This window comes from Streptomyces sp. NPDC050732 (genome assembly GCF_040654255.1).
In the GTDB taxonomy this organism is placed as follows: domain Bacteria; phylum Actinomycetota; class Actinomycetes; order Streptomycetales; family Streptomycetaceae; genus Streptomyces.
Window position 1 is genome coordinate 112537 of sequence record NZ_JBFAHP010000015.1, and the last position, 55998, is coordinate 168534.

General features: G+C 72.1%; 52 protein-coding genes (2 of these 52 cut by a window edge). 21 read left to right on the top strand and 31 right to left on the bottom strand.

The window, feature by feature from the left end; genetic code table 11:
• The 4 genes from AB0H82_RS15990 to ligD form a co-directional block, all read right to left on the bottom strand.
• Positions 1-454: the 5' portion of a GvpL/GvpF family gas vesicle protein gene (locus AB0H82_RS15990; protein ID WP_362992986.1), read on the bottom strand. The gene continues 287 nt to the left of window position 1, outside the view; only the first 454 of its 741 coding nucleotides appear in the window; the start codon lies at positions 452-454; its stop codon lies off the left edge, out of view.
• Entirely contained in the window at positions 451-882 is a 432-nt protein-coding gene (locus AB0H82_RS15995) for a gas vesicle structural protein GvpA (RefSeq protein ID WP_362992988.1), read from the bottom strand. Before AB0H82_RS15995 ends, AB0H82_RS15990 begins: the two co-directional genes overlap by 4 nt.
• 101 nt (positions 883-983) lie before the next feature.
• Positions 984-1337, bottom strand: coding sequence for a gas vesicle protein (locus tag AB0H82_RS16000; protein WP_362992990.1), 354 nt, complete (start codon positions 1335-1337; stop codon positions 984-986).
• A 78-nt stretch (positions 1338-1415) separates the two neighbouring features.
• Positions 1416-2375 carry a non-homologous end-joining DNA ligase gene (gene ligD / locus AB0H82_RS16005; RefSeq protein ID WP_362992992.1) on the bottom strand — a complete coding sequence of 320 codons (960 nt, stop codon included), beginning with the start codon at positions 2373-2375 and terminating at the stop codon, positions 1416-1418.
• Between the two features lie 534 nt (positions 2376-2909).
• Between ligD and AB0H82_RS16010 the strand changes: the two genes are divergently transcribed.
• Together AB0H82_RS16010 and AB0H82_RS16015 are read left to right on the top strand one after the other, a co-directional pair.
• Positions 2910-3902: a TIGR03557 family F420-dependent LLM class oxidoreductase gene (locus AB0H82_RS16010; protein WP_362992994.1), complete on the top strand. Its 993-nt coding sequence runs from the start codon at positions 2910-2912 to the stop codon at positions 3900-3902.
• Positions 3903-3975: 73 nt separating this feature from the next.
• Positions 3976-5073: an enolase C-terminal domain-like protein gene (locus tag AB0H82_RS16015; RefSeq protein ID WP_362992996.1), complete on the top strand. Its 1098-nt coding sequence runs from the start codon at positions 3976-3978 to the stop codon at positions 5071-5073.
• Between the two features lie 76 nt (positions 5074-5149).
• Here the strand turns inward: AB0H82_RS16015 and AB0H82_RS16020 are convergent, their stop codons facing one another.
• Positions 5150-5578: a phage holin family protein gene (locus AB0H82_RS16020; RefSeq protein WP_362992998.1), complete on the bottom strand. Its 429-nt coding sequence runs from the start codon at positions 5576-5578 to the stop codon at positions 5150-5152.
• A gap of 370 nt (positions 5579-5948) precedes the next feature.
• Between AB0H82_RS16020 and AB0H82_RS16025 the strand changes: the two genes are divergently transcribed.
• Entirely contained in the window at positions 5949-6305 is a 357-nt protein-coding gene (locus tag AB0H82_RS16025) for a VOC family protein (RefSeq protein ID WP_362993000.1), read from the top strand.
• A 22-nt stretch (positions 6306-6327) separates the two neighbouring features.
• Here the strand turns inward: AB0H82_RS16025 and AB0H82_RS16030 are convergent, their stop codons facing one another.
• The 10 genes from AB0H82_RS16030 to AB0H82_RS16075 form a co-directional block, all read right to left on the bottom strand.
• Complete coding sequence (locus AB0H82_RS16030; RefSeq protein WP_362993002.1) at positions 6328-8307, bottom strand: DUF5107 domain-containing protein; 1980 nt, start codon at positions 8305-8307, stop codon at positions 6328-6330.
• A 61-nt stretch (positions 8308-8368) separates the two neighbouring features.
• The gene (locus AB0H82_RS16035) at positions 8369-9265 is read right to left on the bottom strand and encodes an arginase family protein (protein ID WP_362993004.1); all 897 of its coding nucleotides are present in this window, start codon (positions 9263-9265) and stop codon (positions 8369-8371) included.
• Between the two features lie 90 nt (positions 9266-9355).
• Positions 9356-9952 (bottom strand): GNAT family protein, encoded by a 597-nt coding sequence (locus AB0H82_RS16040; protein WP_362993006.1) that lies wholly within the window; start codon positions 9950-9952, stop codon positions 9356-9358.
• Between the two features lie 32 nt (positions 9953-9984).
• Positions 9985-10230: a DUF1049 domain-containing protein gene (locus tag AB0H82_RS16045; protein ID WP_362993007.1), complete on the bottom strand. Its 246-nt coding sequence runs from the start codon at positions 10228-10230 to the stop codon at positions 9985-9987.
• Between the two features lie 163 nt (positions 10231-10393).
• On the bottom strand, positions 10394-12160 hold the full coding sequence (locus AB0H82_RS16050) for a CocE/NonD family hydrolase (RefSeq protein WP_362993009.1): 1767 nt from the start codon (positions 12158-12160) through the stop codon (positions 10394-10396).
• Between the two features lie 163 nt (positions 12161-12323).
• Entirely contained in the window at positions 12324-13268 is a 945-nt protein-coding gene (locus AB0H82_RS16055; RefSeq protein WP_362993011.1) for an LD-carboxypeptidase, read from the bottom strand.
• Complete coding sequence (locus AB0H82_RS16060; RefSeq protein WP_362993013.1) at positions 13265-15256, bottom strand: prolyl oligopeptidase family serine peptidase; 1992 nt, start codon at positions 15254-15256, stop codon at positions 13265-13267. The genes AB0H82_RS16055 and AB0H82_RS16060 overlap by 4 nt, the downstream gene beginning before the upstream one ends.
• A gap of 24 nt (positions 15257-15280) precedes the next feature.
• On the bottom strand, positions 15281-16666 hold the full coding sequence (locus AB0H82_RS16065; RefSeq protein ID WP_362993015.1) for a M20/M25/M40 family metallo-hydrolase: 1386 nt from the start codon (positions 16664-16666) through the stop codon (positions 15281-15283).
• A complete protein-coding gene (locus AB0H82_RS16070) occupies positions 16659-17492 on the bottom strand; it encodes a M55 family metallopeptidase (RefSeq protein WP_362993017.1) in 834 nt (277 codons plus the stop codon). Before AB0H82_RS16070 ends, AB0H82_RS16065 begins: the two co-directional genes overlap by 8 nt.
• Before the next feature lie 111 nt (positions 17493-17603).
• Positions 17604-18578: a GNAT family protein gene (locus tag AB0H82_RS16075; RefSeq protein WP_362993019.1), complete on the bottom strand. Its 975-nt coding sequence runs from the start codon at positions 18576-18578 to the stop codon at positions 17604-17606.
• A gap of 54 nt (positions 18579-18632) precedes the next feature.
• Between AB0H82_RS16075 and AB0H82_RS16080 the strand changes: the two genes are divergently transcribed.
• Positions 18633-19241, top strand: coding sequence for a TetR/AcrR family transcriptional regulator (locus AB0H82_RS16080; RefSeq protein WP_362993021.1), 609 nt, complete (start codon positions 18633-18635; stop codon positions 19239-19241).
• Here the strand turns inward: AB0H82_RS16080 and AB0H82_RS16085 are convergent.
• The 3 genes from AB0H82_RS16085 to AB0H82_RS16095 are packed head-to-tail and all read right to left on the bottom strand — an operon-like array spanning position 19238 to position 22277.
• Positions 19238-19765: a copper chaperone PCu(A)C gene (locus AB0H82_RS16085; RefSeq protein ID WP_362993023.1), complete on the bottom strand. Its 528-nt coding sequence runs from the start codon at positions 19763-19765 to the stop codon at positions 19238-19240. The genes AB0H82_RS16080 and AB0H82_RS16085 overlap by 4 nt on opposite strands.
• Positions 19762-22068, bottom strand: a complete 2307-nt coding sequence (locus AB0H82_RS16090) for a heavy metal translocating P-type ATPase (RefSeq protein WP_362993025.1) — start codon at positions 22066-22068, stop codon at positions 19762-19764. The genes AB0H82_RS16085 and AB0H82_RS16090 overlap by 4 nt, the downstream gene beginning before the upstream one ends.
• Entirely contained in the window at positions 22068-22277 is a 210-nt protein-coding gene (locus AB0H82_RS16095) for a hypothetical protein (protein WP_362993027.1), read from the bottom strand. Before AB0H82_RS16095 ends, AB0H82_RS16090 begins: the two co-directional genes overlap by 1 nt.
• Before the next feature lie 167 nt (positions 22278-22444).
• Between AB0H82_RS16095 and AB0H82_RS16100 the strand changes: the two genes are divergently transcribed.
• Together AB0H82_RS16100 and AB0H82_RS16105 are read left to right on the top strand one after the other, a co-directional pair.
• Positions 22445-23215 (top strand): NAD(P)H-dependent oxidoreductase, encoded by a 771-nt coding sequence (locus AB0H82_RS16100; RefSeq protein WP_362993029.1) that lies wholly within the window; start codon positions 22445-22447, stop codon positions 23213-23215.
• A 269-nt stretch (positions 23216-23484) separates the two neighbouring features.
• Entirely contained in the window at positions 23485-24663 is a 1179-nt protein-coding gene (locus AB0H82_RS16105; protein WP_362993031.1) for a glutamate--cysteine ligase, read from the top strand.
• A gap of 133 nt (positions 24664-24796) precedes the next feature.
• On the opposite strand, the gene AB0H82_RS16110 is transcribed toward AB0H82_RS16105, so the two are convergent.
• Together AB0H82_RS16110 and AB0H82_RS16115 are read right to left on the bottom strand one after the other, a co-directional pair.
• Complete coding sequence (locus AB0H82_RS16110) at positions 24797-25261, bottom strand: Fur family transcriptional regulator (RefSeq protein ID WP_362993033.1); 465 nt, start codon at positions 25259-25261, stop codon at positions 24797-24799.
• A complete protein-coding gene (locus tag AB0H82_RS16115) occupies positions 25258-26337 on the bottom strand; it encodes a kinase (RefSeq protein WP_362993035.1) in 1080 nt (359 codons plus the stop codon). Before AB0H82_RS16115 ends, AB0H82_RS16110 begins: the two co-directional genes overlap by 4 nt.
• A 177-nt stretch (positions 26338-26514) precedes the next feature.
• Between AB0H82_RS16115 and AB0H82_RS16120 the strand changes: the two genes are divergently transcribed.
• From AB0H82_RS16120 to AB0H82_RS16145, 6 genes are all read left to right on the top strand, one after another.
• Positions 26515-27504 carry a pyridoxal-phosphate dependent enzyme gene (locus AB0H82_RS16120; protein ID WP_362993037.1) on the top strand — a complete coding sequence of 330 codons (990 nt, stop codon included), beginning with the start codon at positions 26515-26517 and terminating at the stop codon, positions 27502-27504.
• 43 nt (positions 27505-27547) lie between these two features.
• Entirely contained in the window at positions 27548-28387 is an 840-nt protein-coding gene (locus AB0H82_RS16125) for a DUF364 domain-containing protein (RefSeq protein WP_362993039.1), read from the top strand.
• Positions 28384-29649, top strand: a complete 1266-nt coding sequence (locus AB0H82_RS16130; protein WP_362993041.1) for an MFS transporter — start codon at positions 28384-28386, stop codon at positions 29647-29649. Before AB0H82_RS16125 ends, AB0H82_RS16130 begins: the two co-directional genes overlap by 4 nt.
• Positions 29650-29732: 83 nt before the next feature.
• The gene (locus AB0H82_RS16135) at positions 29733-30752 is read left to right on the top strand and encodes an iron ABC transporter permease (RefSeq protein ID WP_362993122.1); all 1020 of its coding nucleotides are present in this window, start codon (positions 29733-29735) and stop codon (positions 30750-30752) included.
• A 40-nt stretch (positions 30753-30792) separates the two neighbouring features.
• Positions 30793-31566: an ABC transporter ATP-binding protein gene (locus tag AB0H82_RS16140; RefSeq protein ID WP_362993124.1), complete on the top strand. Its 774-nt coding sequence runs from the start codon at positions 30793-30795 to the stop codon at positions 31564-31566.
• 56 nt (positions 31567-31622) lie between these two features.
• Positions 31623-32624: an ABC transporter substrate-binding protein gene (locus AB0H82_RS16145; RefSeq protein WP_362993043.1), complete on the top strand. Its 1002-nt coding sequence runs from the start codon at positions 31623-31625 to the stop codon at positions 32622-32624.
• Positions 32625-32626: 2 nt separating this feature from the next.
• Here the strand turns inward: AB0H82_RS16145 and AB0H82_RS16150 are convergent, their stop codons facing one another.
• Together AB0H82_RS16150 and AB0H82_RS16155 are read right to left on the bottom strand one after the other, a co-directional pair.
• Complete coding sequence (locus AB0H82_RS16150; protein WP_362993126.1) at positions 32627-33478, bottom strand: SMP-30/gluconolactonase/LRE family protein; 852 nt, start codon at positions 33476-33478, stop codon at positions 32627-32629.
• 14 nt (positions 33479-33492) lie between these two features.
• On the bottom strand, positions 33493-34263 hold the full coding sequence (locus tag AB0H82_RS16155) for an IclR family transcriptional regulator (protein WP_362993045.1): 771 nt from the start codon (positions 34261-34263) through the stop codon (positions 33493-33495).
• 226 nt (positions 34264-34489) lie between these two features.
• Between AB0H82_RS16155 and AB0H82_RS16160 the strand changes: the two genes are divergently transcribed.
• The 7 genes from AB0H82_RS16160 (at position 34490) to AB0H82_RS16190 (ending at position 42994) form a co-directional block, all read left to right on the top strand.
• Positions 34490-35656, top strand: coding sequence for a mandelate racemase/muconate lactonizing enzyme family protein (locus AB0H82_RS16160; protein WP_362993047.1), 1167 nt, complete (start codon positions 34490-34492; stop codon positions 35654-35656).
• A gap of 88 nt (positions 35657-35744) precedes the next feature.
• The gene (locus AB0H82_RS16165; RefSeq protein ID WP_362993049.1) at positions 35745-36764 is read left to right on the top strand and encodes an alcohol dehydrogenase catalytic domain-containing protein; all 1020 of its coding nucleotides are present in this window, start codon (positions 35745-35747) and stop codon (positions 36762-36764) included.
• A gap of 159 nt (positions 36765-36923) precedes the next feature.
• Positions 36924-37892 (top strand): hypothetical protein, encoded by a 969-nt coding sequence (locus AB0H82_RS16170; protein ID WP_362993051.1) that lies wholly within the window; start codon positions 36924-36926, stop codon positions 37890-37892.
• A 4-nt stretch (positions 37893-37896) separates the two neighbouring features.
• Positions 37897-39006: a multiple monosaccharide ABC transporter substrate-binding protein gene (gene chvE, locus AB0H82_RS16175; RefSeq protein WP_362993053.1), complete on the top strand. Its 1110-nt coding sequence runs from the start codon at positions 37897-37899 to the stop codon at positions 39004-39006.
• 17 nt (positions 39007-39023) lie between these two features.
• Positions 39024-40562, top strand: coding sequence for a multiple monosaccharide ABC transporter ATP-binding protein (mmsA, locus tag AB0H82_RS16180; protein WP_362993128.1), 1539 nt, complete (start codon positions 39024-39026; stop codon positions 40560-40562).
• A gap of 10 nt (positions 40563-40572) precedes the next feature.
• Positions 40573-41802, top strand: coding sequence for a multiple monosaccharide ABC transporter permease (mmsB, locus tag AB0H82_RS16185; protein WP_362993055.1), 1230 nt, complete (start codon positions 40573-40575; stop codon positions 41800-41802).
• Positions 41803-41845: 43 nt separating this feature from the next.
• Positions 41846-42994, top strand: coding sequence for an aldose epimerase family protein (locus AB0H82_RS16190; protein WP_362993057.1), 1149 nt, complete (start codon positions 41846-41848; stop codon positions 42992-42994).
• Between the two features lie 68 nt (positions 42995-43062).
• Here AB0H82_RS16190 and AB0H82_RS16195 read toward each other — a convergent pair whose 3' ends face one another.
• A complete protein-coding gene (locus AB0H82_RS16195) occupies positions 43063-44145 on the bottom strand; it encodes a glycoside hydrolase family 43 protein (RefSeq protein WP_362993059.1) in 1083 nt (360 codons plus the stop codon).
• Positions 44146-44366: 221 nt separating this feature from the next.
• On the opposite strand from AB0H82_RS16195, the gene AB0H82_RS16200 reads away from it, so the two are divergent.
• On the top strand, positions 44367-44933 hold the full coding sequence (locus AB0H82_RS16200; RefSeq protein ID WP_362993061.1) for a GNAT family N-acetyltransferase: 567 nt from the start codon (positions 44367-44369) through the stop codon (positions 44931-44933).
• 15 nt (positions 44934-44948) lie between these two features.
• Here the strand turns inward: AB0H82_RS16200 and AB0H82_RS16205 are convergent, their stop codons facing one another.
• The 3 genes from AB0H82_RS16205 to AB0H82_RS16215 all read right to left on the bottom strand — a co-directional run bounded on the left by AB0H82_RS16205 (position 44949) and on the right by AB0H82_RS16215 (position 48721).
• Positions 44949-45683: an ATP-binding cassette domain-containing protein gene (locus AB0H82_RS16205; RefSeq protein WP_362993063.1), complete on the bottom strand. Its 735-nt coding sequence runs from the start codon at positions 45681-45683 to the stop codon at positions 44949-44951.
• Positions 45680-46702, bottom strand: coding sequence for an ABC transporter ATP-binding protein (locus AB0H82_RS16210; protein ID WP_362993065.1), 1023 nt, complete (start codon positions 46700-46702; stop codon positions 45680-45682). Before AB0H82_RS16210 ends, AB0H82_RS16205 begins: the two co-directional genes overlap by 4 nt.
• Before the next feature lie 246 nt (positions 46703-46948).
• Entirely contained in the window at positions 46949-48721 is a 1773-nt protein-coding gene (locus AB0H82_RS16215) for an ABC transporter permease subunit (RefSeq protein WP_362993067.1), read from the bottom strand.
• Here AB0H82_RS16215 and AB0H82_RS16220 point away from each other — a divergent pair.
• Positions 48720-49037, top strand: coding sequence for a hypothetical protein (locus AB0H82_RS16220; protein WP_362993069.1), 318 nt, complete (start codon positions 48720-48722; stop codon positions 49035-49037). The two genes, AB0H82_RS16215 and AB0H82_RS16220, sit on opposite strands and share 2 nt — an antisense overlap.
• On the opposite strand, the gene AB0H82_RS16225 is transcribed toward AB0H82_RS16220, so the two are convergent.
• From AB0H82_RS16225 to AB0H82_RS16245, 5 genes are all read right to left on the bottom strand, one after another.
• Entirely contained in the window at positions 49030-50535 is a 1506-nt protein-coding gene (locus AB0H82_RS16225) for an ABC transporter substrate-binding protein (protein WP_362993071.1), read from the bottom strand. The genes AB0H82_RS16220 and AB0H82_RS16225 overlap by 8 nt on opposite strands.
• Before the next feature lie 137 nt (positions 50536-50672).
• Positions 50673-51671 carry an arabinan endo-1,5-alpha-L-arabinosidase gene (locus AB0H82_RS16230; protein WP_362993073.1) on the bottom strand — a complete coding sequence of 333 codons (999 nt, stop codon included), beginning with the start codon at positions 51669-51671 and terminating at the stop codon, positions 50673-50675.
• Positions 51672-51696: 25 nt separating this feature from the next.
• The gene (locus AB0H82_RS16235) at positions 51697-52713 is read right to left on the bottom strand and encodes a polysaccharide lyase family 1 protein (RefSeq protein ID WP_362993075.1); all 1017 of its coding nucleotides are present in this window, start codon (positions 52711-52713) and stop codon (positions 51697-51699) included.
• Between the two features lie 93 nt (positions 52714-52806).
• A complete protein-coding gene (locus AB0H82_RS16240) occupies positions 52807-54333 on the bottom strand; it encodes an alpha-N-arabinofuranosidase (RefSeq protein WP_362993077.1) in 1527 nt (508 codons plus the stop codon).
• Positions 54334-54365: 32 nt separating this feature from the next.
• Positions 54366-55998: the 3' portion of an alpha-L-arabinofuranosidase C-terminal domain-containing protein gene (locus AB0H82_RS16245; RefSeq protein ID WP_362993079.1), read on the bottom strand. 878 nt of this gene lie beyond the right edge of the window; 1633 of the gene's 2511 nt are visible here — the last part of the coding sequence; its start codon lies off the right edge, out of view — the gene reads right to left on this strand; the stop codon is at positions 54366-54368.

The following is a 55998-nucleotide window of genomic DNA, read 5'->3' on the forward strand; positions in this document are numbered from 1 at the left end:
GCTTCTGCTCGTGGGTGCCGCCGCCCTGGCGCTGGTTGGCCTCGACCATCGCGCGCAGCTCCGGGTTCTCCGCGAGGACCTGGTGCAGTACGGCCTGTTCGTGGTGGGAGGCCTTCACGTTGTACTCGACCTTGCCGTCGAGGGTGCGCAGCCGCTCCAGGTAGTGGTCGGCCCGCTCGCCGAGCACGGAGCTGACCGTCTCGTCGTCCGGGGCCAGGCTGCCGAAGCGCATCGGCAGCACGGAGCCGGCCGCGCCGGCCTCCGACAGGACGTTCTGGTGTGCGAGGAGGTCGCGCCGCTTGGGCTTGAGGTCCTCGGGGGCGTCGCTCACGATGGCGGCGAGCTCACCGCTCTTCAGGATGCGCACGGGGCAGGCCGGCCGGCCGATGCCCTCCATGCCCTCGGGCAGCGCCGGGTGGGAGCTGCTCGCGATGCCGTAGACGTAGGTGGTCACTCCTGCTCCTCCTTCCGGCGGGACGTGGTGGAACGGCGCGCCTTCGGCCGGTCCTCGGTCTGGCGCTGGCCTTCCTCACGGGACTGCTTGAAGGCGTCCGATATGGTCTCGGCGGCTCCGGAGAGCGCGCCCTTGGACTTGCCCTTGGCGCCGGACTCGGTGATCTCGCCCACGAGGTCGGGCAGGCCGGGGTCCTTCTTCTTTCCGGTCTCCAGGTCGAGGCGGTTGCACGCCTCGGCGAACCGGAGATAGGTGTCGACGCTCGCGACGACGACACGGACGTCGATCTTCAGGATCTCGATACCGACGAGCGAAACGCGTACGAAGGCGTCGATGACGAGTCCTCGGTCGAGGATGAGTTCCACGACGTCGTACAGGCCACTGGTGCCGCCTCCGCCGCCGGACTGTTGTGCCGGGACTACGGTCATGCCGACTCGGCCTCCTTGGGTCTTGGGTGCTCTTGTCCTGTTCTTGTTCTCGGCTGTCCTGTCTGGCTTGTTCTTCTCCGGTCCTGTCCGGTCTTCCCGGCCTAGTGGCCGCCGGTCCCGCGGGGTTCCGAGCGTCCGCGCTCGTAACGCCGGAGCCGTCGGTAGCCCGTCAGCTCGCCCTGCGGGTCCAGCTGCACCTCGTAGCTCGCGAGGAGGCTCATCGTGTCGGGGACACGGGAGAGTTCGAGGACCTCGATCTCCAACACCCAGCCGTCCTCGGTGCGTTCGAAGGACGACACGGATTCGGGCGTCATGCCGGTCAGCTCGGCGAGCTGTTCCCTGGCGTGGCGGAGCACCGCCAGGGGGCCGGGGAGCGACGGCTCTTCATGAGACGTCTTTTCAGCCGATGTCTTGCTGTCTACGTTCTCTGTCGTCTTACGTGACGTATTGGCCATGTTCACCTCCTTCACCGGGTTACCCGAAGAGCCTTGGCCAAACGTGATCGCTACGTGTCCGGTCAGGGCGCCGGGAGTTCAGCCGCGCAGTGCGCGGAGCTTGCGGCGGGCGGGGCCGAGCGCGCGTCCGGAGCGCAGGACACCGGCCCACGGGTCGGTGCGGGCCTGTTCCACGGCGTTGTCGATGGTCCAGCTCCTGGCGTGCACCGCGGGGTCGTCGAGCTGCTCCCAGGCGATGGGCACGGCCACCGGGGCCCCGGACTTGGCCCGCACCGAGAACGGCGCCACCGCCGTCTGGGCGTACCCGTTGCGCTGCACGTCGAGGTAGAGCCGGTCGCCGCGCTCCTTCTTGCGGGCGGCCGTGGTGAGCCGCTCCGGATGGGCTTCGGCGAGGGTGTCGGCGACGTCCTTGGCGAAGGACCGCGCGTCGTCGAAGTCGTGGTGGCCGTTGAGCGGCACGATGACGTGCAGTCCGCGCGAGCCTGTCGTCATCAGCACGGACGGCAGGCTCATGTGGTCGAGCAGCTCGCCGAGGAGACGGGCGGCGTCGCGCACCGCGCCGAAGTCGTCCCCGGCGGGGTCGAGGTCGAAGACGATCCGGTCGGGCCGGTCGATCCGGGAGGTGCGGGAGAGCCAGCGGTGCAGGGTGACGCAGGCCTGGTCGGCGAGGAAGAGCAGGGTCGCCGTGTCGTCGCACACGGTGTGGGTGACGGTGCCGCCCTCTTTGGCCACCTCGGCGCGGGTGATCCAGTCCGGGTAGTGGTCCGGGGTGTCCTTCTGCATGAACTGGGGGCCGTCGACACCGTCCGGGTGGCGCTCCAGCATCAGCGGCCGGTCGCGCAGGTGGGGCAGCATGAAGGGGGCGACGGCCCGGTAGTAGTCGAAGAGGTCCGCCTTCGTGTGGCCCGTGCCGCCGTGGTCCCCATCGGTGCCTCCGCCGCCCTTGCCCTTGCCGTCGAGGCCGGGGAAGAGGACTTTCTGCGGTCGGTGCAGCTCTACGGTGTGGCGGCCGGCCCGCACCGTCCGTACGTCGTTCATGGGGGTCCCTTCGGCTCGGTTCGCCAAGTGCGACGTGACCCGGCGAGTACCCAGCGTCAAGCCCGGTAGTCGCCCCCGACCGCACCGACACGGCGGTGTTCACCCTGGTCGGGAGGGGCTCACCGGACCATGCCCCGCTCCACCGGGAGCCGTGCCGCCGCCACGACCGACTCCGCGTCGATCTCCAGCGGCCGGCCGCGTCCGGCGACGAGCGGATCAGGACGTACGCCGACGACCGGACGAGGGTGCGTGTGCCGACGCAGTCCCCGTCGTCCAGAAGTACTCCGTCGGGGTGGCCTCTTGTGCCGGGTCGGCCGGGGGCGCCTCCGGTGGGTCGGGGCCGGCGCGGGCGGGCCCCCGCGTGCCCCTGCCCGGCGGACGCCAAACTCCCGCGCCGGGCCGCGTGATTCCCCCGCCGCGGACGCCGGGACAACCCCGGAGGGACGCCGCGTGGGCGCCGTTTGCCGCCCACGCACGGGGGTTACCCGCAGCCGTATTCATCCAGCTCCGCGCCCACCGGAGGTGCAACCCCCCATGCCCGAGTACGGATACTTCCTGGCGACCGAGGAGTTCGGTCCCGCCGAACTGGTCGAGCAGGCCCGGATGGCCGAACAGGCCGGGTTCCAGGCACTGTGGATCTCCGACCACTACCACCCGTGGAACGCGGCACAGGGGCAGAGCCCGTTCGTCTGGTCGGTGATCGGCGCACTCACGGAGGCGGTGTCGCTGCCCGTGGAGACCGCGGTGACCTGCCCGACCGTGCGCATGCACCCGGCGGTCGTCGCGCAGGCCGCGGCGACGAGCGCGGTGATGACGGGCGGCCGCTTCCGGCTCGGCGTCGGCACCGGCGAGGCACTCAACGAGCACATCCTGGGCGGGCCCTGGCCGCCAGCCCACATCCGCCTGGAGATGCTGGAGGAGGCCGTCCAGGTGATGCGGAACCTCTTCACCGGCGAGGAGGTCAACCATCACGGCACGCACTACACCGTCGAGAAGGCCCGCCTCTACACGGTGCCGGACGAGCCCGTGCCCATCGACGTGTCGGGCTTCGGCCCCAAGGCGACGGCGCTCGCCGCCCGTATCGGCGACGGCTTCATCACGATGACGCCCGACGAGACGCTGGTCTCCCGCTACCGCAAGGGCGGTGGCGGCGGCAAGCCGGTCAGCGGCGGCGTCAAGGTCTGCTACGGCCCCGACCGCGAGGCCGCGGTGCGCCAGGCGCGCGAACTGTGGGGCAATCAGCTGCTGCCCGGCGAGATGGGCCAACTCCTGCCGACGCCACGCCACTTCGAGCAGCTCGACCCGCTGCTCACCGACGAGATGGCCGCCTCCTCCTTCACGTGCGGAGACGACGTGGACGAACACGTCGGCGCGCTCGGCGCCTTCGCCGACGCGGGCTTCGACCGGGTGTACGTGAGCCAGATCGGCCCGGACCAGCGGGGCTTCTTCGACTTCTACCGCACGAAGGTGCTGCCGCAGCTCCAGAGCGCCCCGCCCGCCACACCCGGCGACGGCGCCATCCGATGACCCGCACGGCCCGGCACCTCGCGGGTGCCGGCGAAAGCCCCCCGCACCGACGTCACGACCCAGGACAGACCCGATGAACCACGAAGTCCCCCTCGAACGACCCGTCGTCTCCGCCTACACCGTGCCTGCCGACGCCCCGGAGGCCGACGGCACCTTCGCCTGGGACACCACGACCATCGTCGTCGCCGAGGTCAGGGCGGGCGACGCGACGGGGACCGGCTGGACCTACGCCCCCGCGACCGTGGCCGCCCTGGTCGACGAGCAACTCACCCCCGCCATCAAGGGACTCGACGCCCTCGACATTCCCGCCGCGCACGACGCGATGACCCAGGCCGTCCGCAACACCGGCCGCCCCGGCGCCGCCGGATGCGCGATCTCGGCGATCGACATCGCCCTGTGGGACCTGAAGGCCCGCCTCCTGGAGCTGCCTCTCGTACGCCTCCTCGGGGCGGCCCGCGACGAGGTCCCCGTCTACGGGAGCGGCGGCTTCACGACGTACCACGACACGCATCTGGCGGCCCAGCTGAACGGCTGGGTGCACGGCCAGCACATCCCGCGCGTCAAGATCAAGGTCGGCGAGGCCTGGGGACGGTCCGCCGCCCGCGACGTGTCCCGGGTCCGCACCGCCCGCGACGTCATCGGCCCGCAGGCCGAGCTGTACGTCGACGCGAACGGCGGCTACACGCGCAAACAGGCGGTGCGGGTGGGCCGGGTGCTCGCCGAGCACGGCGTCGGCTGGTTCGAGGAGCCGGTCTCCTCGGACGACCTGCGGGGGCTCTCCCTGGTCAGGGACGCCCTGGTGTGCGATGTGACGGCGGGCGGCTACGGCTACGACCTGCCGTACTTCGCCCGCATGATCCCCTCCGTGGACTGCCTCCAGGTGGACGCGACGCGCTGCGGCGGCATCACGGAGTGGCTGCGCGCGGCGGCCCTGGCCCAGGCGCACGGCCTGGAGGTCTCGGGCCACTGCGCGCCGCACGCGCACGCGGCGGCCGCGGCCTGCGTGCCGAACCTGCGGCACATCGAGTGGTTCCACGACCATGTGCGGATCGAGTCGATGTTCTTCGACGGGGCGCTCGACCCGACCGGGGGCGTGGTCCGCCAGGACGGCGGCGTCGGACACGGGCTTCAGCTGCGCACGGAGGACGTGGAGGAGTTCCGGGTCGCCTGAGAGCCCGCACGCCGGACCCCGTACCGGTGACTCCGCCGAGGGTCACGGAACCCGTTCGGGTTCAGGTGTCTCGGGTTCAGGTGTTTCGGCGCGGCGGGGTCTCCGGGACCGGCGGCGCGGTGGGGGGCATCGGCGGGGCGTCGGGGACGCCGGGTCCGCCGGGCGGGACGGCGCCGGGCGCTCCGGCGTCCCGGGCGGCGTCCTTGGGGGGCCGCGGCCGCGCCGCGTTCCGCAGCAGGACCGCCGCCGCGCCGAGGAGTCCCGCCACGATGAGGGCCGCCGCCCAGTCGGGCAGGCCGAGGTCGATGACGAGGCCGACGGCCAGGGCCGCCGCGGCGCCCGCGTAGAGGGCGGCGGCGCCGGACGCGGCGTACAGCGTGGCCTTGCGCCGCTGCTTCCTGGTCTGCTCGCGCAGCTCTTCCCGCAGCTCGGCGCGGATCGTCCGGACCAGTTCGTCGGTCAGGCCTTTGTCGAGGTCGGTCAGTGGTGTCTCGGGGCCAGTCATGGCGGCCGGGTACCCGCTCCCACGCCCCCGAGACACCGGAGCGCGGCCCGGCGCCGCACGTGACGCGTGACACACCATGGCCGGTTGTCCCCTAGGGTAGGCGGGGCGTGATCGTCCGGATTCGCACCCGGGAAGCACCATAGGAACCACGGAGGTATCCATGTCCTCGAAGCGACGCCGCAAGAAGAAGGCCCGCCGCAAGAACGGCGCGAACCACGGCAGCCGTCCCCAGTCCTGAGGACGGCGCACGGCGAACGGAGGGCGGCACCGCACGGTGCCGCCCTCCGACGTGCGTGGGCTGAGAGGAGTCGGGGGCCTTCTCGCCGGAGGCGGTGGCGGCCGAACGGGCAATCATGAAATCGTTCCGACCATGGAGATCCTGGGAACCACGCTGCGGATCTGCGTCGAGGATTTGGAGTCCTCGGTCGCGTTCTACGAACGGCTCGCGGGCGGCAAGGCCATGCGCTTCGAACGGGGCGGCGTCTCCGTCGCGGCGGTCGGCTGCTTCCTGTTGATGAGCGGCCCGGAGCACGAGCTGGAGGTGCTCCGCAAGGTCGCGGCGACCATCGCGGTCGAGGACGTCGACGAGGCGTACACGATCCTGACCGCCTCCGGGGCGCGGGTCGTCGCGGGCCCGGTCCCCACCCCGGCCGGCCGCAACCTCATCGCGATGCACCCGGACGGCTCCGTCTTCGAGTACGCGGACCGCCGCGTCACCGGAGGCTGACCCGTCCCCGGCACGGCGTGGCCTACGGAGTGTGGTCCGGGCGCATCCGGAAGTCGTACCGCGCCGGGACCTCCTCCCCCGTCGCCGCCGTCCACAGGTCGCCCAGCGTCTCCGCGCCCTCCCGGAGGTCCGCCGCTTCGAAGCCGGACTCGAAGACGGCACGCACGCCCGCCATGTCACCTTCGGCATGGCGGAGTTGAGCTTCCAGGAGGCGGAAGCGGCCCTCGGCGCGGGTCGCCTCGTGCAGGCGGTCCCAGACCTCGCGGGCCGCTTCCGTGCGGTGCGCGGCGAGCAGCGCGGTGATCGCCTCCCTGCCGAGCGCGGCGGTGGCCGCGGTCCAGACGGGGCCGTCGTCGCGCCGCTCCTGGCACAGGTCGTCGAAGGCGGCCGCGTACCGGTCGGCGGCCCGCTCGGTGTTGCCCTCCGCGTGGTCGGCGACGGCGAGGCAGCGCAGCAACGGCCAGCGGGAGGGGGCCAGTTCGAGGCCGCGTTCCCAGCTGCGGACGGCCTGGGCGCGGTCGCCCGCGTGCCACTGCGCGACGCCGAGGTGGTACTCGGCGACCGGCCGTGCGGGCGCGGTCTCCAGCATGTCCCGCCAGTGCCGCGCGACCAGTGTGGGCCCGGGCGGCGCGACCTTGCGCGGCTCGGGGACGGCGCCCGAGCGCAGCAGCTCCAGCCACGGCTCCTGGTCGGGTCCGAGCGTCGACTCGGGGAAGGGCGTGCCGGGCAACTTGTAACCCCCGCGCAGGACTTCGAGCGCTCCCCAGCCCGAGCCCACGGCGAGGACGTCGCCGGGCTCGGTGTCGGCGGCGGTCAGCCACGCTTCGTGGGCCGCGTCCACGGCCTCCCTCGGCAGGGCGTCGCCGAGCCGCGCGGCGACCTCGTCCCGCGCGCCCGCCCAGTCGCCGTGCACGCGGTCAGCGGACGCGGTCAGCGGCCCGTACGACTCCAGCCAGCTGAACTCGCTCTCGGCCTCCAGGCGGACGTGTTCCAGCTGGGTGCGGGCCAGGCCCGACTGGATCTCGGCGTAGCCGCCGGTGCCGGGTTCGGTGAGCCACTCCTGCCAGCGCCGTCCGCCGGTGCCCGTGCCCCAGAGGAAGAGTTTGCGGCCGCGCGGCAGGTCCGTGGAGGTCTGGACGAGCCCGTGCCCGGTGTCGTCGACCGCGGCGATCCACCGTCGCTCGCCGTCCGGCACGTCGTAGAAGTAGTCGGCGGCGTGCTCGCTGCGCAGCGGGTACGTCCGGTCGACGCCGTCGGACTCCGGCACGGGCACGCGCCGGAAGCCGCCGGTCTGGTACGCGAAGTGCCAGGCCTCGTCGGCGGGGGCGAGCACCCTGCGCTCCTCGGGCACCGCGATGTTCGACCACCAGAAGACGGGCGCGGGCCTCTCGTGCGGATTGCGGACGCGGACGCCGACGTGGAGGAAGTCGGATCCCTCGGGCAGCCACAGGTCCACCTGGAAGGGCAGGTCGCGCAGCCGCTCCCACTCCCACAGGCGCAGCATCTCGCCGCCGTCGGGGGCCCGCACCCGGGCCGCGTGCACGGGGGCGCAGGAGAGGGTGGTGTGGCCGGTGGCGCCGATGTTCCACTCGATGCCGCCGGAGATCCACGCGCCGTTGAGCGCGAACGCGGCGGGCTGCACCACCGGGTTGCGGTACAGCAGTTCGCGCCCGGTCGGCTTGTGCAGGAGCGAGTGGACGCGGCCGCCGTACCCGGGCAGGACGGTGGCGCGCAGCCGGTCGTTCTCTACCACGAGCACGTCGAGCGTCGTCTCGGTGCGCTCGCGGCCGTACCCGTCGAGGACCCGGGTGGGCAGCGGTGACCTCAGCGGCTCGTAGCCGAGTTGCCGCGCCATGTCGGGCGGCAGCCCTTCCTTGGCGCGCTCGTCGAGGGTGCGCGTGGGCCGCAGCGGCAGCAGGGGCGGCAGCGGGTTCTCGGGTCCCGTGCCCGCGGCGGGCAGGGTCAGTACGTCGCGTCGCACGGTGGTCTTCACGATCACCATGGAACACGGTCCGCGGGGCGGCGGCCAGAGGTCTTCCCGGCCGGGATCGCGCGGCGGCCGCTCAGGACGGGACGAGGGCCGACACGATCACGTCGGTGAGCAGGTCGCCCGCCTTGCCGTCCGGGTCGAGGTCCGGGTCGTAGATGGTGACGTTGAGGCCGACGCAGCGCGGTGAGCGCACGAACGGCCGGAGCAGGTCGAGGAGTTCGTCGGCGAACAGGCCGCCGGGGTCGGGGCTGTCGACGGCGGGCATCACCGACGGGTCGAGGATGTCCGCGTCCAGGTGCACCCAGAACCCGTCGAGTTCGGGTACTTCCAGGGTCTGCGTGACCGCGCGGGCGACGTTCTCCGCGCCCCACTTCCTGAGCTCGCCGACGGTCGCGTTGGCGATCTTCAGGGTGGTGAACTCGGCGCGGTCCTCGTCCCCGTCCCGCAGTCCGAAGAGGCATACGTCCTCGTCGCGCAGGTAGGGCCGCAGCCCCTCCAGGTCGGTGAGGTCCCGCTGTCCGCGGCCCGTCGCGAGGGCGAGCTCCTCGCCGCCCGCGGCGCCGATCCGGTCGGAGTTGCCGGGGTGCCGGAAGTCGGCGGAGCCGTCCAGGGCCGCGAGCCCGTAGCGCCCGATGCGGCGCAGCGCGAGGGCGGCGCCCAGCTGGATGGAGCAGTCCCCGCCGAGGACGACGACGAAGTCCTCGGCGCGCACGTGGTGTTCGATGCGGTCGGCGAGCCTGCGGGTGTACGCGGCGATGGCGTCCGCGTGGAAGACGCCGTCGCCCTCCTGCCAGTCCCCGCGGTCGTAGCGGGGTGGCACCACGACGCCGCCTTCGAAGGCCGCGAGGCGGCGCAGGAGGCCCCGCTCCCGCAGCGCGCCGGCCAGTTTGTGACAGCCGGGCACGGTGCCGGGGGCGGGCGGGCGCAGGCCCAGGTTGGAGGGGGCGTCGACGACCACGATATTCCGCATGCCGCCCATCCTCCGCGACGTGGCCCGACGCTTTCAACACTGCCGCCACCGCGGGAATTTCCGGCGAACGGGACCTGGCTCAAATGCGGTTCACGCCGGAGGGGGTGCCGCTCCCGGGCGCGGGGGAAGGCGGGAGACCGCCGAGGCACTCGGGGTGCCGGCGGTGACCGCCCAGCGTTCGTGGTCGCGCCAGGCCCCGTCGATGAAGAGGAAATCCGGCGAGAAGCCCTCGTACCGGAAGCCCGCGCGGCGGACAAGGCCGATCGAGGCCTCGTTGCCGGGCTGGATGTTGGCCTCCAGGCGGTGCAGTCCGAGGTCGCCGAAGGCGTACGCCAGGACGAGTCCGAGCCCCTCGCTCATCAGGCCCCGGCCGGCCGCGTGCGCGAAGGCGCCGTAGCCGAGGGCGCCGCTGCGGAAGGCGCCCCGGACGATGTTGTTGATGTTGATGAACCCGCCGACGGCACCGCTGTCGCGCTCGTACACCAGGAACCCGGCCCTGGCCGGATCATCGACGAGCGCCCCGGCGTACGCGCGGAAGGTGTCGTCCGTGCACGGCGGAAAGAGCCAGGGGCGGTGTAGCTCCCTGCTCTCCCTGGCGCGTGCGGTGAACTCGGGGCCGTCCTTCGATGAGAGGGGGCGTATGCCCACGCGGGGGCCCTCGGCGAGGGGCGTGCTGTGATCGGACATGCGTCCACGCTACTTCGCGGCCGCGCCCGCCCTCACCTGCGCCTTCGCATGAAGTAGGCGCCGCACAGGGCGCCGATGAGCCCCGTGCCGAGGAGGGCCGTCCACAGGGGCATGGTCACTTCGGGGACGAGCAGCCGGATCTTGGTGCTGCGGGTGTTCTCGAAGATGAAGACGAGGGTCAGGACGACGACCGCGGCGACGGCCACCCTGCCGGGTGTCAGCAGCCCGCCGCCGGGGCCGCCGCTCTTGGAGCCGCCCGTGGAGGTGTTGGGGCTCATGGTGTGGACCCTTCCGTCGGAGGTACGCCGGCCTCCCCCGCCCCCAGCATGGGCAGCCGGGGAGCGGAGCGCGCGCGGTGGGGTGCCTCCGGGGCGGGGCGGTGGGCCGTACGGGTGACGGCGACGGCGGACGGCCGCTGAGCTCACAGGGCGAAACGCTCAGTCAGTGGTCGACGACCGGCAGGTCGAGGACGCCGGTGTCGTCGGGGGCGCTGGTGACGGTCACGGGCTTGACGCCCTTGTTGCCGCCGTACGCCCCGTCGCTCGCCGCCACCACGAACTGCAACCGGTGGCCCTTCTCGTAGCGGTGCACGATGCCGGGCAGCGAGACCGTGAACGGCTTCGTGACGTCCGGCACCCGCACGGGCGCGACGAGGCGGTGGACGAGGGTTTTCCTGCCGTCGGGGGCGACGTCGTACAGCTTGGCGAAGAGGACGAGCTTGTCGGCGGCGTCCCCGGAGTGCTGCACGCGTTCGGTCCGGGGCGAGACCACCTTCAGGGTCGCCCTGGGCGCGCCGACGACGTCCACCGGGCCGGTGAAGGGCTCGGTCGTCCAGTCGAGGTAGGTGCCCCTGGTGTCGTGCGGCTGCGGGTCGGGCAGGCCGATCATCCCGGCGAGCGAGGACTCCGAGTGGCTGGTGGGGATCAGCCAGTTGCGGTACTCGCGGCTTCCTCGGGCCACCTTCTTCCGGCTGTCGACGAGCTTGCCGTCGCCGGAGAGGTAGAACGTGTCGCTGGGAGCGGGTACTTCCGGGGCGGTCGCGTAGGTGCTTTCCGGGTCGGTGATCCAGTCGCGGTAGTAGGCGAAGGCGGGACCGGTGTCGGTGTCCTTCTTCAGGTGGAGGTAGCGGTCGAACCAGGCGAGGATGCGCTTGCCGACGTACGAGGTCTCCAAGTTGCCCTGTTCGAGGTTGAGTTCACCGGAGGCGGGGTCGGTCGTGCCGCCGCTGTGTCCCCACGACTGCCAGATCATCTTGGCCGTGGTGCCCCGGTCCTTGAGTGCTTTGTACGTCGCTTCGGCCTCGTTGAGGTTGAAGAGGCTGTCGGCCTGCCCCTGCACGAGGAGCGTCGGTGCCTTCACCTTGTGCAGGTACGAGACCGGGGAGACGCCGCGCGCGAACTCCTGGAGCGCCTCGGTTCTGTCCGCCGGGTAGCGGCCGGAGTTGAGGGTGCGGATCGTCTCGCAGGCCTTGGTGACGAAGTGCAGGCAGTCGAGGCGGTTGATGCGGGAGGGGTCCAGGTCGGGGACGAGCAGCGGCTGGCCCTCGCCGATGAGGTAGAAGCCGTTCATCCACTGCCATTTGGCGGCGCCGGGGACGCGGCGGTCGGCCGCGTTGTTCGGGTCGAGGGAGTACGCGAGGTCGTTCCAGGTGATCATCGGGACGAGCGCGTCGACCCGGTGGTCCACGGCGGCGGTCGCCAGCTGCACGGCCCCGCCGTACGAGCCGCCGATCATGCCGACGCGTGGGTCGCCCGCGCCGTCGGCGGTGACGTAGTCGGCCCTGGTCCCGTCGTCGGCGGCCCGCTTGCCGCCGAGGAAGTCGATGAGCCCGGACGCCGCCCTGCCGTCGATCTCGGGGTCGTCCAGGGATATGAGGCACCCCGACCTGCCGAACCCGAGTCCGGAGTAGACGAGCGAGACGTAGCCGCGTTCGGCGAAGGCCTTTCCGGTGGCCGCGGTCCCGTCGGACTTGCTGCCGCCGAAGCCGTTGGTGGTGAGCACGGCCGGCGCGGGGTGCGCGGCGTCGACGCCGGCGGGCCGGTACAGGTCGGCGTCGATCGTGCAGCTCCTGCCGCCCGCCTGGACGGTGAACTTCAGGGCGGTGACGGTGTACTGGCCCGTGGCGCTCGCCGGGGCCGGGGCGGTGAGCGCGAGCGGCGCGGCGAGCACCGCCGCGGTGGCGAGGGTCAGGGCACGGCGACGGGACAAGGGGACCTCCACGCTGAGGACGGCCGACGACCGGCGACTACCGACCGGTAAGTACCGGCCGGAGTCATGCTGTGACACGTGTCACGTATAGGTCAATGCCTGTGACAGCGGTTTCCGTACGGAGGTTCCGCGCACGGACGCCCGGGAACGCCCTCGGCGCCCGTCAGACCAGCGCGGGCTCGTCCAGCGTCAACGTGCCCGCGTCCGCGTCGAGTTCGCCCGCCACACCGAACGGCACCGTCAGCGCCCCCTCGCAGTGTCCGAACCCGAACTCCTCGGCCACCGGCACCCCCAGCCCGCCCAGCCGGTCCGCGAAGAGCGCCCGCAGCTCGTCACGGGCCCCGCACTTCTGCCACGAGCCCAGCGCGATCCCCGCCACGCCGTCCAGCCAGCGGGCGCGCAGGAGTTGGGTGAGGATCCGGTCCAGTCGGTACGCCTCCTCACCGGTGTCCTCGATGAAGAGCAGGCCGCCGCGGGCGGAGGCCCGCGCCACGGGCGTGCCGAGGTCGGCGGCGAGCAGCGACACACAGCCGCCGAGCGTGACGCCCCCGGCCCGGCCGCCGGACAGCGGCGCCGCGTCCGGGGACGCCGTCCGGATGACCTGGGTCTCCTCCGGCGCGAACAGCGTCGCACGCAGGTGTTCCTGGGCCCGCGCGTTCTTGAGGAAGTCGGCCGTGGCGGTCATCGGGCCGTGCAGGGTGACGATGCCGAGCCGGGTGGCGAAGGCCTCGTGCAGGGCGGTGATGTCGCTGTAGCCGAGGAACACCTTGGGCCCGGTGGCCCGCGTCGCCTCCCGCAGCGCCGCCCAGTCGACGAGGTCCACCATCCGCTGGGCGCCGTACCCGCCGCGGGCGCAGAACACGGCGGCCACGGACGGGTCGCACCAGGCCCGCTCCAGGTCGCGGGCACGGTCGGCGTCCGTCCCCGCGAGGTACCAGAACTCCGGGTGCCGCTCGCGCACATGGGGCGCGACGACGGGGTCCAGGTCCCAGCCACGCAGGATGTCGAGGCCCGCTTCGAGCTGGTCGTCGGGGACGGGGCCGCTCGGCGCGACGACGGCGACCCGCGCGCCCGGGGTGAGGCGGGCCGGTCGCGCGAGAGGTATCACTTGGTGAGCTCCAGGGTGGGCACACGGCCCGCGAGGTCGATCCTGAACACCTGCGCGTACAGCGAGAGTTCGGCCTCCAGGGCGCGGACCATGGTGTCGGCGCGGCGGAAGCCGTGGCCCTCGCCCTCGAAGGCGATGTAGGCGTGCGGAACGCCGCGCCCCGCCAGCCTGGCGAGGAACCGTTCGGACTGGGCGGGCGGACAGACCACGTCGTCGAGCCCCTGGAGCAGCAGGAACGGTGTGGAGATCAGCTCGGCGTGCCGCACGGGCGAGCGCTCCGCGTACCGCCCCGGGACCTCGTCGAGCCGGCCGACGAGGGATTCCAGGTACCTCGATTCGAGGTCGTGGGTCTCCCCCGAAGCGAACGCGGCGAGGTCGAGCACGGGGTAGCTGATGGCCGCGCAGGCGTAGACGTCCGTGCTGGTCAGGGAGGTGGCGGCGGTCCAGCCGCCCGCGCTGCCGCCGCGGATCGCGAGCCGGGCCCGGTCGGCGGTGCCCTCGTCGGCGAGGCCGAGGGCGACGGCCGCGCAGTCCTCGACGTCGCCGATGCCCCACTGCTCGCGCAGCCGGTCGCGGTAGGCGCGTCCGTACCCGGTGGAGCCGCCGTAGTTGACCTCGGCGACGCCGATGCCGCGCGAGGTGAAGTAGGCGACGGCCAGGTCGAGCACGAGCGGTGAGCGGCCGGTGGGGCCGCCGTGCGCCCACACCACGTAGGGCGGCAGCTCGTCGTCGGGCGCGATGTGGCCGGGGTGGTGCGGCGGGTAGATGTGCGCGTGGATCTCGCGTCCCGCCGGGCCGTAGAAGGTGCGGATCTGCGGTTCCGGGTAGTACGTGGGGTCGACCGGGTCGTCGTGGGCCGCACCGATGACGCGGGCGTGGCCGGTGCAGGTGTCCAGCTCCACGACCTCGTACGCGCTGCGGGGGCTCGCGGCGACGCCGATCACGCGTGTTCCGTGCGCGGCGACGGTGGAGGCCCACTCCGTCCAGGGGCCCGCCGAGTCGACGACCTCGCCGGTCTCGGGGTCGAGTATGCCGAGTGCGGTGGCGCCCTTGCCGTGCACGACGGCGATCAGTCCGCTCTCCAGCGGGGCGAACCAGTTCAGGCCGATCTGCCACAGGGGTCCCGCGAACTCCTCCTCGCGGGGGCAGAGCGGCCGGACGTGACCGGCCTCGGCGTCGGGGTCGGCCCGGTACAGGTTCCACCAGCCGGTGCGGTCGCTGGAGAACAGCAGCCGTCCGTCGTGGGCCCATTCGACCTGCACGACGGACTCGTCGGGGCCGCCCGCGAAGGTCCGCGCCGGGCCGAAGGTGCCGTCGTCGCGCACGTCGGCGAGCGTCAGCTCCGTGCCGTCCCACGGCATGCGGGGGTGGTCCCAGGCGATCCAGGCGGCGTGGGTGCCGTCGGGCGACAGGCGGGGCCCGGTGACGAACCGGTGCCTGCCGTCGGACAGTTCGCGCACGGCGCCGCGGTCCCCGGCCGCCGACCCGTCGAGCGGCACGGCCGCGATGACGCGCCGCACGTCGGTGGGCGCGTCGCCGGTGAACTCCTCCAGGACGCACCAGACTTCGCCGCGGCCGGGGTGGAGCACCGGGTCGGCCCAGCGCAGTCCGCCGCCGACGGCCGAGACCGGGGTCAGGGGTCTCGGTTCGGCGTCGGGGGCGTCGGGCTCGTACGCGTACAGGCGCTGGTCGGCGAAGTCGACGAAGACCACAAGGGGACCCTCGGGGCGCTCGGCGCCGGCCCAGGGGCGGCCGCCGTACTCGACGACGCGGCTGCGCACGTTCCACGGCAGGGGGAGCACCGTGCGCTCCTCGCCGTCGGGCAGCCGCCGCACAAGGGCGCGCCTGCCCGCCTCGGTGGGGCGGGGTTCGGTCCACCAGGTCTCGGCGCCGACGAAGCCCACGTACCCCGGGGCGCCGTCGTGAGCGGCGGCGAGCTCGGCGTCGATCGGCGACGGCCATGATCCGTACGGCCGGGTCTGCGTCATGTCCTTCTCTTCCCCCATTGTTCGCTAGGCCGTCCGCAGGAAGCGGTCGAGGACGCGGACGCCGAAGTGCAGCGCGTCGACGGGTACGCACTCGTCGACTCCGTGGAACAGCGCCTGGTAGTCGAAGCCCTCCGGTGTCCTCAGCGGCGAGAAGCCGTAGCCGGTGATGCCGAGTCGCGAGAACTGCTTGGCGTCCGTGCCGCCCGACATGCAGTACGGCACGACGTGGCCCTCCGGCGCGAACTCCTCGACGGCCGCCCGCATGCGCGCGTACGTCGGCGAGTCGACCGGCGCCTGCAGCGCCACCTCGCGGTGGTGGAACTCCCAGTCGACGTCAGGGCCGGTGAGCCGGTCAAGCGTGCGGCGGAACTCTTCCTCGCCGCCGGGCAGAAAGCGGCCGTCGACGTACGCCACTGCCTCACCAGGGATCACATTGACCTTGTAACCCGACTGCAGCATCGTCGGGTTGGCGCTGTTGCGGACCGTGGGGGCGACGAGGTCGGCGGTCGGGCCGAGCTTCTCCAGGAAGGCGTCCACGTCGAAGCCGGGCGCTTCGGGGTCGGTCTCCAGGCCGTAGAGCGTGGCCAGTTCGACGAGGGAGGCACGGACGGTCGGGGTGAGCCGGACCGGCCAGCGGTGCTCGCCGATGCGGGTGATGGCGCCGGCCAGCCTGCTCACCGCGTTGGAGTGGTTGACCTTGGAGCCGTGGCCCGCCTTGCCGCGCGCGGTGAGCTTGAGCCAGCCGGTGCCGCGCTCCCCCGCCGCGATGGGATAGATCTGATTGCCCCGGCCGTCGTGGAAGGTGAAGGCGCCCGACTCGCTGATGCCTTCCGTGCAGCCCTCGAAGAGCCCTGCGTGCTGGTCGGTGAGGAAGCCGGAGCCGTCGGCGGCGCTGGCCTCCTCGTCGGCGGTGAAGGCGATGACGAGGTCGCGGCGGGGCCGGATCCCGGCGCGGGCCCACATCCTGACCACGGACAGGATCATCGCGTCCATGTTCTTCATGTCGATGGCGCCCCGGCCCCACACGACGCCGTCGCGGACCTCCCCGGAGAACGGGTCGACGCTCCAGTCGGCGGCCTCGGCGGGCACCACGTCCAGGTGGCCGTGGACGAGCAGCGCGTCGGCGCCCGGGTCGGTGCCCTCGATGCGGGCGACGACGTTCGTGCGGCCCGGGGTGCGCTCCAGGAGGACCGGCTCCAGGCCCGCGTCGGCGAGGCGCTCGGCGGCGTACTCGGCGGCGGGCCGCTCGCGGCAGTCACCGCCGCCCCGGTTGGTGGTGTCGATGCGGATGAGCCCGGAGGTGAACGTCACGACCTCGTCGAGGGCCCGCGCGTCCACCCGGTCCCCGGGCTCCCGCTCCCCGGACTTCGGCTCCTGATCCTGCTCCTGCACCAGCTGCTGGCTAGCCATACTGCTCCTCCACGGCGGCAGAGGCGATCGTCGTAACCGCCTTGAAGGTACGGATCCCCTCGTACATCGTCTCGCTGTCGTACGCGACCTTGCGCTCCCCCGTACGGCGCACGCCCGGCACCACGGTCGACGCCATGGAGAGGTGCTCGGCGTCGAACTCGACCTCCACGGTGAAAGGACCGCCCGCCACCGGCTCGTGGCGCACGGCGAGGGTGGCCGCCTCCTTCGCCGCTGCGCGGATGCCGGCGGCGGTGCGGGCCGGGGTGCGGCAGACCGCCGCGTACCGCGAGACGTGGTCCTTGACGGCGACCTTGAGCGCGCCCGGCGCGTAGCCGAGGGCGTCCTCGCAGGCCAGGTCGTCGCCGGTGACGAGCACGACGGGGACGCCGTACTCGGCGACGACGTGCGAGTTGAGCAGCCCCTCGCTGGCCCGGACGCCGTTGACCCACACGCCGGTGATCTGGTTGGCGAGGTAGGTGTGCGCGAGGACGCCCTCCATGCCGGCGCCCGCGTGGTAACCGACGAACGCGATGCCGTCCACGTCGCCGTGCTGCACACCCTCCACCATGGAGAGCGACTTGTGGCGCCCGGTCAGCATCTCCGCCCGGTCGTCCAGCTCCTCCAGGAGCAGATTGCGCATGGACCAGTGCGCTTCGTTGATGAGGACCTCGTCGGCGCCGCCGTCGAAGAACCCGAGCACGGCGGCGTTGACGTCCGAGGTGAACAGGGACCGGCAGCGCTCCCACTGCGGGGTCCCGGGCAGCACGTCGGCCGGCCAGGTCACGCCGGTGGCGCCCTCCATGTCGGCGCTGATGAGGATCTTCACAATCCCCTCCCCTCCCCTCGGCTCGGAGCACCAAACAGCTCACAGTGTCATACGGCTCACACTGCCATCAGGTGCGCAGCGCGAGTGTAGACGGGGCCGGGGGGCCGACGGTCAGGCGCCGTTGGCGGGCGCGTCGTCCCAGGCGAGTGACGACATCCGCCAGCCCGCCGGGGTCCTGAGGTACTGGGTGGTCTTGTGGCCGGAGCCCTCGAACCGCTCGCCGCGGTGGCAGCCGGACTTGCGGTAGGCGCTGAACCGGTGGGCGACCGAGCCGAAGATCTCGGTGCGCGCGGAGACCTCCCACTCCGAGAACTCCGTCAGCGTCCCGTCGGTGAGCATCTTCTGCCGGGGCTCGATGAACGCGTCCAGGTCGTAGATCACCGGCTCGTCCCCGACGTTCGCGATGATCCTGCCCTCCGGGATGAAGACGTCACGGATGACGCCGAGGTCCGGCACGCGGCCGCCCGTGTTGGTGAAGGCGCCGATGAACACGTCCATGAGCCGGTCCAGTTCGGCCTGGACGCCGGAGCCGGACGCCTCCCCGGTGGGCGGCCACTCGTCGCGCAGGACCGACCAGACCTCGCTGTCCTGGCGCACGCCCCGGTACGGGAAGCGCTGCCGCAGCACGCCCTCGCGGGTCATGCCGAGGCGGCGCGCGGTCTCGATGCTGCGCGTGTTGCCCGTGCCCGCCCACCACTCGACCCGGCTCATGCCGCGTTCGCGGAACGCCCAGTCGATCAGCTCCCGGCAGGCCCGGGTCACCAGGCCCTGCCCCTCCCCGGCCCGCTCCAGCCAGCAGCCGACCTCGCACACCCCGGTGGCGGCGTCGAAGCGGGTGAACATGACGCCGCCGACCAGGGTGCCGTCCAGCCAGATGCCGTAGAGGCGGCCGGTGTCCGTGGCAAGCCGGTCGGCGTAGCGCTGGAGGGTGGCCGTGGCGGAGTCGAGGTCGGTGCTGAAGGTCGCCCAGGGTATCCACGGGTCGACGGTGGGCCTCGCGCGGTCGATGTGGGCGAGGAACTCCGGTGCGTGCCAGGGCTCCAGCGGGCGGAGCTGGGCACGGTCGCCGAGCGGCACAGTGAACACGGCAGTCTCGCTCTCCTGGGTACGTAACAAGCGTTCGGTACGTAAGGTAGCAGCATGCCGCCCGCACCCGGAGACCGTGAAGCCCGCCGCGAAGACGTATCGGAGGCGGTGTGGCAGGTCCTCGCCGACAAGGGGTTCGGCGGCCTGACGCTGCGCGCGGTCGCCGCCGCGATGGGGGTGTCGACCGGCATGCTGATGCACTACTTCCCGACCAAGCGGGCCCTGCTCACACACGCACTGGACCTGCTGGAGAAGCGCACGGCCGAGCGGCCGCGCCGGACGCGTCCCGCGCCGGGCCTCGCCACCGTGCGCGCCATGCTCCTGGACATCCTGCCGCTGACCCCGGGTGACACGGCCCGCAACCGCGTCTGGGTGGGCTCCTGGGACCTCTCCCTCGCCGACGACGAGCTCGCCGCCGAGCAGGCCGGCCGCTACGAACGCCTCCGCGCGACGCTCCGCCCCCACCTCGAAGCCGCCCGCGACCTCGGTGAACTGCCCGCCGGGGCCGACCCGGAACAGCTCGCCGCCACCGCCGTCGCCTTCACCCACGGCCTGGTCGTCCAGGCCCTCTTCGCCCCCGACCGGTTCTCCGTGGAACGGCAGACCGCGCTGCTCGACGGTTTCCTGGCCTCGACGGCAAGGGCGGAGGGCGGTGGCGCCTAGGACTTCGGCGTCCAGACGGACGGGCGGATCACCACCGCCTCCGTCCTGACCGTGCCGCCGTGCCGGAAGGTCAGGACGAACGGGATGCGGTCGCCGAGGCGGAGCGGGCCCCGCGCGCGCACCATGATGTCCACGCCGCGCGGGGACATGGTGAGGCCTTCGCCGGCCGGTACGGCGGCGGAGCCCACCATGCGCATGCCGGCGGTGCCGCGGCCCGTGGGCGTGTACCGGCTGAGCATCACGTCGTCGAAGGCGGGGGACGTCACCGACGTCAGCGCGTCGTCGGAGCCGCCGGTGTTGGAGATCCGGAAGAACGCGGCGGTGTCCTCGGTGTTGCCCTGCGGCCGGAAGACCGTCCCGGTGGACACCTCGACACGGGCCGGGCTGCCCGCGGCGCCGAACCCGACCCAGGTGGTGAGCAGGCCGAGGGCGACGGCGCAGGCCGCGAGGGGTTCGAGCGCGGCGCCGAAGGCTTCGCGAAGCCGGTGGCGGTCCGGCTTCCAGGGGTGCGGTCCGCCGGTCATCGCGCGCCTCCCCGTGTGCCGCGCCGCGGTCCGCCCGGAGACGGGCCGCGGGTGGGCCGCCAGGTGCGCAGCCGCAGGCTGTTGCCGACCACCAGCAGGGAGCTCGCCGACATGGCCGCGGCGGCGACCATGGGGTTGAGCAGGCCGACGGCGGCGAGCGGCACGGTGACGGCGTTGTAGCCGAAGGCCCACAGGAGGTTGACGCGGATCGTGCCCAGGGTACGCCGGGCGAGCCGGACCGCGTCCGCGACGGCTTCGATGTCGCCGCGCACCAGCGTCACGTCGGCCGCCCCGATGGCCACGTCGGTGCCGCCGCCCATGGCGATCCCGAGGTCGGCGCCGGCCAGCGCCGCGGCGTCGTTGACCCCGTCGCCGATGACCGCGACGCGGTGGCCGCGCGCCTTCGCCTCCCGTACGAGGGCGGCCTTGTCCTCGGGGGTGCAGTGGGCGTGCACGTCGTCGATGCCGAGGTCCGCGGCGACCGCGCGGGCGGTGGCCTCGCGGTCGCCGGTGGCCAGGACCGGGCGCACCCCGAGGCGCCGCAGCCGGTCCACGGCGCGGTAGCTGCCGGGGCGCACCACGTCGCCGACCGCGACGACCGCTTCGGGCACGCCGTCCACGCGGACCAGGACGGGGGTGTGCGCGGCGGCCTCGGCCGCCGCGAGCGCGCGGGCCAGCTCCCCGGTCAACTCGTCACCGGGTGCCCGGACTTCGACGAGGTGTCCGTCGACCTCACCGCGGACGCCCCGCCCCGCCACCGCGCCGAACTCCCGCACCGGCGGCAGCGTCTCCGCGGGCAGGGACTTCCTCGCGTACGAGGTGATCGCCCGGCCCAGCGGGTGTTCCGAGCCCTGCTCCACGGCCCCGGCGAGCCGCAGCGCCGCCTCCTCGCCGATGCCGCCGGGCACCGCCGTGACCGCAGCGACGCTCATGCGGCCGGAGGTGAGGGTGCCCGTCTTGTCCAGGACGACGGTGTCGATGTGCCGCAGCGCTTCGAGGGCCCGCGCGCCGCTGACCAGGACGCCGAGCTGGGCGCCGCGGCCGGTGGCGGCCATCAGGGCGGTGGGGGTGGCGAGGCCGAGGGCGCACGGGCAGGCGACGACGAGTACGGCCACGCAGGCGGTGACGGCCGCCTGCGCGTCGGCCCCGGCGCCGAGCCAGAAGCCGAGCACCGTGGCGGCGAGCGCGAGCACCACCGGTACGAACACTCCCGCTACGGCGTCGGCGAGCCGTTGGGCGCCCGCCTTGCCCGCCTGAGCCTCCGTCACCATGCGGGTGATGCGCGACAGTTGCGTGTCGGCGCCGACGGCTGTGGCGCGGACGAGGAGCAGGCCGCCCGCGTTGACGGCGCCGCCGGTCACCTCGGAGCCCGGCCCGACCTCGACGGGTTCGCTCTCCCCGGTGACCAGGGACAGGTCCACGGCGGAGCTGCCCTCCACGACGGTCCCGTCGGTGGCGACCCGCTCGCCGGGCCGCACCACGAAGACCTGCCCCACACCCAGCCGCCCCAGCGGGACGAGCCGTTCGGTGGCTCCTTCCCGTACGGCGACGTCCTTGACGGTGAGCCCGGCGAGGGAGCGCAGGGCGGCGCCGGTGCCGTGCCGGGCCCGCGCCTCCAGGAAGCGCCCGGTGAGGACGAACAGCGGGACGCCGACGGCCGCCTCCAGGTAGACGTGCGCGGTGCCGTCGCCGGCGGACGGCAGCAGGGTGAACGGCATGGTCATGCCGGGGACACCCGCGCCGCCGAGGAAGAGCGCGTACGCCGACCAGCCGAAGGACGCGGCGACGCCGAGGGAGACCAGCGTGTCCATGGTCGCCGCCGAGTGCCGCAGGTTGCGCAGGGCACGCAGGTGGAACGGCCATGCGCTCCAGGTGGCGACCGGTGCGGCGAGCGCGAAGCAGAGCCACTGCCAGTTGCGGAACTGCAGGGCGGGCACCATGGAGAGGACGAGTACGGGCACCGCGAGAAGAGCGGTGACGAGCAGGTGCTGCCGCTGCCGTTGCTGATCGGCCCCGGGTTCCGTCGACTCCCCTGTGTCCGCGGGGCGTTGTGCTTCGGCCGGCTCCGGGGGCGGGGGCAGCTCCGCCGTGTACCCGGCCCGCTCCACGGAGGCGACGAGTTCGTCCGGTGTGACGTGCGGCGGGTGGCTGATCCGGGCGCGGCCGGTGGCGAGGTTGACCGTCGCGCTCACACCGTCCAGCCGGCCGAGCCGTTTCTCGACCCGGTTCACGCAGGCGGCGCAGGTCATGCCGCCGATGGTGAGATCGGAGGTGACGGCGGCGTCCGCCGCTCCGGTGGCCATCAGTGGCCTCCGCCGTGCGTACCGCCCACGCCGCCGCCCCCGCCGCCGTCCTCGGTCCCGGAGTCGGTGGTCGAGTCGTGCATGCCGGGTGCGACCGGTCCGGCCGCCCTCCCCACGGCGTACGACGCGGCGAAGATCAGCACCAGCAGCAGGAGGAAGCCGCAGAGCGCGGGCGGCGGCACGAGTCTCCGCCGTTGGTGGTCAGCCATCACCGCTCCTGATCGCGCGAAGGCACGGGCCGGGCGGCCCGCACCGCTTCAGGAGTCGGCCGCGGGCGGGTCCGAGTTCCCGGATGATCAGGACTGGCCAGATCCTTACGAGCCATGGCCATCCGGCCACTCGTTGCGGGCGGGGACGGCGGCACAGGATCGGGGGCATGAAGATTCTCTGGGTATTCGCACATCCGGAACGTCGCTCCCTCGGCGGTTCCCTGCTGACCGAAGCCTTGCGCACGCTGGAGTCCCTCGGGCACGAGCACCGCACGTCGGATCTGTACCGCATGGGCTGGAAGGCGGTGGTGGACGCCGACGACTTCGGGGACCTCGGGGGCCGGTCGTGCGAGCGGCTCCTCGTGGGCGCCGAGCAGGAACGCGCCTACGCGGAGCGGTCGTTGAGCGAGGACATCCGCCGCGAGCAGGAGAAGATCACCTGGGCGGACACGCTGGTCTTCCAGTTTCCGCTCTGGTGGTTCGGGCCGCCCGCGATCCTCAAGGGCTGGTTCGACCGCGTGCTCGTCCAGGGCTTCGGCTTCGGCCTCAAGGGGCCCGACGGCCGCACCCTGCGGTACGGGGAGGGCGGCCTGGCGGGGAAGCGCGCGCTCGTCGTCACCTCGGTCGGCGCCCGGGAGTCCGGCTTCGGCCCGCGCGGCATCCACGGCCAGCTCGACCAGGTGCTGTTCCCCCTGCTGCACGGCACGTTCTGGTACACGGGCATGGCGGCACTGCCGCCGTTCGTCGTGTACGGCGCCGACCGGCTCACGGCCGCGGATTATGCCCGCGAAGCGGCGGAGCTGAGGGAGCGCCTGCACACCCTGCACGCCACGGATCCGCTGCCCTTCCACCACGAGAACGGCGGCGCCTACGACGAGGATCTGGTGCTGCGCCCGGAGCTCGCGCCCGGCCTGTCCGGCGTGGGCGTGCACCGCTGAGAGCCTGTCTTTGCACCCCCGTCGTTCGCGCGGAGCGCGGGCGCAGCGGCGTTCGGTGCGTGCGATCGGCGTGCGGCGCCCCAGGTCATGTGGCGGAGCCACCTGTCCTGGGTCGCCGTGCGGCGAGGGTGCGTGCCGGGCGTCGGGGCGCAGGCGGGGGTGCAAAGACAGGCTCTGTGCCCGGCCACGTGGACTCGCCGTCGCGGCTTGGGGCGAGGAAGGTGGACAGGCACGCCCCATTCGCCCCCTCTCCGAAGGACACGACACGTATGGCGGACCACCTTCCCCCCGTCGGCGTCGAGGAGGAGTACTTCCTCGTCGACGCCTCGCACCGTGCCGTCGTCGCAGCAGCCTCCCGGGTCCTGCCCCGCCTGAAACCGGTGGTCGGGGACCTCGTCACCGGTGAGGCGTCCCAGTACCAGGTGGAGGGCAAGACGCCACCCTGCGGGACGCTGAGCGAACTCCTTCACCGGCTGCGACGCGTCCGCAGGGCCGTCGCCGCCGCGGCGGCCGACGAGGGCCTGCGCCCCGTCGCCGCCGCCACGCCCGTGCTCGGCATGCGCGCGCCGATACCGCTCAGTACCGACCCGCACTATCTCGCCCAGGTCGAGACGTTCCGGTCGCTGTACGACACCTTCGCCTTCTGCGGCCTCCACGTCCACGTGCAGGTTCCCGACCGCGACCACGCCGTTCTCGTCAGCAATCACCTGCGGCCGTGGCTGCCCACCCTCGTGGCGCTGGCGGCGAACTCGCCCTTCTGGGAGGAGCGGGACAGCGGCTACTGCAGCTGGCGCACCCTGGGGGCCGCACGCTGGCCCGTGTCCGGCCCCCCGCCGTACTTCTCCTCGGCCGCCCACTACGACGCGCTCGCCGCCTCGCTGCGGGTGGCGGGCGCGACCCACGGGGAACGCTCGCTCTACTGGGACGTACGCCCGTGCGCGCATCTGCCCACCGTGGAGATCAGGGCGATGGACGTCACCACGAGCGTCGAGGAGGGTGCGGTTCTGGCCATTCTGGTGCGGGCGCTGGTCGTCCAGGCCCTGGAGCGGGTGCGCCGCGGCGACCCCGGCCCCGCCGTGGACGACGCCCTGCTGCGCGCCGCGTACTGGCGCTGCGCCCGCGACGGCCTGACCGGGCACAGCCTCGACCCGCGGACGAGCCGGCTCGTACCGACCGCGCACCTGGTGCGGCAGCTCCTCGACTACGCCCGTCCGGCCCTGGCCGCGCACGGCGACCTCCGGCAGGTGGCCACGGTCCTGCGGCGGCTCGTCACGCACGGCGGCGGGGCCGAGCGGCAGCGCTCCGCCCACGCGCGGGCGGGCAGCCTGCTCGACGTCGTCGACGACCTGGCCGACCGCACCACCGCGGGCCTGATGCCGGGCGCGGCCCGCGTCCACCGCGCACCGGCCAGGACCGAGCCCGGTCCGGAGCTCGGCGTACTCGACTGACGCGCAACCGGCGGGAGACCGCCGGCTGTTCCCTGCCGACCGCCTCGCCGAGCCGCGCCGAGACCGCACGGGTCCCGGCGCGGCTCGCGAGGGGGCGTGGCGGGCCGCGGGGGCTCCACGGTCCTGGTCGACCTCAACGATTCCCACCCCCGCGCCGGCACTCCCCGCACACCCCGCTGAGCTCAAGGGTGTGTTCCAGTTCGGCGAAGCCTGTGGTCTCCGACAGGCTTTCCGCCCAGGCCTCCACCGCACCGGAGTCCACCGGCCTGCTGCGGCCGCAGCGGCGGCAGATGAGGTAGTGCCGGTGTTCTTCTGTGGGGCGCCGCAGGTAGAGCCGTTCGCCGGTCTCGTCGCGTACGACGTCGACGAGGCCGGCGCGGTCCAGTTCGCGCAGCGCGCGGTAGACGGTGGTGAGGCCGACGGCCCTGTCGGAACCGGCGAGCAGGGCGTGCAGCTCCTGCGCGGAGACGAACTCCCCGCAGTGGCCGAGCGTTTCGAGGACGGCGGCACGCTGCCGGGTCCTGCGCACGCCGGCCTCGGGCCCCGCGTCGGGGCGGCGGCGCTCCTCCCCGCGCCCGGGACGGGATCTCGTCGTCACGGCACGTCCTGTCCGGTCCGGGGGACGACGGTGGCGGGTACGGCGGGCGCGGCAGACATGACAGGGGCAGGGGCGTGGGGGCCGCCGCCGAAGGTCAGGGTGCGGTAGACCGTCACCCCGCCCCCGGCCGCGCCGCCCCCCGTCAGCTCCCCGCACGCCTGCGCCGCCGCGGTGACGCGCCGCGTGTAGGCGGGGTCCGTGGCGTCGAGCAGCACCCCCAGCGTCGTACCGCTGTGGCCGACCGCCACGCCGAGGCCGCCGACCTCGCGGCAGATCTCCCGCATGGGTTCCAGTGATGCCTTGTGGCGCAGGGGCTGGTTCATGAGGGCGCTGCGCGTGGCGATCCGGCCGACCTCCGCCAGGTCGTGGTGGCGCACGGCGGCGGTGAGCCGTTCGAGCAGGGTGGCGTAGGTGCGCCGGTCGGCCGCCGTGAACGGCTTGGGGATGCGGTTGAAGTCCACCGTGTCCACGGAGCCGCCCTCGTCGATGCCGACCACCGCCATCGGGGGCAGTGAGCCGAGGACGGCGCGGAGCCGGACGCTGCGGTGGTGGAAGGCGACGATCGCGGGGTAGAGCACGCCGTCGGTGGGTTCGATGCGGGACAGGAGCCGCTCGATCCTGGCGGGCGGCATGGGGACGTCGAGGGCGCGGCCGACCGCCCGCGCGGTCGCGACGAGGTCGGCTGACGAGCTGGCGAGCCCCTTGCCCTCGGGGATGACGCTGCTGACGGTGAGTACCCCGCCGGGCGGCGCGCAGCCGGGCACCCGGGGCGCCAAGTCCGCGATCATCCGGGCGAGTCGGAGCGCCTTGGTCTTCCGTGGCGGCCGGACCTCCAGCTCGCCCGATGCCGAGCCCTCCCGGAAGGTGGCCATCGTCCACCGGGCGACGGGCAGCGTCACGAGGAAGTCCCCGTCGCCCTCGCCGCGCCCCTCGGCTCCCCGGCCCTCCGGCAGGACGCCTTGGAGCAGTTCGCCGAAGGTGCCGAACGCGGTACCGACCCCGGTCCTCGGCGGCGGCCCGTGGCGCGGCGGTCGGGTCGGGTGAGACCGGACTGCGGCCCCCTGGAACAGCTTCACGCGACTCCTCTCGAACGTCGCGGCGCACCCGGCACGGCACCCCGCGCGGACCAGTGTGCCGAAGTTATTCGCTCTTGACAATCATTTTCATCTAGTGTGATGCTCTCGGCGTTCCGGGGGCCGCCCACTCCCCCGGCGCCCTTCCCATCCGCTCATCCCTGACGGGGGATCGCAGTCATGCACGCACACATCGCAGAAGCGGTGAAGAAACCCGATCTCATATCCGTGGCACCGGACTTGGCCTGCCTCCGCTTCGAGACCATGAAGATCTACTCCGCCCTCGGAGCCGTCCGGCACCTGCTCGACTCCGGCGCCGTCCGGCCGGGCGACACCCTCATCGACAGCTCCAGCGGCATCTACGCCCAGGCCCTCGCGCTCGCCTGCCACCGCTACGGAATGAAGTGCCACATCGTGGGCTCCACCACGGTGGACCGCTCGACCCGCGTGCAACTGGAGATACTCGGCGCCACGCTGGAGCAGGTCGCGCCCTCCAAGGACCTCCGTCTCGACCAGGAGCTGCGGGTGCGGCGGATCGCCGAGATCCTCGCGGACAACCCCTCGTACCACTGGATGCGGCAGTACCACGACGACATCCACTACTACGGCTACCGCGAGGTCGCCGAGGAGATCGGCAAAGACCTGCCCACCGGCCCCCTCGCCCTGGTCGGCGGGGTGGGCTCGGGCGCCTCGACGGGCGCGCTCGCCACCTATCTGCGCGAGGCGGGGCGCGACGTGTCGCTCATCGGCGTGCAGCCCTTCGGCAGCGTCACCTTCGGCTCCGAGCACGTCGCCGACCCGGACATGATCATCGCCGGGATCGGCAGCGCCATCGAGTTCCGCAACGTCCGGCACCAACTGTACGACCGCGTGCACTGGGTGAACTTCGACAGCGCCGTGTCCGGGGCGGTCTCCCTGCTGCGCACCAGCGGCATCTTCGCCGGGCTCTCGGCAGGCGCCGCCTATCTGAGCGCGCTGTGGGAGCGGCGCAGGGACGACACCCGCACGTACGTCTTCATCGCGGCCGACACCGGCCACCGCTATGTCGAGAGCGCCTACGCCCGGCACGAACAGGCCCTGGACATCGAGACGTTGAAGCCGCACGAGATCACCTCGCTCGGCGACCTCAGGCACCCCTGGTCCACGACGGCCTGGCCGGCCGCCGCCTGAGCCCTTCCCCTCTTGGCCCTCCGGCTACTCAGAGAGAACACACATGTCACACCCCACCCCGCACACCGTCGCCGAACTCACCGACGCCGTCCTGTCGGGCGCTTACGGCCCCGACCCGGCCGAGCTCACCGTCACCAGCGCGTTCTGGCTCTACAACACCACCCGGCTCGCGGGCGGCGACGTCACCTACCACAACCACTATCTGCTGCTCCGCGTCGGCGACTCCTTCGGCGCCTGCTCCTTCGAAGCGGGTGAACTCGCCCCGGGCTTCTGCGAGAACGCCTCGGGCCACTCCCTGGACAAGCTGCTGCGCGACGAGTCGGCGCCCGTGCGGACCGCCGCCCTCGACGCCTATCTCGCCCGGGTGCGCCCGCACCGCGACGCCGCCGAAGCCGAGCGCGTCATGCTGCCGGCCGGCACGCCCGAGGTCCGCGCCGAGGCCCGCGACGCCGCCATCGCCGGACTGCTCGACATCGAGCCCGGCGCGAAGGTCGCCCTGATCGGCGTGGTCAATCCGCTCGTCGCGGCGATACGGGAGCGGGGCGGCGTCTGCCTGCCCTGCGATCTGAACCTGCGGACGACCGCGTGGGGCGAGCCCGTCTCCGACGACATGACCGAGGTGCTCGCACAGGCCGACGCGGTCGTCGCCACCGGCATGACGCTCAGCAACGGCACCTTCGACCTGATCCTGCGCCACTGCGTCGAGCACGGGGTGCCGCTGGTCGTCTACGCCCAGAGCGGCAGCGCCGTCGCCCGAGCCTTCCTCGGCGCGGGCGTCACCGGGCTCAATGCGGAGCCGTTCACGTTCTCCCAGTTCAGCGCCGACCCCACGCCGATGTTCCGCTACCGCGCCGCCCTCGCGTCGAACGGAGCGGCAGCGTGAGTGTCGACGCCGTCAAGAAGCCGACGCCGGACAGCGCCGAGGAACCGGTACCGGGCGATCTGCGGATGGCCCGCACCCTGTGGCCGGTGCTGCTCGCCTCCGCGGTCGGTCTGCTGCCCTTCACCGTCTTCAGCACGTATCTCGTCCCCATCGCCGACGAGGCCGGCAGCAGTGTCGCCGCGATGGGCGGCCTGCGCGGCCTCGGCGGCCTCGCCGCCCTGCTGGTCGGCACCGCGCTGGCGCCGCTCATCGACCGGGTGCCCAAGGAGTGGGCGGCGGCGGGCGCGCTCGCCGCGCTCGGTCTTACGGCCGCGCTCGGCGCCGTCGGCGACTTCGCGCTGCTCGCCGTGTTCTGTCTGCTGATCGGTGCCAGTACGTCCGTGCTGAACCCGGCGCTCACCGCCGCGGCCGCCGACCGGTTCGGCACCGGCAAGGCGGCCGGGCGCGCGGCCACCCTCGTCACGGCCACCCAGTCCATGACCGCCATGCTCGCCGCCCCCGTCATCGCGCTGCCCGCGCTGTTCTGGGGCTGGCAGGGCGACCTGATCGGCGTGACCGTGGTGTCGCTGCTGCTCGCGGTGGTCTTCGTGGCCCGGCGCAGGCAACAGCGGGAGACGGCCGGCGCCGAGGCCGCCGAGGACACCCCGCGGCTCGGCTACCTCGCCTCGTTCAAGGCCCTCGCGGCCGTGCGCGGCGCGGTGCCGTTGCTGCTGATCGGGTTCCTGCGCACCGCCGTCTTCATGGGCTACCTGTCGTACCTCGCGGCCTTCTACGAGGAGCGGTTCGACCTCGACGCGGGGCTCTTCGCGTTCGTGTGGACGCTGAGCGGCGCCGCGTTCTTCGTCAGCAACCTCCTCACCGGCCGGACCACCAACTCGGCGGAGCCGCGCGTCGGCACGGAACGCCTGCTCGCCATCGGTCTGGTCGCCGCCCTCGTCTCCGTCGTGGGCTTCTACTTCACGCACTGGCTGCCGCTGGCCCTCGCCATGACCGCGCTGCACGCGGCGAGCCACGCGATCGTCGCCGCGTGCGTGGTCAGCCTCATCGTGCGGCGCTGCGGGACCACGCTGCGCGGCTCGGCGCTGAGCCTCAACGCGGCGGGCCAGAGCCTCGGCGTGTTCGTCGGCGCGGCGCTCGGCGGCGCCGGACTCGGCCTGGCCGGCTACCCGGGCACCGCGGCCGCCTTCGGCACCCTCGTGGTCGTGGCGCTCGGAGCCGCCGCCCTGGTGCTGCGCGGCACGTCGAAGGCGGGCGCCGCGTGAGCACCCTCACGCAGGCCCCGCCGGACGGGGCCCCGAAGAGCCGGACCGCCGTGCGGCAGCGGCTCGCCTCCCCCAGGGCCCTGGTGCTGACCTGTGTCGTGCTCTTCGCCGTGCTGGCCGTGTCGGTCGTCGTGGCGATCGGCCTCGGCGCGGCCTACGTGTCGCCCGCCGACACCACCCGCTATCTGTGGGCGGCGCTCAGCGGCGGCCGCATCGGCGCCGACGAGACGACGACGTACCAGATCATCTGGCAGATCAGGACCCCGCGCGTGCTGCTCGCCGCGCTGGTGGGCGCCGGTCTGAGCGCGGTCGGCGTGGCCATCCAGGCGATGGTGCGCAACGCGCTCGCCGACCCGTTTGTCCTCGGCGTCTCCTCGGGGGCGTCGGTGGGCGCGGTCGGCGTGACGGTGACCGGCGGCCTGGCCGCGCTCGGTGTGTACGCGGTGTCGGCGGGCGCGTTCGCCGGCGCGCTCGTCGCGTCCTTCCTCGTGTACGCCGCGTCGAGCGACCGGGGCTCCCTCTCACCGCTGCGCCTGGTCCTCACGGGCGTGGCGATGTCGCTCGGCTTCCAGGCCGTGATGAGCGTGATCATCTACTTCGCCCCGGACAACGAGGCGACGTCGATGGTCCTGTACTGGACCATGGGCAGCTTCGGGGCCGCCGACTGGGGGACGCTGCCCGTCGTCTCGGTGGTCGTGCTGCTCGGCGTCGCCGCGCTGTACCGGTACGGCAGGGCCCTTGACGTCCTGGCGCTCGGCGACGAGACCGCCGCGAGCCTGGGCGTCAGCCCGGACCGGCACCGCAAATCCCTGCTCGTGCTCGTCTCCCTGATCACCGGGGTGATGGTCGCCGTGAGCGGCGCGATCAGCTTCGTGGGGCTCGTGATGCCGCACCTGGTGCGGATGGTCGTCGGCGCCACGCACACCCGGGTGCTCGCCGTCGCGCCGCTGGTCGGCGCGGTCTTCATGGTCTGGGTGGATCTGCTGTCCCGGACGGTGGTCGCGCCGCGCGAACTGCCGCTGGGAGTCATCACGGCGCTCGTCGGCGTGCCGGTGTTCATCGGCCTGATGCGCCGCAAGGGCTATGTGTTCGGGGGGCGTTGACGTGAACGACGAAGCAGTCGAGACGGTCGAGAGGGCCGCGATGGATCTACGGATCGACGGGCTCGGCGTGGTCATCGACGGCAGGAGCCTGGTGCGCGACCTCTCGCTCGACGTGGGAGAGGGCCAGGTCGTCGGCCTGGTCGGCCCGAACGGCAGCGGCAAGTCGACCGCGCTGCGCTGTGTGTACCGGGCGCTGCGGCCGGCCACGGGCACCGTCCGGGTCGGTGGGGACGACATCACCCGGCTCTCGATGCGCCGCGGCGCGCAGCTCGTCGCCGCCATGACGCAGGACGGCGCCGTCGACCTCGACTTCACCGTCGAGGAGGTCGTCGCGCTCGGCCGGGCCCCGCACCAGCGCGGCAACCAGGCGCTCACCGCGCGCGAACGCGCGCTGTGCTTGCGGGCGATGGAGCGGCTCGACATCCACCGCCTCGCCGGGCGCGGCGTCCTGACCCTGTCCGGCGGGGAGCGGCAGCGCGTGCTGCTCGCCCGCGCCCTCGTCCAGGAGCCGCGGGTCCTCGTCCTCGACGAGCCGACCAACCACCTCGACGTACGCCACCAGATAGAGGTCCTCTCGCAGCTGCGCGGCGCCGGGCTCACCGTCCTCGTCGTGCTGCACGACCTGAACCTCGCGGCGGCTGCCTGCGACCGGCTCGGCGTGCTGTCGCAGGGGCGGCTCGTGGCGTCCGGCACGCCCGAGGACGTACTCACCGAAGACCTCGTGGCCGATGTGTTCGGCGTGAAGGCCAGCGTCGTCAAGCATCCGCTGACGGGCGACCCGCAGCTGCTCTACGCGCTCCACCCCTCCCACTGAAACGCCCTCTGAAACGCCCTCTGAAACGTCGTCCCTCCGAAAGGCATCGACTCCCCATGTCCCACACCCGATCCATCGCGGCCGGCTCCGCGCTCGCGCTGACGCTGCTCGTCGGCTGCGGCGCCGAGGTCGACTCGGACAGCGCCGCCGAGGCGTCCGAGAAGACCACCGTGAAGCGCTGCGGCGAGCCCGTCTCCTACAAGGTCCCGCAGCGGGCCGTCGCGTACGAGGGCGGCAGCGCCGACAAGCTCTTCAGCCTCGGCCTGACCGAGCACGTCCACGGCTATGTGATGCCGCCCGCCAACCCGCCGGTGAGCGAGTCGCCCTGGGCGTCGGAGTACGCCAAGGTGAAGATGCTCAGCGACGACCTGCTCAACAAGGAGATCGTCGTCGAGGCGAAGTCCGACTTCGTCGTCGCGGGCTGGAACTCCGGCTTCAGCGACCAGCGCGGCATCACGCCGAAGACCCTGGACAAGCTCGGCATCCAGAGCTTCATGCACACGGAGAGCTGCTTCAACTATCCCGGCCACCCGGAGAAGGTCACTCCGTTCAAGGCGCTCTACAGCGACCTGGAGCGGCTCGGCAGGATCTTCCGGGTCGAGAAGAAGGCGGACCGGGTCGTCGACGGCCTGAAGAAGCGGGTCGCGGCCGTGGAGAAGAAGGCGCCCAAGGGCGGCGAGCGCGTGCCGGTGTTCCTCTACGACTCGGGCACCGACCAGCCCTTCACCGCGGGCAGCCAGGTCCCGCCCAACGACATCATCAAGAGCGCGGGCGGCAGGAACATCTTCGACGGCCTCGACGAGCGCTGGACGCAGGTCAACTGGGAGGCCGTGACGGAGGCCGAGCCCGAGGTCGTCATCGTCTTCGACTACGGCGACCAGCCCGCGAAGAAGAAGATCGAGTTCCTGAAGAAGTCCCCGCACACGAAGGAGCTGCCCGCCGTCAAGAAGAACAACTTCTTCGTCCTCGACTACAACGAGGGCATCAGCGGGCCGCGCAACATCGACGGCCTGGAGAAGTTCGGGAAGTACCTGAGGGAGCTGGACCGCAAGGGCTGACCTCACCCCGCGAAGGGCACGCCCGGCAGGCCGCGGCCCGCGTCCGGCACGACCAGGACCGACCCCGAGAGGGGGTGCGGTCGGTCGAGGCCGGTGCGGGCCGTGGTGATGTACAGGTCGCGCAGGTCCGGTCCGCCGAAGGCGCAGGCCGTGGGGCGGCGCACGGGGAGCTCGACGGTCCGGTCGAGGCGGCCGTCCGGTGTGTAGCGGCGGACCTGCGCGCCGTCCCAGAGCGCGACCCACACGCAGCCGTCGGCGTCGACGGTGAGCCCGTCGGGGAAGCCAGCGCCCTCTTGGATGTGCGCGAACGGCCGCCTGTTCACGGCGTGTCGACCGTCGTGGTCGAGGACGTCGATGCGTCGCGTGGGGCTGTCGACGTAGTAGACGAGGCGTCCGTCGGGGCTCCAGCCGGTGCCGTTGCTGACGGCGACATCGCCGAGGAGTTCGGTCGCGGTGCCGTCGGGGCCGACTCGGGTGAGGCTGCCGCCGCCGGGCGCCTCGTCGTAGCGCATGGTGCCCGCCCAGAGCGAGCCGTCGGGCGCCACGGCGGCGTCGTTGCCCCGCCGGCCGGGCACCGGGTCGCGCACCAGCCAGCTGAAGGGCGCGCCGCCCGGCCCGTACAGGCCGATGCCGTCGCGGAGGTTGACCACCAGGCCGCCGCCCGCGCGGGGCTTGGCGGCCCCGACGTGCTGCTCGGTCGCCATGACCGTGCGCCGGCCGTCCCCGGGGGCGTACGTGTGGACGCGTGAGCCGAGGATGTCGACCCAGATGAGGCGGCCGGTGGCCGCGTCCCAGGTGGGGCCCTCACCGAGCGCGGCCTCCGCGCGCACCGCCACGTCGTACGCACGGCTCATCGCGTACGCACGGCTCATCGCGCGCCCCGGTGGCCGAGACGGACGGACAGGTCGCCCGCACCCTTGGCGGCCAGCTCGGCGAGCTCGCGCTCGCGCTCCTCGCTCCAGCGGATCATCGGCACGGAGATGGAGAGCGCCGCGACGACCTGTCCGGCGCCGTCCCGCACCGGGGCCGCCACACAGCTGACGTCCGGGTTGGACTCCCGGTGCTCGACGGCGTGGCCCTGCTCGCGGACTTCGGCGAGGGCGGCGAGCAGCTCGTCGGGGTCGGTGATGCTGTCGGCGGTCATCGCGGTGAACTCCCGGCCGCGCACCCGGGTTTCGAGCTCTTCCGGAGGCAGCGAGGCAAGCAGCATCTTGCCGACCGAGGTGCAGTGCGCGGGCAGGCGGCGGCCCGCCGCGGAGACCATGCGCACGGCGTGCGTGGAGTCGACCTTGGCGATGTAGATGACGTCGGTGTCCTCCAGGATCGCGACGTGGACGGTCTCGTCGCAGGTCTCGGCGACCTCGCGGGCCACCTGCTGCCCCTCGGCTGCGAGGTCGAGCTGTTCCGCGTACCGGCTGCCGAGCTGGTAGGTGCGCACGCCGAGGCGGTAGCGCCCCGGCTGGTCCGGGATCTGGACGAGATACGAGCGGGCCGCCAGGGTGGTGAGCAGCTCGTGCACGGTGGTGCGCGGCAGCTGGAGTCTGCGGGTGACCTCGGGCGCGGAGAACGTACCGTCCCCTTCCAGGAACAGTTCGAGTATGTCCAGCGACCTGGTCACCGCGGGCACCAGTCGTCCCATGAGTTCGGCCTCCCACCGTGCGCGTCCGAATCTGTCCGAAACTTCGGTCGCCGATCGATATGACGAACACAGGTTAGGCACGGCGCGGTTCGCGGCGCAATGGCCGCCTGCCACCCGGCCGGGCAGTTGTGCGCGACCCATTGACACCTTCCGGCCGCCGGAAATAACGTCACGCCAGCATTTCGAACGTGTGACGAAATACCGAACAAGTCAAGGGGCAACTGCCTTGCGCATTACGGGAATCAGCACGCATGTGGTCGGCACGCCGTGGCGGAATCTCACCTATGTCCAGGTCCACACCGACGAGGGACTGACCGGTGTCGGTGAGACCCGCATGCTCGGCCACACCGACGCGCTCATCGGCTACCTCCGCGAGGCGGAGGCCAACCACATCAAGGGATCCGACCCGTTCGCGGTCGAGGACCTGGTGCGCCGGATGAAGTACGGCGACTACGGCCGGGCCGGCGAGATCGTGATGTCGGGCATCGCCGTCATCGAGATGGCCTGCTGGGACATCAAGGGCAAGGCGCTCGGCGTCCCCGTCTGGCAGCTGCTCGGCGGGAAGGTCACCGACCGCGTCAAGGCGTACGCGAACGGCTGGTACACCACGGAGCGCACCCCGGAGGCGTACCACAAGGCCGCCCAGGGCGTCATGGAGCGCGGCTACCGCGCACTGAAGATCGACCCGTTCGGGACCGGCCACTACGAACTGGACCACGAACAGAGCCTGTACGCCGTCTCGTTGATCGAGGCGGTGCGCGACGCCATCGGGCCCGACGCCGAACTGATGCTGGAGATGCACGGCCGGTTCTCACCGTCCACCGCCATCCGGCTCGCACGCGACCTCGCGCCGTTCCGGCCCGCCTGGCTGGAGGAGCCGGTCCCGCCGGAGAACCTGAAGGCGCTGGAGAAGGTCGCAGCCAAGGTCGACATGCCGGTGGCCACCGGTGAGCGCATCCACGACCGGATCGAGTTCCGCGAGCTGTTCGAGAGCCAGGCCGTGGACATCATCCAGCCCGACGTCGGCCACATCGGCGGCATCTGGGAGACCCGCAAGCTCGCGGCCACCGCCGAGACGCACTACACGCTGGTCGCCCCGCACAACGTCGGCGGCCCGGTGCTGACCGCCGCCTCGCTCCAGGTCGGCTTCACCGCGCCGAACTTCAAGATCCTGGAGCACTTCAACGACTTCGCGGACGCGGACATCAAGAAGGTCGTGAAGGGCGCCCCCCAGGTCGACCCGGAGACGGGCTGCTTCGAGCTGTCGCACGAGCCGGGTCTCGGCGTCGAGCTCGACACCGACGCCGCGGCCGAGTTCCCGCAGCAGCGGGCGCGGTTCGACCTGTGGGCCGAGGGCTGGGAGAAGCGGAACCCCGGCGGGGCCGAAGCGTGAGGACCGCGGCGCCGCCTCTCCGCGGCTCGGCATCTCGGCGCCCCGAGGCCACCCACGCCTCCGCCCCCGCCGTCTCCCAGGAGCGGCCGTGACCGGGACATCGCGCGCGATCGTGATCGACCGTCCCGGCTCGCACCGCCTCACCACCGGGCCGCGCCCGGCGCCCGGCCCCGGTGAGGTCCTCGTCCACGTCGCCGCCGCCGGGATCTGCATGAGCGACCGCGAGGTGTACGACGGACACCGCGACGCCGCGTACGTCCGCTACCCGGTGGTTCCCGGCCACGAGTGGTCCGGGACCGTGGTGGCCGTCGGCGCCGGCGCCGACCCCGGCCTGGTCGGGCGGAGGACCGTCGCCGAGGGTTTCCGCGCGTGCGGCGTCTGCGAGCGGTGCCGGCACGGGGAGACGAGCCTGTGCGGCGGCGGCTACGCGGAGACCGGGTTCACCGAACCCGGCGCCTTCGCCGACCACGTCGTCGTGCCCGCGCGGCTGCTGCATCCGCTGCGCGACGACGCCGACCTGCGGGCCGCGGCCCTGCTCGAACCGTCCGCCGTGATCGCGGCGGCGGTACGGGCGGGCAGGCCGCGGCCCGGCGAGCGGGTCGCGGTGGTCGGGGCGGGGACGCTCGGGCTGCTCGCGGTGCAGTGGCTCGCGGCGGGCAGTCCGGCGGAGCTGGCCGTCGTCGATCCGCGGGAGGCCCGTGGGGAGCTGGCGCTCGGCTTCGGGGCGACCTCGGCGCTCTCCCCCGCGGAGGCGGGGGCCGTGAACGGGTCCTTCGACCTCGTGGTCGAGACGGCGGGTGCGGCGACCACGGCCGCCTCGTCGTGCCTGCTCGCCCGCAGGGGCGGGCGGGTGGTGCTCACCGGGATGTTCACGGAGGGAGCCGTCGGGATCGATCCCGTGCATCTGTCCGTCAGCCAGCTGGAGGTGCGGTCCGTCTTCGGGGCGTCGTCCGGTGCGTGGGCCGACGCGGTGCGGGCGTTTCGCCTCGGGTTGCTGGACCCGGCCCCACTGATCACGCACGAGTTTCCGCTGGAGCGGTTCGGGGAGGCGGTTGCCCTGGTCGGGGGTGGTGATCCCGGGACCGGGAAGGTGCTGCTACGGCCCTGATCCCTTTGTCTGCGGGCCGCCTGTGGCTGGTCGCGCAGTTCCCCGCGCCCCTGAGTACAACACCGTGGCGCCCCACGTCATGCGCGGCCACACCGACGCATGCCCCATGAAGCGAACCTTGTTCGACATCTCGAACGAAATGATCAAAAAAGGACAGCCGTGACCGACGCCGCCCCCTCCCATCCCCGACAGCCCGGCGAACCCGCTCTCACCGCCCTCGGGCTCGCCGCCCCCTCCCCCTCGCCCGCCGACGCCTCTCCCCACACGTTCCCCGACGGTGGCACCTGGCGTGTCGAGATTCCCTCGGTCGAGGGGCCCGAGGCGCTCGGTGTCGTGCTCAAGGAGGCCGCGCGGCTCGACGTGCCGATCCACCGCATCAGCCAGGGCAGCGGCGTGTGGATGCTCTCCGACGCCGAGATCACGGAGATGGTGGAGAAGGCCGCCGAGCGCGACATCGAGCTCTGCCTGTTCACGGGGCCGCGCGGCACCTGGGACACCGGCGCCTCCGTGCGCACCGACTCGCGCGGCGCGGGGCTGCGCGCCCGCGGACACGACGCGGTCGCCGGGTGTGTCGAAGACGCCCTGCGGGCCACGGAGTTGGGCGTGAAGTGTCTGCTCGTCGCCGACGAGGGCGTGCTGTGGACGCTGCACCGCGCGCGGACCGCGGGGATCATCCCGGCCGACACGACGCTGAAGGTGTCCGCGCTCATCGGTCCGGTCAACCCCGCCGCCTATGCCGTCTACGAACAGCTGGGCGCAGACTCGCTGAACGTGCCGAGCGACCTGACGCTCGCTCACCTCACCGAGATACGGCGGGTTTCGGGCGCGCCGATGGACATGTACGTGGAGGCGCCGGACGACCTCGGCGGCTACATCCGCATGTACGAGATCGCCGAGCTGATCCGGCGCGGGGCGCCCCTGTACCTGAAGTTCGGGCTGGCGAAGGCGCCCGCCATCTACCCGTACGGAGCGCAGCTGCGCGACGTCACCCTCGACACCGCCCGCGAGCGCGTGCGCCGCGGCCGGCTCGCCCTGGATCTGCTGGCCCGGCACGGCGCCGGTGCCGGGATGTCGCCGCTGGGCTCGCGCCTGCCCGGCGCCCTGAACCGCTTCCCGGAAAGGAGCTGACCCCATGCGCACCCGCACGCGCCTCGCCGCCGCGGTGGCCACCGCCGTCCTGCTCGGCTCGCTCACCGCCTGCGGCCAGGAGGCCAAGGGCGGCAGCCGGTACAAGCCGGACGCCGGAAAGGGCGCCACCATCGGACTCGCGATGCCGACCAAGGCCTCCGAGCGGTGGATAGCCGACGGCAAGAACATGGCCGAGCAGTTCCGGAAGGCCGGTTACAAGACGGATCTGCAGTACGGCGACGACAAGGTCGAGAACCAGATCGCCCAGCTGGAGAACATGATCACCAAGGGGCGCAGTCTGCTGGTGGTCGCCGCCATCGACGGCTCCGCGCTGACCGAGGTCCTGCGGCGCGCGCACGACGCCGGCATCCCCGTGATCTCGTACGACCGCCTGATCCTCGGCACGGAGAACGTCGACTACTACGCGTCGTTCGACAACGAGCGCGTCGGCCGGCTTGAGGGGCAGTACATCGTCGACAAGCTGAAGCTCGGCAAGCCGGAGAAGGGCGGCGACTCGTACAACATCGAGCTGTTCGCGGGCTCGCCGGACGACAACAACACCAAGTACTTCTGGAACGGCGCGATGTCCGTGCTTGAGCCGTACTTCAAGACCGGGCAGCTCACCGTCCGCAGCAAGCAGACGAGGATGAACCAGGCCACCACGCTGCGCTGGGACGGCGGCACCGCGCAGAAGCGCATGGACGACCTGATCAGCAAGAACTACGGCTCGGAGCGGGTCGACGCGGTCCTGTCGCCGTACGACGGGATCTCGCTCGGCATCATCTCCGCGCTGAAGAGCGCGGGTTACGGCTCCAAGAGCCAGCCGCTGCCGGTGATCACGGGACAGGACGCGGAGCTCGCGTCGGTGAAGTCCATCATCCGCGGCGAGCAGACGCAGACGGTGTTCAAGGACACCCGCAAGCTGGCCGCGCAGACGGTGGCGATGGGCGACGCGGTCCTCAACGACAAGAAGCCCAAGGTGAACGACACCACGAACTACAACAACGGCAAGAAGACCGTGCCGTCGTACCTCCTCGACCCCGTCAGCATCGACAGGACGAACACGGAACTCCTCGTCAAAGAGGGGTACTTCACGGCGGGGCAGCTGAAGTGAGCAGGCCAGTCCTTGAGATGCGCGGCATCACCAAGACGTTCCCCGGCGTCAAGGCGCTCTCCGATGTGAACCTGACCGTGCGGGCCGGGGAGATCCACGCGATCTGCGGCGAGAACGGCGCGGGCAAGTCGACGCTGATGAAGGTCCTCAGCGGCGTCCACGAGCACGGAAGTTACGACGGCGAGATCCACTTCGAGGGCGAGCGGATGGCCTTCAAGGACATCCGCGCCAGCGAACGGCACGGCATCGTCATCATCCATCAGGAGCTGGCGCTCGTCCCCTACCTGTCCATCGCCGAGAACATCTTCCTCGGCAACGAACAGGCCCGGCGCGGCATCATCGACTGGCACGACACGCTGCGCAGGGCGAGCGCTCTGCTCAAGCGGGTGGGCCTGAACGAGAAGCCGCAGACACCGGTCGCCGACATCGGCGTGGGCAAGCAGCAGCTGGTGGAGATCGCCAAGGCGCTGTCCAAGGAGGTGAAGCTGCTCATCCTGGACGAGCCGACGGCCGCGCTCAACGACGAGGACAGCGCGAAGCTCCTCGACCTCATCGTGGGACTGCGCGAGCAGGGCATCGCCAGCATCATCATCTCCCACAAGCTGAACGAGATCCGGGCCATCACCGACTCGGTGACGATCCTGCGCGACGGACAGACCATCGAGACACTGACGGTCCGTGAGACGCCGGACGCCGAACCGCGGTTGTCCGAGGACCGCATCATCCGCGGCATGGTCGGCCGCGACCTCGACCACCGCTTCCCCGACCGCACGCCCTATGTGGGCGAGGACGCGGGCTCGCCCGCCCTCGCCGTCGAGGGCTGGACGGTGCGGCACCCGGTCGACCACCAGCGCAAGGTCGTCGACGACGTGTCGCTGACCGTGCGGCGCGGCGAGATCGTCGGCATCGCCGGTCTGATGGGCGCGGGCCGCACGGAGCTGGCGATGTCCGTCTTCGGGCGTTCGTACGGTCAGTACGTGTCCGGAAAGGTGTCGGTGGGCGGGCGCCCGGTCGTCACGAAGACGGTGCCCGCAGCAGTCGACGCGGGCATCGCGTACGTCACCGAGGACCGCAAGCAGTACGGCCTGAACCTCATCGACAACATCAACCGCAACATCTCCCTGGCCTCGCTGCCGGGCATGCGGCGCCGGGACGGCTTCGTCGACGAACACCACGAGCGGTCCGTCGCCGAGCGCTACCGCAAGTCGATGAACATCAAGGCCCCCACGGTGTTCGAGCAGGTGGGGCGGCTCTCCGGCGGCAACCAGCAGAAGGTCGTGCTGAGCAAGTGGATCCACGCCGACCCCGAGGTGCTGATCCTCGACGAGCCGACGCGCGGCATCGACGTCGGCGCGAAGTACGAGATCTACACCGTCATCGACAAGCTCGCGGCCGAGGGCAAGGCGGTCCTCTTCATCTCCTCCGAACTGCCCGAGCTGCTCGGGATGTGCGACCGGATCTACACGATGGCCGAGGGCCGGCTGACCGGTGAGGTCGACCGCGCGGACGCCACCCAGGAACTCCTGATGCGCCACATGACCAAGAACAGAAGCTGAGGCATCCGCCATGACCACCACGACCACGCCCCCGCGCGACACCGCGGCCACCCCACCCGCCAAGGCCTCCGTCGGTGAACTGCTGCTGCGCAGTGTGCGCTCCAACATGCGCCAGTACGGCATGCTCATCGCCCTGGCCTTCATCGTCATCCTCTTCCAGATCTGGTCGGACGGCGTCCTGCTGCTGCCGAGCAACGTCTCCAACCTGATCCAGCAGAACGGCTACATCCTCATCCTGGCCATCGGCATGATGATCGTCATCATCGCCGGCCACATCGACCTGTCCGTCGGTTCGCTGGTGGCCTTCGTCGGCGCCATGTCGGCGGTGATGATGGTCAAACACGACATGCCGTGGGTGCTCGCGCTCGTCCTCTCGCTGCTGATCGGCGCGGTCGCGGGGGCGTGGCAGGGCTTCTTCATCGCGTACGTGGGCATCCCGTCGTTCATCGTGACGCTGGCCGGGATGCTGCTCTTCCGCGGTCTCACGCAGATCGTCCTGGAGGGCCAGTCGCTCTCGCCGTTCCCCGACGGCTTCCAGAACATCGCCAAGGGCTTCATCCCGGAGATGGGCCCGTACACGCAGTACCACAACCCGACGCTGGTCATCGGCTTCGTGACGGTCGTCTTCCTGGTCTTCCGTGAATGGCGCAGCCGCAAGCAGCAGTTGGCGTACGACCTCGACGTCACGCCCACGAGCCTGTGGGTGGCCAAGCTGGTCGCGATCAGCGCCGCCGTCATCGCCTTCACCCTGACCCTGGCCAGCTTCCGCGGTGTGCCCGTCGTGCTGCTCATCATGTGCGGCCTGCTGATCGGCCTCGGCTATGTGATGCGCAACGCGGTCATCGGCCGGCATGTGTACGCGCTGGGCGGCAACAAGGCGGCGGCGAAGCTGTCCGGCGTCAAGGACAAGCGCGTCACGTTCCTGATCTTCGTCAACATGGGTGTGCTCGCGGCGCTCGCGGGCTGTGTGTACGCGGCGCGGCTGAACGCGGGCACCCCGCAGGCGGGCCTGAACTTCGAACTGGAGGCGATCGCGGCCTCGTTCATCGGCGGCGCGTCGATGAGCGGCGGCGTGGGCACGGTGATGGGTGCCGTGATCGGCGGCCTGGTGCTCGGCGTCCTCAACCAGGGCATGTCCCTGGTCAACATCGGCACCGACTACCAGCAGGTCATCAAGGGCCTGGTGCTGCTCGCCGCGGTCGGGTTCGACGTCTGGAACAAGCGCAAGGTAGGCCGGTAGCAGACCGGCCCGTCCACCCCAACCGAACCCTTTGGAGCCGTACATGGATACGAGCAGACGCACCGTACTGGCGGCGGCCGCCGCCACGGGCATCACCGCGGCCGTCGCCGGTACGTCGCACGCGGCGGACGGCGCGCGGCCCACCAAGGAGCTCTTCGGCAGGCTCGCCGACGGGACGAAGGTGTACCGCTGGTCGCTGGCGAACGGCGGCACGCGGATGAAGGTGCTGTCGTACGGCGGCATCGTGCAGTCCCTGGAACTGCCCGACCGGCGCGGCCGGTACACCAACGTCTCCCTCGGTTACGACACCGTGGAGGCGTACACCGCGGGGACCACCTTCTTCGGCGCGCTCATCGGCCGCTACGGCAACCGCATCGCGCGAGGCCGCTTCACCCTGGACGGCAGGACGCACCAACTGTCCGTCAACGACGGGGAGAACAGCCTGCACGGCGGCGCGAAGGGCTTCGACACGCGGGTGTGGGACGTGGAGCCGTTCGCCGGTCCTTCCGGCGTCGGCCTCGTCCTGCGCTACGTGAGCGTCGACGGCGAGATGGGCTATCCGGGGACGCTGCGGGTGAAGGTGACGTACACCCTCACCGGCCGCGGCGACTGGCGGATCGACTACACGGCGACCACCGACAAGGCGACCGTCGTGAACCTCACCAACCACACGTACTACAACCTGGCGGGCGAGGGCACCGGCGACGTCTACGACCACGAACTGACGCTGGCAGCCGGCCGGTTCACCCCGACGGACGCGGGCCTGATTCCGACGGGCGAGCTGGCGAGGGTGACGGGCACGCCCTTCGACTTCCGGCGCGCGAAGCGCGTGGGCAAGGACATCCGTGCTGCCCACCCACAGCTGGTGACCGCCAAGGGGTACGACCACAACTGGGTCCTCGACAAGGGCATCACCCACCGCCCCGAGCACTTCGCGACCCTGCGGGACCCGGAGTCCGGCCGCACCATGAAGATCGCCACGACCGAGCCCGGCGTGCAGTTCTACTCCGGCAACTTCCTCGACGGCACGCTGACGGGCCCCTCCGGACGCACCTACCGCCAGGGCGACGGGCTGTGCCTGGAGACCCAGCACTTCCCGGACTCCCCGAACCAGCCGTCGTTCCCCTCCACGGTGCTGCGCCCCGGCGAGACCTACCGGTCGAGCACGGTGCACACCTTCTCCGCCCGCTGATCAGGGCCCGCACGTCCGGACTGCGGCGCGACCCGGCCACGACCACGTGGGCCGGGTCGCACTGTTTCTCAGAAGCCGCGGCCGTCCGCCACGGGCATGCCGAAGTCCGGTGTGCCGTCGGCCTTCCAGCCAAGCCGCTGGATGCGGGTGTGCCGGTTGGGGTCGTGCAGCGGGTCGCCGGTGATCTCCTTGTACTGGCGGGCGTGGTAGACGAGGACGTCGGTGCGGCCGTCCTCGGCGACGGTGAAGGAGTTGTGGCCGGGCCCGTACTGCTTGGTGGTGTCGTTGCTGGTGAAGACGGGCTTCGGTGACTTCGTCCACGACGCGGGGTCGAGGAGGTCGCTGCGGGCGTCGGCGGTGAGCAGGCCCAGGCAGTAGTTCGAGTCGGTGGCGCTCGCGGAGTACGTCATGAAGACACGCCCGTTGCGCTTGATGACCGAGGCGCCCTCGTTCACCTTGAACCCGACGCACTCCCAGTCGAACTCGGGCGTGGTGAGCCTGACCTGAGGCCCCGTCACGGTCCAAGGGTTGGCCATGCGCGACAGGAACACGGCCGTGTTGTTGTCCATGCCGGGCTCGTACTGCGCCCAGGCGAGGTAGCGGGACCCGCGGTGCGTGAAGGTGGTCGCGTCCAGGGAGAAGGTGTCCCAGGCGGTGACGATCCGCCCCTTCTCCGTCCAGGTCCCCTTGAACGGGTCGCGGTGGGGGTTCTCCAGGACCCACATGCGGATCTTCCACACGTCGTCGGCGGGCGCGGCGGCGAAGTACAGGTACCACTTGCCGTCGATGTGATGGATCTCCGGCGCCCAGATGTGCGCGCCCATGTCACCGCTCGCGTGCTTGCGCCAGACGACGGCCTCCTCGGCGGTCGCGATGCCGCGCAGGGTGCGGGAGCGGCGCAGGATGATGCGGTCGTACTCGGGTGAGGTGGCGGTGAAGTAGTAGCGGCCGTCGGTGTGGCGGTGGATGTGCGGGTCGGCGCGCTGCCGGACGAGGGGGTTGGCGAAGGGGGCGGCGTGCGGCGTCGCGGCACGGGCGACGGCCGGGGCGGCGGCGAGGGTGCCCGCGGCGAGGGCCGCGCCCTTCAACACGAGTCTGCGCTGCGGTCGTTGGTGGTGATTCTGGTTCGTCGTGGATTCGCTGGGGTTCATACGCTGGCGCGCCTTTCCGGAGCGATGGGACGTCCGTGATTTCGAACAACATCTGTGATGTCGAACGTCGAAACGGTAAGCGGCGCGTTCCGAGCAGGTCAACGGGTAGGTTCAACGGGTAGGAGACTTTCCGGCTGTGACACGCGCTCCTGCCGTACGCACGCACCGCCTGAAGCACATATCCGGTGGCGGGCTCTCCTGCGAGTGGTGAAGATCGCGGCATGGACATCTTCCTGGAGACCGACCGGCTCGTGCTGCGTGCGTTCACCGACGCCGACGCCGACGTCGACCACCTGCTCGCCCTGGACAGCGACCCCGACGTCATGCGCTTCATCAACGGCGGCCGCCCCACGAGCCGCGAGGCGATCCGGGCCCGGACCCTGCCCAGGCTCCTCCACGACCACCCGTGCTTCGGGACCCGCGGCTACTGGGCCGCGCAGGAGAAGGACACCGGGGCCTTCCTGGGCTGGTTCGAATTCCGCCCGCTGGACGAACACAGCCCGGCCGTGGTGGAGCTCGGTTACCGGCTCAACAAGGCCGCCTGGGGCCGCGGTTACGCCACCGAGGGGTCACGGGCCCTGATCCACAAGGGCTTCACGGACCTCGGGGTGGAGCGGGTGACCGCGAACACCATGACGGTCAACGCGGGATCGCGGCGGGTGATGGCGAAGGCGGGCCTGTCGTTCCTCCGCACCTTCACCGGCGACTGGCCGGAGGCCATCGAAGGCTCCGAGCACGGCGAAGTCGAGTACGAACTCACCCGCACCGAGTGGGAGCGACGTTCGTAGTCCCCGGGGGCGGGGTCAGTGGCCGGTGAGGAACTTCCGGGTGTACGGGTCCCGGGGCGCGTCGAAGATCTCGTGCGTGGGTGCCGTCTCCACGATCCGTCCGGCCGACATGACGGCGACGCGGTGGGCGAGGTGGCGGACGAGGGGCAGGTCGTGGCAGATGAAGAGGTAGCCGAGTCCGAGGCGGTCCTGGAGGTCGGTGAGGAGGTTGACGATGCCGGAGCGGACGGAGGGGTCGAGCGCGGAGACCGGCTCGTCGAGGACGAGGAGCCGGGGGCCGAGGGCGAGCGCCCTGGCGATCCCGGCACGCTGGCACTGGCCGCCGGAGAGCTCGTGCGGCAGGCGGCCCGCGTACGCGGGGTCGAGGCCGACCAGCTCCATCAGCTCGGCCGCCCTTCCCGCGACGGGCCTGCCGTGCACACGCAGCGGCTCGGTGATGGTGGCGCCGATGGGGGTGCGGGGCGAGAGGGAGGCGTAGGGGTCCTGGAAGACGGGCTGGAACTGCGGCCGCAGCGCGCGCAGTTCGCGGCCGCGCAGCGTCGTCAGCTCCTGCCCGGCGAAGCGGACGCTGCTGCCCCGCTCGGGTCTGCGCAGTGCGAGCACGGCGGTCGCCGTGGACGACTTCCCGCAGCCCGACTCGCCCGTCAGCGCGAGCGTCTCGCCCTCGTCGATACGGAACGACACACGGTCCACGGCGATGTGCTCGCCGTACCGCACGACGAGATCGGTCACTTCGAGCAGCGGGGTCACGCGGCGGCCTCCTCGGCGTAGAGCCCGGTGAGGGGTGCGGGCAGCTCCCCCGAGCGGTGGCACGCGACGGCGTGCCCGGTACCGCCGTCGAGGAGCTCGGGTGCCGCCGCCCGGCACCCGTCGGCGGCCACCGGGCACCGGTCCGCGAAGGCACACCCGGCGGGGAGCGCGAGTGGGGACGGCGGATTCCCCGCGACCACGGGCAACGGCCTGCGCGCCGCACGCCGCGCCCCTGTGGCCCTCGGTAGCGAGGAGGCCAGGAGGCCCGCCGTGTACGGGGACTTCGGGTGGGTGAGCACCTGGGACGTCGGACCGGCCTCCATGGATCTTCCCGCGTACAGGACCACGGTGTGGTCGGCGTGGGCGGCGGCCAGGGGCAGGTCGTGGGTGATGAGGAGCAGCGCCGGGGACGTGGCCCCGGACGCGTGGGGTGCCGTCGTCAGGGCGTGCAGGATCTCCTCCCGGAGGCGGGGGTCGAGTGCCGTGGTCGGCTCGTCGGCGACGATCAGGTCCGGGGAGTTCACCAGCGCCATCGCGATCACCGCGCGCTGGCGCATGCCTCCGGAGAACTCGTGCGGGAGGCAGCGGGCGCGCCGTGCCGCGTCCGCGATGCCGACGCGGTCCAGCGCCGCGACCGCCCTGCGCCGGGCCTCCGCGCGCGGGACGCGGGCCACCGAGCGTACGGCGGCGGCGACTTGGGCGCCGACCGTGTGCACGGGGCTGAGGACGGCCAGCGCGTCCTGGGGCACGTACGCCATGCGCCGCCCCCAGAGGCGGCCGTAGACGTCCGCCCCCGCCCCGGCGACCTCCTCACCGTCGAGACGTACGCTGCCGGCCACCCGGGCACCACGCGGCGCGAGCCCGAGGACCGCTCTGGCGGTCAACGACTTACCCGCACCGGACTCGCCGACCAGGGCGGTGACCCGGCCGGCGTGAACATCAAAGGAGACCCCGCGCACCGCGGACACGGCGCCGACGGTCACCCTGAGGTCCCGCACGGCAAGCAAAGGGGTGCTCATGCTTTGGCCTCCGCGAGCATCGGGGACTGGGCCGTACGCACCGTGCGCGCGATGCGCGGCCGCAGCACGAGTGGGACGGCCGCGGGCACACGTAGACGCCTCGCGGCAAGCAAAAGGGCGCTCATGCCTTGCCCTCCGCGAGCATCGGGGACTGTGCTGTGCGCGGCGTGCGCGCGATGCGCGGCCGCAGCGCGAGTGCGAGGGCCGCGGGCACACGTAGACGCCTCGCGGCAAGCAAAAGGGCGCTCATGCCTTGGCCTCCGCGAGCATCGGGGACGGTGCCGTACGCGGCGTGCGCGTCGCACGCGCGGTGCGTGGCCGTACCGACGCCAGCGTCACCGCCAGACCCGCCAGCAGCGCGAGTGCGGCCGCCGGTGCGAGGGCGGCGACCGGTGCCCTTTCTACGTACAGCCGTGATTCGTCGAGCAGGAGCCCCCACTCGGGGGACGGCGGCCGCGCGCCGAGGCCGAGGAAGCCGAGGGCCGCCAGGGCGAGCGCGGTGCCGGGGAGGCGCAGGAGCGCGTGCCGGGCGACGGGACCCGCAACGGCGGGCAGCACGTGCCGGGTGAGGATCCACGCGGGGCTCGCCCCGATGGCCCGCTGTGCCGCCAGGTGGGCCCCGGCGCGCGTCTCCCGGACGAGCGCCGCGGCGTGCGCGGCCAGCGGCGGCCAGGAGATGAGCGCGACCGCGAGGGATGCGCCGAAGGTGCTGGGTCCGGTGAGGGCCGCGGCGAGGACGCCGACCACGACGGGCGGCAGCGCGTTGGCGATGTCGGAGGCGCCCGCGGCCACGTTCGGCAGGAAGCCGAGGACGAGCGCGACGAGCAGCGAGACGGCGCACACGGCGAGCGCCACGCCGACGGTGCTCGCGGCCCCGTGCCCGAGCCTGGCCAGCACGTCACGGCCGAGCGCGTCCGTGCCGAGGGGGTGCGCGGTGGAAGGTGCGGCGAGCCGCAGCGCGGTGTCGACCGCGTACGGATCGCGCAGCAGGCCCCACCCGGTGACGGCCGCGAGGGCCGCCCCGAGCAGGGCAGGAACCCTCGCCGGTATGTGTCCCGGCGGCGGCGCGGGCAGCGTGAGCGCCGAGCCCTTGAGCGCGGCGCCGAACAGCGCCTTCCGTACGAGGGCCGCGCAGCCGCCCGCCGCGAGCGCGAGGAGCAGCAGCGCGAGGACCGAGCCCTGGAGCAGCGGCAGGTCCTGGGACTTGGCGGCGCCGAGTGCGGTGCGGCCGAGGCCGGGCACCGCGAAGACGGTCTCGACGGCGACCGCACCGCCGGTCAGCCCGACCGCGACCAGACCGACCTGCGGCACGAGCGCGGGCAGGGCGCGCCGCAGCGCCGCCCCGGTCAGCCGGGCGGGGCTCGTCCCGCTCGCCCGCCACACGTCCGTCCAGCGCTCGCGGAACACGGCGGGCAGCGCGTCGTCCACGAGCCGGCCGAGCAGTCCGCCCGCGGGGACGCCCATGGCGAGGGCGGGCAGCACGAGGTGGCGTGGCCCCTGCCAGCCGGAGACCGGCAGGAGCCCGCACCACACGCCGAGCACGATCAACAGCACGGTGGCGAGCAGGAATTCGGGGACGGCGGCGAGCATCGCCCCGCCGGCTCCTCCCCCGCCGCGCAGGGTGCCGCGCGCGCCGCGTACCAGCGTGGGCAGGCACACGGCGGTCGCGACGAGCAGCGCCACGGCGAGCGAGGCGCCCATGAGGGTGAGCGAGACGCCGAGTCCGGCGAGCACGGAGGGGAGCACGTCGGCTCCGGAGACCCAGGAGGTGCCGAGGTCGCCGCGGATCAGGCCGCCGGCCCAGCCGGTGAGGAGGGTGAGGGGCCCGGCGTCCAGGCCGAGGTCGGCGCGGATCGCCGCCAGCGCCTCGGCGGTGGGCTCCTGCTCGGCGGAGCGCGCGCGGAGCACGGTGAGGGCCGGGTCCCGGCCGGAGAGCCACGGCAACAGACCGACGACGGCAAGCACGCCGACAAGCACACCTCCCCGCACCAGCCCGGCCCGAGCCGCACCCGACCGCATGACCCGCCACATCCCGCCCGACCGCATGACCCGCCACATCCCACCCGACCGCCCGATCAGCCGCGCCTCGCCCGACCGCCCGATCCACCGCGCCCCGGCCGCGGGCCGCCCGCCCCGCAGCCCGGCAGACGACCGCCCGCCCCGCGCCCGGACGCACCACCCGACCCGCCGCACCCCGGCCAACGGACGTACGGCCCACGCCCCCGCCGCCCCGGCGGCCCCGCGCACCCGGCGCATCCGGCGCGCCACGAACCGCGCCCGCCGCCCCACGACCCGCACCCGTCGCGCCAAGTACCGCACCTCAGCCATCACTTGACGTACGTGTCGAGCGTGATGAGCTCACGTTCGCGTGGGTCCTTCGCGGAGCCCACGACGTTTGTGGCGTCGCCCTGGATGACTCGTTCGTGGAGCATGGGGATGGCCGCGTCGGTGTTGAGGATCGCGGTCTCGGCGTCGAGGACCGCGGCGCGGCGGGCGGCGCCGGACGTGGTTTCCTCCGCCGTGCGGACGGCCTTGTCGACGACCGGGTCGGCGAGCCGGGAGATGTTGAAGGAGCCGTCGCCCGCGAAGTCGCTGCGCAGGTACGCGGCCGGGTCGCCGGAGTCGATGACGGTGGCGCGGGAGAGGACGAACGCGTCGAACTTCCCGGCCAGCGCGTCCGCCTCGATGGCGGCGTACTCCCGTACCTCCAGCTTCACCTCGAAGCCGGCCTTCTTCAGCTGCTGCTGGAGCGTGGCCGCCACCTCGGGCAGCTCGGCCCGGTCGGTGAAGGTGCCGATCGTGACGGTGTCGCCGGACGGCTTCGCCGGCTCGGCGGCGCGGGTGCGTCCGGCGCGTTCCGCCGCCCAGGGCAGGGCGGGCCCGAGCAGGCCTTCCGCGGTGTCGGCGCGGCCTTCGTAGATGTCGTCGACGAGGGCGTCGGCGTCGATGGCCTCGCGGGCGGCGGCCCGCTGTCCGGCGTCCTTGAAGACGCCGTGGGCGGTGTTCAGGTAGAGGGTGTTGGTGCGCGGCATGGGCACCTCGGTGATCTGGTCCTTCTCCAGGAGCGAGGCCTGGGAGACGGGGATCGCCTCGACGATGTCGGCGTCGCCGCTGCGCAGGGCGGCGGCCCGCGCGGCGCCGTCGGGGACGAACGTCACGTCGATGCCCGCGGCCCTGGCACGCCCGCCCCAGTACTTCTCGTTGCGGTCGAGGGTCGCCGACGACGTGCCGTCGGCCTTCTTGAGGACGAAGGCGCCGGTGCCCGCCCCGACGGGGTCGACCGTGCTGCCCCGGTACGCCTTGGCGGCCAGGACGGACAGCTGCGGCGAGGAGAGCCGCTGCGGGACGAGCGGGTCGGGCTCGCCCGTGGTGACGACGACGGTGTCGCCCTCCGCCCCCGTCCCGGCCTCGGCCTTGAAGTCGACGCCGTCGAGGATGCGCGGCTTGGGGGAGGCGGTCGCCGCCTCGGTGAGGGACCGCACGGCGGCCCGGGCCGTCAGCGGGGTGCCGTCGTGGAACGTCACGCCCTCGCGGAGGGTGAAGGTCCAGGTGCGCTCGTCCGTCCGCTTCCACCGGGTCGCGAGCGCGGGTTCGGCGTCGCCCTCCTCGTCCAGGGTGACCAGGGTCTCCGCGGTGGACCAGCGCGACAGCTTGAAGGCGTCGTCGCTGAGCGGGGAGAGGCCGGAGCGGGGCGGGTTCATCATCGCCACGCGTATCCGTTCGCCGCCCGACGCCTTCCCCGAGCCGTCCGCGCTCGCGGCGAAGCACCCGGTGAGAGCGAGCACGGAGGACAGGGCCAGGGCGGCGGGAGGCAGCAGCTTGCGATGGCGCACGGGACTTCTTCCTGGAACGGGACACGTCGACTTTGCGGCTGCTCGACCATAGCAGCATGACAATCGTTTTCAATAACGAGTCGATGTGTCGACGTATCCCGTCGCAGGGCCGGCCCCGAGCCCGGTCCAGGGCCCGGTCAGCGGGCGACCGGCCAGCCCGAGCTCCAGTCGAGAAGGTTGACCCCGAGCTTCGGGGTGCCGTTGTCCTGGCCGTCGTAGTAGTGGTAGACGAGCAGGTCGCCGTCGACGTCCTTCAGCACGGACTGGCCGCCGGGACCGATGTACCGCCCGTGGGACTCCAGGACGGTGGTGCCTCCGTTCCGCGTCATCGCGACGCCGTTCTTGTCGTAGTACGGGCCCGTCGGGGAGGAGGCACGCCCCACCTTGATCTTGTACGTCGAGTTCGTGCCCGCACAGCAGGTGTCGTACGACGCGAAGAGGTAGTAGAAGCCGTTCCTCTTGACGACGTACGGCGCCTCGACCGCCTTCGTCCCGGTCGGCCGGGAAGCCAGCGAGTGGCGGGTCGTGTCGCCCGCGTACGGCTTGCCCGTCGCGGGGTCGACGCGGATCATCTTGATCCCCGTCCACCAACTGCCGAAGGACAGCCACCACTTGCCGTCGTCGTCGACGAAGAGGTTCGGGTCGATGGCGTTGTGGTCGCTGTCCGGGCCCGAGGTGATGACCGCTCCGTGGTCGGTCCAGGTGCCCGGCTCGCCCGTGGTGGAGCCCGCGAGCCCGATCGCGGACGTGTTCGAGCCGAAGCTGGAGACGGAGTAGTACATCAGGTACTTCCCGCCGTGGTACGAGATGTCCGGAGCCCAGGCCTCCGGCACGGAGGAGTACCGCGACCACCAGCCCGGCCGGCTGCCGAAGGCGTCCGCGCCGGCGCGGAAGGCGATCCGGTCGGTGGAGGCCCGGTGGCCGACGCCGCCCCCGGTGGCGTACAGGAGGTACTTGCCGACCGGGGTGCGGACCATCGTCGGGTCGTGGACGACGGTGCTGCCGGTGACGGTGCCGGGGTTGGGATAGGCCGACGCGGTGCCCGGCACGAGGGCGAGCAGCACGGCGGCGGGCAGGGCGAGGAGGGCTCTGCGCCCCGTGGTGGAGCGGATGCTGCGCAGGAGGGTGCGGCTCACACGGTTCTCCTTGCTCTTGAGGGCGTCAGAGCCTTCCGGCACCCGCGCCCTGCGTGACGGACGCGACGACCGACGAGGCGGGCTCGGCGGTGTAGCTGTAGGGCGGCTTCGTGAAGGAGCCCACCTGCGAGATCTCCGTGGCGGCGCCACCGAGGTCGTTGCCCCGCAGCACCGCGTAGCCGTCGACGTCGCTGCTGCGGCTCGTGGTCACGGCGATCTTGGTGGAGCGGAAGACGTTGTTCTCGACGAGCATCTGGGCGCCCATGCGGGAGTGCGCCGCCGTGTCGGCGCCCTGGACGTAGTTGTCGTAGAAGTGGCCGGTGCCGAAGCGGAGGCTGGGGATGCGCGAGTAGACGTTGCTGAAGTGGTTGTGGTGGTAGGTCACCTTCAAGTGGCCCTTGTCCTCGGCGCCGTTGTTGTCGCTGTGGCCGACGAGGGAGCCCTTGAAGTGGTCCTTGAAGGTGTTCCACGACACGGTGACGTTGTCCGAGCCGTGGTTGATGTCGAGAAGGCCGTCGTAGTAGTCCTTGTCGTGCTCGCGGTCCGCCGAGAAGGAGTTGTGGTCGATCCACACCTTCGTCGACTCCTGCACGGTGATGCCGTCGGCGGGCGCCACCGGCTTGCTGATGTTCAGGTTGCGCACGACGACGTTGGTGGCCTCCTTCACGCGCAGGCCGCCGCCGGTGAAGCCGGAGGCCGAACCGGTGCCGAGGACCGTGGTGTTGGAGCCGATGTCGACCTGGCCGCTGAGCGGGATCAGGCCGTTGACCTTGACGACCTTGGCGGTGTCCCCCGCGACGGCGGACTTGAAGGCGGCGAGCGTGGTGACGGTGACGGGGGTGGCGTTGCCACCGCCCGTCGTCCCCGCGCCGAATCCGATCGGCGCGTTCTCGGCCTGCGCGGACCGCGCCTCCGCCGACCGCGCGGGTTCGGCGGCGGCGAGGTGCGGGAGCGCGGCGCCGAGCGCGAGTGCGGCGGCGCCGGCTCCGGTGAAGAGGATCAGGTGGCGGCGGCGGTCGTTGCCCCTGCGGTGCGTGGTCATGTCGACGTCCCTTCAGAGCGGCTCATGGGGAGGTACGCCGGATAGTCGCCGCCACCCGTCACCAGGTTGCCGGTCGGGCCGGGAAAGCTCGGGTCACCTGAGCCGGATCACGTTCCAGGACAGCGGCTCCAGCGTGGCAGTCAGCGTGCCGTCCCGGAGCTCCGTGCCCGTGACCTCGTGCGGGGCGACCCGCTCCGGCTCGGCCAGGGTGTTGCGGGCCTCCGGATCGGCGTCCGCGAGGGCGCTGTGTTCGACGACGGACGTCACGTCGAGGCCGCTCAGGGCGACTTCGAGGGGCAGCGGTGCGGACTGGTGGCGGTTGACGGCGAAGACGGTGACGGTGCCGTCGTCGGCGCGCACCGCCGTGGCGTGCAGCAGCGGCACCTCGCCGAACTTCGCCGTCTCGTACGTCGGTGAGTCCACCCGCACGTCGAGGACCCGCCCGCGTCCGTACCGCGACGCCTGGGCGAAGGGGAAGAACGTGGTCTGCCGCCACGCGGGGCCGCCCGGCTCCGTCAGGATCGGCGCGATCACGTTCACGAGCTGGGCGAGGCAGGCGACGGCCACCCGGTCCGCGTGCCGGAGCAGCGCGATGAGCAGGGAGCCGAAGACGACGGCGTCCGTGACGGAGTAGTTGTCCTCCAGGAGGCGGGGTGCCTCGGGCCAGTCCGACGTCCCGTCGAGGCGGGCGGCCGCCGCCTCCTCCTGGCTCCTGGTCAGGTACCACACGTTCCATTCGTCGAAGGAGAGGTTGATCTTCTTCTTCGACTTGAGGCGTGCTCCCACGTGGTCGCAGGTCGCGACGACGTTCTCGATGAAGGACTCCATGTCGACGGCGGAGGCGAGGAACGAGTCGCGGTCGCCGTCGGTCTCTTCGTAGTAGGCGTGCAGGGATATGTGGTCGACGAGTTCGTACGTCTCGGCGAGGACGGTGGCCTCCCACGCGCCGAACGTGTCCATGGCCTGGCTCGACGAGCCGCAGGCGACGAGTTCCAGGGCGGGGTCGATCTGCCGCATCGCGCGGGCGGTCTCGGCGGCGAGCCGCCCGTACTCCTCGGCCGTCTTGTGGCCGGTCTGCCAGGGGCCGTCCATCTCGTTGCCGAGGCACCAGAGCCGGATGCCGAAGGGGTCCTTGTCGCCGTGCGCGGCACGCAGGTCCGAAAGGGCCGTGCCGGAGGGGTGGTTGGCGTACTCCTGGAGCTCCAGTGCCTCGGCCACTCCCCTGGTGCCGAGGTTGACCGCCATCATCGGCTCGGCCTGCGGGCCGATCTTCTTGAGGAAGGCGATGTACTCGGAGAGGCCGAAGCGGTTGGACTCCGTGGAGCGCCAGGCCAGGTCGAGGCGGCGGGGCCGCTCGTCGACCGGGCCGACGGAGTCCTCCCACTTGTAGCCGGAGACGAAGTTTCCGCCGGGGTAGCGGATGGTGGTCACACCGAGTTCGCGGATCAGGTCGAGGACGTCCCCGCGCAGGCCCGTCTCGTCCGCCGTGGGGTGGCCGGGCTCGTGGATGCCGGTGTAGACGCACCGGCCGAGGTGTTCGACGAAGGAGCCGAAGAGGCGGGGGTCGACATCGCCGACGGCGAAGTCCGGGTGCAGGGTGAAGCGGGCGGTACGGGTCATGACTTACCTCACTGCGAGGGAGACGGATCGGGCTACTCGGTCCTGATCCGCAGGAACGTCACCGAGTTCGCCGGGAAGGTGTACGAGAAGCGGTCGTCCACCCCGTCGAAGGTGGACGTCCTGGGCGCGACGGGCCGGGCGCCCTTGGTGTTCTCGGCGGCCGGGTCGGCGGTCAGCGTGGTCACCCGCGCCTTCGACGCGACCTTCGCGCCGTCGCCGAGGCCGACCCGCGTACGGGCGGGTGTGCCCTGGGCGTTGACGACCTTGACGATCAGTTCACCGGTGGCCTTGTCGCGGGTGACGACCTGGCGGAAGGGCTCGGCGGGCTTGTCGTCGGTGAAGGAGCCCCACTTCTTGCCGTCGAGGAAGAGCGTCACCTGGCGGCCGCGGACCTCGACGCGCAGGTCGTAGCTGCGGCCCGTCTCGACGGTCGTGTTGTCCTGGACCATCGTCTGCTTGGCGCCGTCGGTGGTCTTCTCCACGGCCGACTGGGTGTTGTTCCAGCCGCCGACGTTCCACCAGTAGTGGTTGCCGGTGTCCTTGACGCCGAAGGCGACCATGAAGCCTTCCTTGCCCGCCTTCTTGGTGGCCTTCACGTTCAGGTCGTAGTTCTGCCAGCCCTTGTCGCCGGCCGTGACCAGGGTGTTCTCGGCGGCCTCGTCGGACTGGACGTACGCGCCGTCCCGGACGGCCCAACTGCCCTTGTCCGACGCCTTCTTCCACTGGCTGTCACCGGCCGAGAAATCGTCGGCCAGGAGGGTCCTGCCGTCGGCGGACGTGACCTTCACGTCGTCGTACACGGCGCTGGTCGCCCACGTGGAGAGGCCGACGGCGCCGGTGATCGGCCCCGAGCCGGCCGGGGTGCCGGAGGCGGTGGAGGGCACGACCTCGTCACCGACGTTGCGCATGAAGAGCTTCTGCGTCTCGTAGTTGGCCGAGCCCCAGGACTGGTCGTTGTCGAACCAGATCATGTTCGGCTTCCACTGCACGTAGTCCTCGTTGGCGAGCAGCGGCGCGTACGAGGCGAGCTTCACGATGTCGGCGTTGCGCTCCAGGCCGGTCATGAAGGCGGCTTCGGAGAGGGCGTTGGAGAACTTGTTGCCCTGGGAGGCGTACTCGCCGAGGAAGACCTTCGGACCCTTGCGGTCGTAGGAGTCGTAGCGGTCGTTGTTCTCCAGGAACCACTGGGGGCTGTTGTAGTAGTGCTCGTCGACCATGTCGACGTTCGCTTCGCGGTTGAGCTTCCAGGCGGTGTCGAATATCGCGCCGCTGTCGTCGGGCCCGGAGTTGGAGACCACGGTGATGTCCGGGTACTCGGCCTCGATGGCCGCGCGGAACTGCTTGAAGCGGGCGAAGTACTCGTGGGGCAGGTTCTCCTCGTTGCCGACCGCCAGGTGCGTGAGGCGGAAGGGCTTGGGGTGGCCCATCGCGGCGCGCTTCTTGCCCCACTCGCTCGTCACGGGTCCGTTGGCGAACTCGATGAGGTCCAGGGTGTCCTGGATGTGCCGCTTCAGGAGCGCGTCGTCGTCGGTGGCCTTGTTCTGGCCGCAGCCGGTGACCAGGGCGGGCACCACGGGCAGCGGCATGGCACCGGTGTCCTCGGCGAACTGGAAGTACTCGTAGTAGCCGAGGCCGTAACTCTGGTTGTAGCCCCAGAAGTTGCTG

Excerpts from the sequence above, each read along its gene's own strand:
- AB0H82_RS15995 (WP_362992988.1), bottom strand. The coding sequence starts at position 882 with ATGACCGTAGTCCCGGCACAACAGTCCGGCGGCGGAGGCGGCACCAGT.
- AB0H82_RS16000 (WP_362992990.1), bottom strand. The coding sequence starts at position 1,337 with ATGGCCAATACGTCACGTAAGACGACAGAGAACGTAGACAGCAAGACA.
- ligD (WP_362992992.1), bottom strand. The coding sequence starts at position 2,375 with ATGAACGACGTACGGACGGTGCGGGCCGGCCGCCACACCGTAGAGCTG.
- AB0H82_RS16010 (WP_362992994.1), top strand. The coding sequence starts at position 2,910 with ATGCCCGAGTACGGATACTTCCTGGCGACCGAGGAGTTCGGTCCCGCC.
- AB0H82_RS16015 (WP_362992996.1), top strand. The coding sequence starts at position 3,976 with ATGAACCACGAAGTCCCCCTCGAACGACCCGTCGTCTCCGCCTACACC.
- AB0H82_RS16020 (WP_362992998.1), bottom strand. The coding sequence starts at position 5,578 with ATGACTGGCCCCGAGACACCACTGACCGACCTCGACAAAGGCCTGACC.
- AB0H82_RS16025 (WP_362993000.1), top strand. The coding sequence starts at position 5,949 with ATGGAGATCCTGGGAACCACGCTGCGGATCTGCGTCGAGGATTTGGAG.
- AB0H82_RS16030 (WP_362993002.1), bottom strand. The coding sequence starts at position 8,307 with ATGGTGATCGTGAAGACCACCGTGCGACGCGACGTACTGACCCTGCCC.
- AB0H82_RS16035 (WP_362993004.1), bottom strand. The coding sequence starts at position 9,265 with ATGCGGAATATCGTGGTCGTCGACGCCCCCTCCAACCTGGGCCTGCGC.
- AB0H82_RS16040 (WP_362993006.1), bottom strand. The coding sequence starts at position 9,952 with ATGTCCGATCACAGCACGCCCCTCGCCGAGGGCCCCCGCGTGGGCATA.
- AB0H82_RS16045 (WP_362993007.1), bottom strand. The coding sequence starts at position 10,230 with ATGAGCCCCAACACCTCCACGGGCGGCTCCAAGAGCGGCGGCCCCGGC.
- AB0H82_RS16060 (WP_362993013.1), bottom strand. The coding sequence starts at position 15,256 with ATGACGCAGACCCGGCCGTACGGATCATGGCCGTCGCCGATCGACGCC.
- AB0H82_RS16065 (WP_362993015.1), bottom strand. The coding sequence starts at position 16,666 with ATGGCTAGCCAGCAGCTGGTGCAGGAGCAGGATCAGGAGCCGAAGTCC.
- AB0H82_RS16080 (WP_362993021.1), top strand. The coding sequence starts at position 18,633 with ATGCCGCCCGCACCCGGAGACCGTGAAGCCCGCCGCGAAGACGTATCG.
- AB0H82_RS16085 (WP_362993023.1), bottom strand. The coding sequence starts at position 19,765 with ATGACCGGCGGACCGCACCCCTGGAAGCCGGACCGCCACCGGCTTCGC.
- AB0H82_RS16090 (WP_362993025.1), bottom strand. The coding sequence starts at position 22,068 with ATGGCCACCGGAGCGGCGGACGCCGCCGTCACCTCCGATCTCACCATC.
- AB0H82_RS16095 (WP_362993027.1), bottom strand. The coding sequence starts at position 22,277 with ATGGCTGACCACCAACGGCGGAGACTCGTGCCGCCGCCCGCGCTCTGC.
- AB0H82_RS16100 (WP_362993029.1), top strand. The coding sequence starts at position 22,445 with ATGAAGATTCTCTGGGTATTCGCACATCCGGAACGTCGCTCCCTCGGC.
- AB0H82_RS16105 (WP_362993031.1), top strand. The coding sequence starts at position 23,485 with ATGGCGGACCACCTTCCCCCCGTCGGCGTCGAGGAGGAGTACTTCCTC.
- AB0H82_RS16120 (WP_362993037.1), top strand. The coding sequence starts at position 26,515 with ATGCACGCACACATCGCAGAAGCGGTGAAGAAACCCGATCTCATATCC.
- AB0H82_RS16125 (WP_362993039.1), top strand. The coding sequence starts at position 27,548 with ATGTCACACCCCACCCCGCACACCGTCGCCGAACTCACCGACGCCGTC.
- AB0H82_RS16140 (WP_362993124.1), top strand. The coding sequence starts at position 30,793 with ATGGATCTACGGATCGACGGGCTCGGCGTGGTCATCGACGGCAGGAGC.
- AB0H82_RS16145 (WP_362993043.1), top strand. The coding sequence starts at position 31,623 with ATGTCCCACACCCGATCCATCGCGGCCGGCTCCGCGCTCGCGCTGACG.
- AB0H82_RS16150 (WP_362993126.1), bottom strand. The coding sequence starts at position 33,478 with ATGAGCCGTGCGTACGACGTGGCGGTGCGCGCGGAGGCCGCGCTCGGT.
- AB0H82_RS16155 (WP_362993045.1), bottom strand. The coding sequence starts at position 34,263 with ATGGGACGACTGGTGCCCGCGGTGACCAGGTCGCTGGACATACTCGAA.
- chvE (WP_362993053.1), top strand. The coding sequence starts at position 37,897 with ATGCGCACCCGCACGCGCCTCGCCGCCGCGGTGGCCACCGCCGTCCTG.
- mmsA (WP_362993128.1), top strand. The coding sequence starts at position 39,024 with ATGCGCGGCATCACCAAGACGTTCCCCGGCGTCAAGGCGCTCTCCGAT.
- mmsB (WP_362993055.1), top strand. The coding sequence starts at position 40,573 with ATGACCACCACGACCACGCCCCCGCGCGACACCGCGGCCACCCCACCC.
- AB0H82_RS16190 (WP_362993057.1), top strand. The coding sequence starts at position 41,846 with ATGGATACGAGCAGACGCACCGTACTGGCGGCGGCCGCCGCCACGGGC.
- AB0H82_RS16195 (WP_362993059.1), bottom strand. The coding sequence starts at position 44,145 with ATGAACCCCAGCGAATCCACGACGAACCAGAATCACCACCAACGACCG.
- AB0H82_RS16200 (WP_362993061.1), top strand. The coding sequence starts at position 44,367 with ATGGACATCTTCCTGGAGACCGACCGGCTCGTGCTGCGTGCGTTCACC.
- AB0H82_RS16210 (WP_362993065.1), bottom strand. The coding sequence starts at position 46,702 with ATGAGCACCCCTTTGCTTGCCGTGCGGGACCTCAGGGTGACCGTCGGC.
- AB0H82_RS16220 (WP_362993069.1), top strand. The coding sequence starts at position 48,720 with ATGACCCGCCACATCCCGCCCGACCGCATGACCCGCCACATCCCACCC.
- AB0H82_RS16215 (WP_362993067.1), bottom strand. The coding sequence starts at position 48,721 with ATGCGGTCGGGTGCGGCTCGGGCCGGGCTGGTGCGGGGAGGTGTGCTT.
- AB0H82_RS16235 (WP_362993075.1), bottom strand. The coding sequence starts at position 52,713 with ATGACCACGCACCGCAGGGGCAACGACCGCCGCCGCCACCTGATCCTC.
- AB0H82_RS16240 (WP_362993077.1), bottom strand. The coding sequence starts at position 54,333 with ATGACCCGTACCGCCCGCTTCACCCTGCACCCGGACTTCGCCGTCGGC.